Genomic DNA, 57,671 nt, shown 5'->3' with positions numbered 1-57,671 from the left:
CGAGGGCTGGCTCACCGAATCCTCGCCGCCGCTGCTGTTCGACTGCCGGGCGCGACTCAACGACACCGGCGCCGGGCGTGCCGCTTGGCGCGAAGCCCGCCTGCCCGGTGCTGATCATCTCGATCTCGATCGTGATCTATCGGCGCCGATGCGCGAGGACGGCGTCGGTGGACGCCATCCGCTGCCGAGCGCCGAGCGCTTCGCCGAGACGCTCCGAACCCATGCGGTCGAGCCGGACCGAAGGGTCGTCGTCTACGACGACACCGGCGGCCAGATCGCTGCCGCCCGGGCATGGTGGATGCTGCGCTGGGCCGGGCATCGCAACGTTCATCTGCTCGATGGCGGTTGGCAGGCGTGGTGCGAGGCGGGCCTGCCCGTCGACCATGGCGAGCCCGATGCCACGGTGGTGGCCAGCGATTGGCAGCCGACCTTCGATGACTCGATGATCGCCAGCGCCGACGAGGTCGCCAGCGGCCAGGCGGTGCTGCTGGACGCCCGGGCGCCCGAGCGCTTTCGCGGCGAGGTCGAACCGCTCGACCCGATCGCCGGGCACATTCCCCGCGCCCGAAGCCTGCCGAGCAGCGCGACGCTCGGCTCGACCGGGCGCTGGAGAGACGCCGCTGCGCTGCGCGCGCTGCTGCCCGAAGGCGAAGATGTGATCGGCTACTGCGGCTCGGGGGTGAGCGCCTGCCAGCTGATCCTTGCCCACGCGATCGCCGGGTTGCCTTTGCCCCGGCTCTATCCAGGCTCGTGGAGCGAATGGAGCCGCACCCCGGGGCGCCCGGTGGCGACCGGGGACTGAGCGGCTCAGGGCCGCGTGCCAGACTGCTGCGAGACGAGGCTCTCGAACACCCGGGCGATAGCTTCGGCACCCGGATCGACATGGCCCCGCTGGGCCGCTTCGGGTACCTGGGCGGCGCGCCCCGCCCGCGCCTGCATCGAGGCGGTGGCGTCGGCGCCATGCCTGGCGGCCTGCGCTGCGGCATCCAGACCGCCGCCTTCGTTCAGTGCGTGCAGCGCCGGGATCAGCGCGTCGAGTAGGGTCCGGTCGTTAGGTGCGGCACCGCCGTGCCACCGCATCCGCTCGACGCCGGTCTCCAGCGCTTCAAGCCAGTCGCCCCCCGCGGCCAGGCGTGCTGCACCGGCGGTGAGCAGAATCGACAGCAGCACGCCGCTCGACCCTCCCATCCTCGCCTCCAGCAGCGCCGCGACCGCACGCCATAGCGCTGCGTCTTCGCCACTCGGCAGGGTTCCTGCGTCGAGTGCCTGGAGCAGCGCCGTCGCGCCGGCGGCGAAGGTACTTCCAGCATCGCCGTCGCCGCTGTGCGCATCCAGCCGGTCGAGTTCGTCGCGCGACTCGATGAGGCGCTCGGCCACCGCGCGGATCAGCGCCTCCCGCCCGGCGTTGCGCCGGCCGAGGGGTTGCCGGTCGGGGGTGCTTCTGGCAGCGGTTCTGGTCTGCGCGGCATGCGGGGTGATCACGCCGGGCCAGGCCGGCACCCTGACCGGGGCTTCGAGCGCCTCGATCAGCGCGGGAGTGCTGTCCAGCAGCGTCAGCGAGAAGCCATGCATGTCTAGTGCGCTCATCAAGGGGGCTGCGCCGACCAAGCGGGCGATGCGCGCCAGGCCGAGCTGATCCAGCACCTCGCTGGTCAGCAGCGCGCGCTCTTGAGGGGAACAGCCGCCGAGGTCGTTGAGCAGTACGATCCAGCGCTGCTGTCCGCCGTTCACGGCGAGTGCGTCGAGCACCAGCGCTACGGCCTGCGCCGCGGAGGTTGGCGCGACGCTGCGCGCCCCTGCTTCGTTATGGATACCGAGCCCGAGCGCCGGTTCGCTTTCACGCACTGGCCTTCCTGGCAGTCGGGCCGCGCTGAGGGCCAGTCCGATCGTACGCATTCGCGCGGCCGCTTCGCGGGCGGCCCGGGCGACTTCAGCGAGGCTTTCGCCGCGCTCGGCATGAAAGCCCGCGATCTTGTGCACCAGCACCGTACCTGCGATGCCGCGCGGTTGAGCCGCCCCGGGGAGGGCGACATCGTCACCGACCAATACGATCTCCACCTCGAGACCCCGTTCGCGCGCTCGTTCGGCGGCGAGGCCGAAGTTGAGCCGGTCCCCGGTATAGTTCTTCACGATCAACAGGCAGCCGGCGTCCCCGCAGATCGCGCCTATCGCCTCGTCGATAGCGCTGACGCTGGGGGAGGCGAACAGATCGCCGATGACCGCTGCGGTCAGCATACCGTGGCCGACGAATCCGGCGTGGGCGGGTTCATGGCCTGCGCCTCCTCCCGAGATCAAGGCCACTTTGCCCGACTGCGGCGACCAGTCGTCGCGCATCAGCACTCGGCCACCGCTGCCGATGTCGAGCCGCGCCAGCGGGGCGGTGGCGAGCAGCGCTTCGAGTATCTGGTCGACCAGGGTCTCGGGGCCGTTGTCGAATGAATGCATCAGAGGATCTCCATCGCGGGTGAGTCGCCGGTCCTGGCGTGAAACGCTCAAGCCTAGCGCATCGACCTGCGCTTTGGACTCGGCTCTTGGTCTCGAGAGTGGCCGTGCTACACTATTTCGCGGCGTCGCTCGGCGCCGGTATCTGGCTGCGTCCGCCATGGGAGCTCTCCCTTCGTCGCGCCAGTATTGCCTCTCTGGGTCGTTTGATAATTGTTAGCATTTAGATTATCTTGCGCCCGTTACGTCGAACGTACATTACAGAGATTGACCATGAATGAAACGGTACCGGTAGAGCACTCGATGTCGATCGTCTCGCTGATCATGCAGGCCAGCGGGGTGGTGCAAGTGGTGATGGCGATCCTGATCCTGTTCTCGATCGTCTCCTGGGTGCTGATCTTCCGTCGCGGCGCTGCCATTCGTCGCGCCCATCGCGAGTTCGAGTCGTTCGAAACGCGCTTCTGGTCCGGGGTCGATCTCAACGAGCTCTACCGTGAAGTGCCGGAGCAGCCCGAGGGTGCAGCGCATCTGTTCCGCGCAGGGTTTCGTGAGTTCAACCGGCTGCTGCCGAAGTCCCGTGACGATGCATCTGTGCTCGCCGGGGTAGAGCGCTCGATGCGCGTGGCGCTCTCGCGTGAAGAGGCGCGTCTCGGGCAGCACCTGCCGATTCTCGCGTCGATCTCCTCGTCCAGCCCGTACATCGGCCTGTTCGGCACCGTCTGGGGGATCATGGGGTCGTTCCAATCGCTTTCCTACGCCCAGCAGGCGACTCTCGCGACCGTCGCTCCCTGGATCGCCGAGGCGCTGGTAGCGACCGCGATGGGGCTGTTCGCGGCGATTCCCGCGGTTATCGCATACAACCGCTTCACCTCGACTTCCGAGCGTCTGCTCGGCCGCTACGAGGATTTCGCCGAGGAGTTCTATTCGATCCTCTATCGCAATCTGCACAGCGGTCGAGTGCGCAAAGAAGCCGCCTGAGGAGTAGCCGCCATGCATGGACCCTTCAGCCGGCGCGGCAAGCGCAAGCTTTCCAGCGAGATCAACGTCGTTCCATTCATCGACGTCATGCTGGTGCTGCTGGTGATCTTCATGATCACCGCGCCAATGATGAACCAGGGTGTCGAAGTCGAGCTGCCGCAGGCCAGCGCCGAGCCGATCGATAGCGATACCCCGCCGCTGATCGTCTCGGTCGACAGCAACGGCGAGTACTACATGAGCCGCGACGGCGACAACACGCCGGTATCTCTGGAAAGCCTCGGTGCCCAGGTGCAGAGCGTGCTCGCCGAACAGCCTCAGACACCCGTGATGGTGCGTGGTGATCGCAACGTCTCCTATGGCCAGGTCATCACCCTGATGGCGACCCTCCAGAGCGCCGGAGTTCCCAACGTGGGATTGGTCTCCGAGCCAGGCTCCGGCAACTAAAGGCACCGAGAATGTCCCGTTACCAGCAACCAGCCTTGAGCGGTGGCCTCTTCTTCGGCCAGTTCGACGACGCAGAGCGCGCTCAGCCGCGCTTGTTGCTCGCTCCTCTTGGCGCGGAAGTTCCTTCCGGCATGGTGATCGATACTCGGCTGCCGGATGCGGGGATACTGGTGAGCGGCATCAGTCCGGCGGTCGATCGCAGCGAGGAAATTCCGCTCGAACGGGTGCCTGGGGCGAGCGATGGTGATATCGCAGCGCATCGCGGCGGTGCCAATGGCTGGGGTGCGCCCGCGATCGCCGGAGCGCTGCTGGTGCATGCAAGCGTCGTCGCACTGATGCTCTGGCAGGGCGCGACGGAGAACCAGATCGTCGTCGAGCCGCCGAGCGGTGGCGTGATCCACGCGACGATGGTGGAGGATCCCGCTATTGCCGAGGCCCAGGCGCAAGCAGAGGCCCAGGCCCTGGCGGAAGCCCAGGCCCAGGCGGAAGCCCAAGCCCAGGCGGAGGCCCAAGCCCAGGCGGAGGCCCAAGCCCAGGCGGAGGCCCAAGCCCAGGCGGAGGCCCAAGCCCAGGCGGAGGCTCAAGCCCAGGCGGAGGCCCAAGCCCAGGCTGAAGCGCAGGCGAGAGCCCAAGCGCAGGAACAGGCTCGCCAGCAAGCGCAGGCCAGGGCACAGGAGCAGGCGCGTGCGGCTGAGGCGCAGCGGCAGGCGCAGCAGGCCGAAGCCGCGGCTCGTGCCGAAGCTGAAGCCGCGGCTCGGGCGCAAGCCGAGGCCGCAGCGAGGGCCCAAGCCGAGGCTACCGCCCGCGCCGAGGCGAACCGCGCCGCTGCGGCGCAGGGCAACACGCCAGAGCGACTGGCGTCGCCGCCGGCTGCGACCAATCGGGTCGAACCCAACTATCCGCGGCTCGCGCTTTCGCGTGGATTGCAAGGGCGCGTGGTGGTGCGCTTCACCATTCGCCAGGATGGCAGCGTCGATCCCGGCTCGATCAGCGTGGTGAGTTCGAGCAGTTCGCTGTTCGAGCAGGCAGCGCTGGAGGCGATCGCCAAGTGGCGTTTCCAGCCGCGGCAGCGTCCCGGCATCGTCGAGCAGCCCATCGAGTTCCGACTGCAAGGGCGTTGAGCCGCGAGCCGGAGCACGCGCGTTCGCTTGGCATCTTCGACTACCCCGGCCCATGGCCGGGGTAGTCGTTCATGGTCGGGTGGCGGGGGTGTGGGCGAGGGTGTGGTCGGGGGCCTCGCGGACGAAGCCTCGGCTCGCGATCAGCAGCCGCTGGGTATAGTCGCTTTCGGCACGGCCCTGGCGTAGCGCCTGGACGTCGAGTTTTTCCACCTCCCGGCCGTCCCGCATCACACTGAGCCGCTCGCAGAGGTGGGCGACCACGGCGAGATCGTGACTGACCATCAGGTAAGTGAGGCCGTGCTCCGTACGCAGGCGTTCCAGCAGGTTGAGCACTTCGGCCTGCACCGAGGCGTCCAGCGCAGAGGTGGGCTCGTCGAGCAGTAATATGCTGGGTTCCAGGATCAGCGCTCGGGCGATCGCCACGCGCTGGCGCTGGCCGCCGGAGAGCTGATGGGGATAGCGATACCGGAATGCGTCACTCAGCCCGACGTCTGCGAGTACGCGGGCGATGCGTTGGTCCTGGTCTCCGACACGGTGGATCTGAAGCGGCTCGGAGAGCAGTCGATCGACGGTATGGTGAGGATGCAGCGACGCGTAGGGATCCTGGAAGACCATCTGCAGCCGCCGGCGCTGGGCACGCGCTCGGCGTGGCGAGAGGCGTTCGCCCTGGATCTCGATGTGGCCGGAGGCGATCGGCGCGAGGCCGACGATGGCGCGCAAGAGCGTCGACTTGCCCGAGCCCGATTCTCCCACCAGCCCGTAGGCGCTGCCTGCTTCTACCTCCAATGAGACCTCTTCGATCGCGGTGAAGTCGCCGTAGCGAACGCTGAGCCGGTCGATGGCGATCATCTTGCTCATTGCAGCCACTCCGCGCGTCGCTCCAGGGTCGGCAGCGGATGTCGTGGCCGGTCCAGCTGTGGCACGCAGTCGAGCAGGCCGAGGGTATAGGGGTGGCGCGCCTTATCCAGCCTGGCCGAGTCGAGGGTCTCCACCACCTGGCCTGCGTACATCACCAGCACCCGGTCGCAAAAGGAGGCGACCAGGCGCAGGTCGTGGGAAATCAGCACCAGTCCCATGCCGCGCTGGGTGACCAGGTCATCGATCACCCTGAGTACCTCGAGCTGCACGGTAACATCGAGCGCGGAAGTGGGTTCGTCCGCGATCAGCAGTTCCGGCTGGTTGACCAGCATCATCGCGATCATCGCCCGCTGGCCCATGCCGCCGGAGACCTCATGGGGATAGAGATCGAAGACTCGTTGGGGGTCGCGAATGCTCACCGCCTCGAGCATCCCGAGCGCTCTGCGCTTGGCCTCGGCGCGGGAGATCCTGCGCTGGGCGTGCAGCGCCTCGACGATCTGCTGGCCGATCCGCGCGACCGGGTTGAGCGAATACTTGGGGTCCTGCATCACCATCGCCATGCGCGCACCGCGCAATTTTCGCCGATCCGATGCCGCCGCCTGGAGCAAGTCGATGCCGTCGAAGCGCAGCCTCTTCGCCTCGATTCTCGCCTGGGGCGGCGTCAGTCCCATGATCGCCCGGCCGGTCTGGGATTTACCCGAGCCCGATTCGCCGACGATGCCCAGACGCTCGCGGCCTAGAGTGAAGGAGACGTCGCGCACGGCGGTGATCAGCCCGCGGCGGCTGGGATAGCGAACCGACAGGTTTTGCACCTCGAGCAGCGGTGTCATTCGCGCTCTCCTCTGGGATCGAGCGCGTCGCGCAGGCCGTCGCCGAGCAGGTTGAAGCCGAGGCTCACGATCAGGATCGCGACGCCCGGGGCCGCGGCCACCCACCATTGATCGAGGATGAAGCGGCGCCCGGAGGCGATCATCGCGCCCCACTCGGCCATCGGCGGCTGCGCGCCGAGGCCGAGGAAACCGAGCCCCGCGGCGGTGAGGATGATGCCCGCCATGTCGAGGGTCACCCTCACGATCAGCGAGGCAAGGCACAGCGGCATTACGTGGCGCAGCACGATGCGCAGCGGCGAGGCGCCCATCAGCCGGACCGCGGCGACGTAGTCGCAGTCGCGCACGCTCAGCGTCTCGGCGCGGGCGATACGCGCATAGGGTGGCCAGGAGGTGATCGCGATGGCGATCACCGCGTTCTGGATGCCAGGGCCCAGCGCGGCGACGAAGGCCAGCGCGAGGATCAGTTTGGGAAAGGCGAGGAAGATGTCGGTGATCCGCATCAGCACCGCGTCCACCCAGCCGCCCGCGTAGCCCGCGACGGTACCGACCAGCAGGCCGACCGGGGCGGCGAGGATCATCACCAGCGATACCACCATCAGCGTCGGGCGTGCGCCATGAATCAGCCGTGAGAGGATGTCCCTGCCTTGGTCGTCGGTACCCAGCCAGTGCGCGGTACTCGGCGGCAGCAGCCGCTGGCCGAGGCCACCGGTAGTGGGCGAGTAGGGTGCGATCAGATCGGCCAATAGGGCGATCGCGATCAAGGCGAGAATGATCGAAAGCCCCACCAGTGCCAGGCGGTTGGAGGAAAAACTCGACCACAGCTCTTTATAGCGGCGCAGTCTGGCCTGGCCCCTCGAGCGAGGCACTTGGGCGGTTGAATTCGCCAAGGCGGGCGTCGCGTGTTCGTTCATCGGCGTCGAGTCCTTGGGTCCAGGGTGCGGTAGAGCAGGTCGGAGAGCAGGTTGAGGCCGATGAAGATCGCGCCGATCACTACCGTTCCGCCGAGCACCGCGTTCATGTCGGCGTTCGCCAATGCGTTGGTGATGTAGAGTCCGAGTCCCGGCCAGGAGAATACCGTCTCGGTGAGCACCGAACCCTCCAGCAGGCCGGCATAGGAGAGCGCGATCACCGTGACCAGCGGCACGGCGGCGTTGCGCAGCGCATGGCGCCAGATGATCGTTCGCTCCGGGAGGCCCTTGGCGCGGGCGGCGACGATGTACTCCTGGGACAGCTCGTGAAGCATGAAGCTGCGCGTCATCCGGCTGATGTAGGCGAGCGAGAAGTAGCCGAGCAGCGCCGACGGCAGCGCCAGGTGCGAGACGATGTTGGCGAAGGCGCTCCAATCGCCGCGCAGCAGCGCATCGAGCGAGTAGATCCCGGTCAAGGGTGTGAAGGTGTACTCGAACACCACATCGATCCTGCCCGGCCCCGACACCCAGCCGAGCTTGGCATAGAACAGCAGCAGCGCGAGCAGGCCGAGCCAGAAGATCGGGATCGAGTAGCCGAGCAGGCCGACGACGCGCACCAGCTGGTCGATCAGGCCGCCTCTGCGTACCGCCGCCATTACCCCCAGTGGTACGCCGAACAGCACGCCGATCAGCGTGCCGTAGGTGGCGAGCTCGAGCGTCGCCGGGAACACGCGGAAGATATCGTCGAGCACCGGCCGGCTGGTCAGCACCGACTGGCCCAACTCGCCCTGCGCCACCCGGGCGACGTAGATGCCGAACTGCTCGATCAGCGGGCGGTCGAGGCCCATTTCGATCCGGGTCCGCTCGACCACCTGGGCCGAGGCACGATCGCCGACTACCGCCAGCACCGGATCGACCGGGATCACCCGGCCGATGAAGAAAGTCATCGCCAGCAGCCCGAGCAGGGTGGTGGCGAGCATCACGACGAAGCGCACCAGTGCGAAGAGCCGCCCGCGGGCGCGTCGCGGTCGGCTCAGCGCTGGCTGGAGCACTGCGTTCGGCCCAGCCATGGACTACTCCTTGCTGACGTTGTAGACGTAGTTGGTGTCGAACGATGGCCCAAGGCGATAGCCTTGCACTCCATCGGCGACTGCGGCGACCTCGGTCTGCTGGAACAGGATTACGTAGGGACTCTGCTCGCGAACCTTGCGCTGGAGGTCGTCATAGAGCGCGACGCGCGCAGCGGTATCGGACTCCAGCACCGCGGCGCGGGACTCCTCGGTCAGCTCGGGGATGTCCCAGGCGTTGCGCCAGGCCAGGGTGGAGACCCCTGAGTCATCGGCGTTGTCCGGGTTGCTGGCGAAGGTGTCGGCATTGGTGTTCGGATCCCAGTAGTCGACTCCCCATTGGCCGATGTACATGTCGTGGCTGCGCGCACGGTACTTGGTCAGCGTCTGCGCGCCGTCGCCGGGGATGATCTCGAGTCGCACGCCCGCTTCGGCCATGGTCTGCTGCACCGACTCGGCGATACCGGTGACCGGCTGGGTGTTGCGTACATCCATGGTGATCGAGAAGCCGTCGCCGAGGCCGGCTTCGGCGAGCAGCGACTTGGCTTTGTCGACGTCGAGATGGTAAGGCGACTCGTCGCTCGCGCCGAGCATGCCCTTGGGCAGGAAGTTCTGGTGGATCTCGCCGATGCCTTTGATCAGTGACGCCTGGATGCCGTCGTAGTCGACCAGGTACTTGAACGCCTCGCGAACCTGGGGCTTGGCTAACTCCGGGTTCTTCTGGTTGAGGCTGAAGTAGTAGATGGTGCCCTTGGGAGCGCTGATCACTCGCACGGTATCGAGGTTGGCGATCTGGTCGAGGTCGTTGGGCTGCAGGTTGCGGGCGACGTCGATGTCGCCGGACTGCAGCATCAGCCGCTGCGTCGCGCTCTCTCGTACGTTGCGATAGATCACCCGGGTGAGCTTGGCCTGTTCGCCGTGATAGCGCTCGTTGCGTTCGAGCACCAGGATCTCGTTGGGCCGCCAGTCACGGATGGTCATCGGACCGGAGCCGGCATAGTGGGTGCGCAGCCAGCCGTTGCCGAAGTCGCCGTCACGCGCTTCGGCCTCGACCAGCTGGCGGTCGACCACTGCGGCGACGTTGGCGGTCAGGCAGTTGAGCACGAAGCTCGGCGCATAGGCTTGGTCGGTCTCGAACACGAAGGTGCGCGCATCGGTGGCGCGCGCGCGCGATTCCACGTTCTCCGGGGTCAGGCCGAACTGGGTGAGGATGAAGGCTGGGCTCTTGTCGAGCTTCACCGCGCGCTGGATCGACCAGGCGACGTCGTCGGCGGTGATCGGGTTGCCCGAGGCGAAGGTCATGCCCTCGCGCAGGGTGAAGGTGAAGGTGCGGCCATCTGCGGAGACTTCCCACTCCTCGGCGAGGTCGTTGACCAGCTGCGAGGGATCGTCGATATCGAGGCGCACCAGCCGGTCGTAGCTGTTGCCGAGCATTTCGGCGGCGCTGATTTCGAAAGCCTCCGCCGGGTCCAGCCCGATGATGTCGTCGATCGCCCAGGCCTGGACCAGCGTATCGGGCGGTGTCGCGGCCAGGGCGCGCCCGGCGAAGGGCACGCTGAGCGTAGCGGCGATGACGAGGCAGGCTTGGAGCCGGCGCAGTTGTCCCCAGTCGATGGTCATTACGATGATCCTTGTGATTGTGTCGTGGTTGTAGAATCACTCGTCGTCACGATTGTCGCCAACGTCTTTCAGTCGCAGTGCCCCTGCCAGCATTCATCGAGCACGCGCAGCCAGTTGCCGCGGCAGATCGCCTCGAGCATGGCGGCGTCGTAGCCGGCGTTGGCGAGCGTATCGACCAGGTTGGGCAGTCCAGCGGCATCCTTGATCCCGGCGGGAATGGGGGCGCCATCGAAGTCCGAGCCCAATGCCACGCAGTCGATTCCGACCCGCTCGATCAGGTAGTCGAGATGGCGGCGCAGTACCTCCAGCGGAGTGTCCGGATTGGCCCGGGCATCGGCGCGCAGCATGGTGGTGGCATAGTTGAGCCCGACCAGCCCCCGGCGCTCGCGGATCGCGTCGAGCTGGCGGTCGGTCAGGTTGCGCGCCACCGGGACCAGGGCGTGGGGATTGGAATGGCTGGCGACCAGCGGTGCCTGGCTGAGCTCGGCGACGTCCCAGAAGCCGCGCTCGGTGATGTGGGCCAGGTCGATCATCACGCCGAGCCGGTCGCACTCGCGCACCAGCCGACGGCCGGCGTCGGTGAGCCCGGGGCCGGTATCCGGGCTCATCGGGAAGGCGAACGGCACGCCATGGCCGAAGGCGTTGTTGCGGCTCCATACCGGCCCCAGCGAGCGCAGCCCGGCGGCGTGAAACAGCTCCAACGCCTCGAGCCCTTCATCCAGCGGTTCGCAACCCTCCATGTGCAGTACGGCGGCGAAGACGCCGGCCTCGATCGACGACTCTACCTGGTCGACGCTGGTGCACAGTCGCCAGCCGCCCGCACGTTCTATGCGCTTGGCGATCGCGACGAAAGCGGTCGCCACGTCGAGCGCGCGGTGACGCTCCACCGCAGCGGCGAGGGGGCTTGCGTAGTGGCCATTGGCGTCGGGCCGGGAAGGGGCGAGGTCATGACGGTCGGAAGGAACGTAGATCGCGCAAAGGCCACCGACCAGCCCACCGCGCCGCGCGCGGGGCAGGTCGAGCTGGCCTTGGGGAGTTCCATCGATGAAGGCGGCGACCGGGTCGTCACCCTGATGGGCTAGCTGCCACAATCTGAGCAAGACATCGTTGTGGCCATCGAAGACTGGCTGCATCCCACTCTCATCCGCTGTTTATGTCGTTATCGTCACGGCGCCCGGTCGATACCGGCGATGAATCGACTATGAACCCAAGCGGGCCGATGGTGCAACCAGGGCGGCGGGGGCTGGCGAGCCGGTATGGGGATTCGGGTGGGGGCTGGGGAGCGGGGGGAAAGGAGCTCCGGCAGAGGACGATCCTTGCGGGCATCGTCCTCTGCCGGGGTCAACGGCGCAGTTCGGTCCAGACCGGTGCGTGGTCGGAGGGTCTTTCCATGCCGCGCAGAGGGTAGTCGATGCCGACGTCGACGACGTGGGGCGCGAGCGTCGCCGAGAGCATGATCAAGTCGATGCGCAGCCCCCGCTTGGGCTCGCGTTCGAAGCCCTTGGAGCGATAGTCGAACCAGCTGAAGCGGTCGTCGGACCGAGGGTGCAGGCAGCGATAGCTGTCAACGAGGCCCCACTGATGGAGCTTCGACAGCCAGCCCCGCTCCTCTGGCTGGAAGCTGGTCTTGCCCTCGCGCAGCCAGCGCTTGCGGGCGTCTTCGCCGATACCGATGTCCTGATCCTCGGGCGAGATGTTGAAATCCCCCATCACCGCGATGGCGTCGCCGGGCTGGTGACGGCGTTCCAGCGTTTCGCTGAGCTGAGCGTAGAACTGGCGCTTGTACGGATACTTGGTGGGGTGGGCGATGTTCTCCCCCTGGGGGAAGTAGCCGTTGTAGACGGTGAGTTCGCCGAATTCGCTTTCAAGACGCACCGCGATCATCCGCCGCTGGGCGTCCTCGGTGTCGCCGTCGAGGCCATAGCGAACCTCGAGCGGTGCCTGGCGGGTCAGCATCGCCACGCCATAGTGGCCCTTCTGGCCGTGGTAGTGGACGTGGTAGCCCAGCGCACGCACGGATTCGAGCGGGAACTCGTCGTCGTGAACCTTGGTTTCCTGCAGCCCGATCACGTCCGGGGCATGCTTCTCGACCAGTGCGGCGAGCTGATGAGGGCGGGCACGCAGACCGTTGATGTTGAACGATACGAGCTTCATTCAGCGACCGTCCCCCTCGTCGCTGGGTGGCGCACCGTGAACGTCGAGCGTCGGTGCGTCCTTTTGGCGCTCGAGCTTGCGTGCCGCCTGGAGCTTGCGCTGGTCGCGCTTCTTCTGCAGGTAGCGACGCGAGGACACGACCTGGTCGGGGTTCTCGTGACGCCACTTCTTGTAGTCCTTGCGGCGTCCGGTGCGGATCGTTACGCGATCGGCGATCGAACGGGTCTTTTTCCTGCGGGTCATCCAAGCTCTCTCGCTGGCCGGTGGTCGACAGACGCCCTTGGCGTCGACTGCTGTGCGTTGGTCGATGGGATTCTACCAATTCAGCGCATGCGCTGTCGCATTGGTCGACATCGTGCGCTCAGGGTGGGCTCTGGTACACTGAGCGCCCTGCGTGTGAGCGACACGCATCCCGTTGCCCGCTGTGCCGCGGGAGTTCGCGTCTCCACTTCCCGACCGAGGAGGTGGACCGCCCTTTGTCAATCAACCGATCGAGATGCCATGAGCGAGTCGGAAAAGACCTCACCGCCGACCCAGAGCGAAAATCACAAGCCCAAGCGCCGCCGTCGCAAGCCCCGCCAGAACGCAGCGGGAGAAGCCCGTCGCCAGCAGCGCGAGCGGGCACCGCGAGCTGCCGATGCGCAGGCTAGCGAGACGCCGGCCACGCAGGCCGCGCCGCCGACACCGTCAGCGAGCGCAGCTCCCGCTGTGCTTGCCTCGGTCCCGCCGCGGGCCGGGCAATGGCGATTCCAGGATTTCGATCTGCCCACCCCGCTGATGCGGGCGATCAACGATCTAAGCTTCCAGTACTGCACCCCGATCCAGGGGGAAGCGCTCAAGCACACGCTGCTCGGTGGCGACGTGGTCGGCAAGGCGCAGACCGGTACCGGCAAGACCGCGGCGTTTCTGATCTCGATCTTCACCTATTTCCTCGAAGAAGAGCGCCCGGACGGTCAGAAGCCCGGCGCGCCGCGCGCGCTGATCGTCGCCCCGACCCGGGAGCTGGCGCTGCAGATCGAGAAGGATGCTCGCCAGCTCGCCCGCTACACCGACCTTGAAGTGGTCAGTGCGGTCGGCGGCATGGAGTACCAGAAGCAGCAGCAGCAGTTGAAGAAGACCCTCGACGTGCTGATCGCCACCCCCGGACGGCTGCTCGACTTCCACCAGAAGCGCGACGTCGATCTTTCCCAGGTCGAGGTGCTGGTGCTCGATGAGGCCGACCGGATGCTGTCGATGGGCTTCATTCCCGACGTCAAGCGGATCATCCGCTCGACGCCGAAGAAGGAGGAGCGCCAGACCTTCCTGTTCTCGGCGACCTTCACCCAGGACATCCTCAACCTGGCCAGCCAATGGACCTTCGATGCCGCCTACGTCGAGATAGCGGCCGAGAGCCAGACCGCGACCAACGTCGAGCAGCGGGTCTACATGGTCAGCGACCGCGACAAGGTGAGGCTCCTGACCAACTTGCTCAAGCAGGACGAGCTCGACCGGGTGATGGTGTTCGCCAACCAGAAGTACGTCGTCCGTGAGCTCGACGAGACGCTGCGCAAGGCCGGCATCAACGTGGCCATGCTCTCGGGCGACGTGCCGCAGAAGCAGCGCATTCGCACCCTCGAGGAGTTCCGCGAGGGCAAGGTGGCGGTGCTGGTGGCGACCGATGTCGCCGGACGCGGCATCCACATCTCCGATGTCTCCCATGTGATCAACTACACCTTGCCCGAGGATCCCGAGGACTACGTCCATCGCATCGGCCGCACCGGGCGTGCCGGCGCGAAGGGCACTTCGATCAGCTTCGTCGGCGAGGAGGATGCCTTCGCGCTGCCGGAGATCGAGTCGTTCATCAAGGACAAACTGCCTTGCGAGCATCCGCCCGAGGGGCTGCTCTGAGCATGCAGGCCGTGTGCCATTCGGTAACCGACCGTGCCGTGCCCGGCTGCGTGGCGAGTGCCTGAATCGATGCTCGAACCGGCGCTCAAGCAAGAGATCCAGGAGGCCTATCGGCGGGTGCTCGAGGCGCTTGCGCTCAAGCCCCGCTACGGTCAGAAGCTGATGATCGCCGAGATCGCGCGCACGCTAGGCGGGATCGAGCGCGACGAGCAGGGAGGCCGGGTCGGCAACCAGCACATCTGCGTGCTCGAGGCCGGCACTGGTACCGGCAAGACGCTGGCCTACCTGCTCGCCGCGCTGCCGATCGCCAAGGCGCGCGGCAAGCGGCTGGTGATCTCCACCGCCACCGTCGCGCTGCAGGAGCAGGTGCTTCACCAGGACCTGCCCGCGCTCAAGGCGCACAGCGGGATTGCATTCGATTTCGCCCTGGCCAAGGGGCGCGGGCGCTACCTGTGTCTCAGCCGGCTCGAGCAAGTGCTCGACGGCGCCGAGGCCAACCCCACGCTTTCGCTGTTCGAGCGCCAGCTGGCCAGCGGTGACGAGCGCCTCGTTGAGCTGGCCACCGAGCTGGCCGGTGCTTATGCCAACGGCCGCTGGGAGGGTGACCGCGACAGCTGGCCGGAGGCGATCGAGGATCGCTATTGGCGCCAGCTGACCATCGATCACCGCCAGTGCACCAATCGTCGCTGTGGCCACTTCGCCGCCTGCGCTTTCTTCCGCGCTCGCAAGCGCGTCGAGGAAGCCGATGTGATCGTCTCCAACCATGACCTGGTGCTCGCCGATCTCGCCCTCGGTGGCGGTATGGTGCTGCCGGCGCCGAAGGAGTGCTTCTACGTCTTCGACGAGGCGCACCACCTGCCGGACAAAGCACTCGATCACTTCCACCAGCGCTTGCCGCTGCATGCGGCAGGGCGCTGGCTGAATCTGCTGAAGAAATCGCTGACCGACCTGACCACCGCGCTTGCGGTGCAGCCGGTGATCAAACGCCTGCTCGCCACGCTGCCCGAGGCGCTGAACGCGATCGAGCCCCGTCTCGACGAGGCGATGCGATTGGGGCGTAGTCTCGAGGCGGCGTTGCCTGCGCAGGAAGTGCACGACGGCGTTCGGCGTCAGCACCGTTTCGAGATGGGCCGGGTGCCGGATGCGCTGCGCGAACTGGCGGGTGCCTTGGTGCTGCCGTTCGCCTCGCTGGCACGGGCGCTGGAGGGAATTCTCGATATCCTGCGCGAGAGCCTCGACCCGGACAAATCGACCGGGCTCGCTCGCGAGCAGGCGGAACAGTGGCTGCCGCTGATTGCGCTTTTGCACGGGCGTGCGCTCGAGGCGCATGCGCTGTGGCAAGCGTTCGCGGTGACCGACGTCGAACCCGACCAGCCGCCGCAGGCCCGCTGGCTTCAGTTCGAAGTGCCGCGCGAAGGTGCGGGAGAAGAGCTGGTCTATGCCGCCTCGCCGGTCAGTGCCGCCCAGACCCTCGCCCAGCATCTATGGGGGCGCTGCTTCGGTGCGGTGCTGACTTCGGCGACCCTGACCGCACTGGGCGGTTTCGAACGTACCCAGGAGCGCGCGGGGCTTGCCAACCGCTATCGCTACCAGCGCCTGCCGAGCCCGTTCGACTATTCCCGCGCGGTGCTTTCGGTGCCGCGCGAGGCGGTCGACCCCGCCAGTCGCGAGCGGCACGAGCGCTCGATCATCGACTTCGTCGCCGGGCTGGAGGAGCGGGGCGCGGTGCTGGTGCTGTTCTCTTCGCGTCGCCAGCTGCGCGCGGTGGAGCAGGCGCTGTTCGACGCCGAGGAGAGTCGCGAGCGTGCCAGGTCGATCCTGGTCCAGGACCAGATCCCGCGGCGCGAGCTGCTCGAACGCCACCGCAGGCGGATCGATGAAGGCAAGGGCAGCATCATCTTCGGGCTTGCCAGCTTCGCCGAAGGCATCGACCTGCCGGGTGACTATCTCACCCACGTGGTGATCACCCGGTTGCCGTTCGCGGTACCCGACGATCCGGTAGGCGCGACGCTCGCCGAGTGGATCGAAAGCCGGGGTGGCAATGCCTTCATGCGGATCACCGTACCGGATGCCTCGGTGAAGCTGGTGCAGGCTTGCGGTCGGCTGATTCGCAAGGAAGTCGACAGTGGGAGGATCACGCTGCTCGACCGCCGGGTGCTGACCAAGCGCTATGGCAAGTCGTTGCTCGACTCGCTGCCGCCGTTCAGGCGCGAAATAGATGGTATCGAGCAGGGCTGAGCCCCCGGCAGGCATGGGGCCGGGGGCCAGCGCTTTCGCTCAGCCTGCGATGCGGCGCTTGAGCGGCTCGCGCAGTCGGTCGGCGAGCTCGGTGAGACGCTCCTCGGTGGTCGCCCAATCGATGCAGGCGTCGGTGACCGATACGCCGTAGGCGAGCTGGCTGCGGTCGGCCGGAATCTTCTGCGCCCCCCAGTGGAGGTTCGATTCGATCATCAGGCCGATGATCGAGCGGTTGCCCTCGAGGATCTGCTGGGCGACGTTCTCGATCACCAGCGGCTGCAGTTCCGGATCCTTGTTCGAATTGGCGTGCGAGCAGTCGATCATCAGGTTGGGCTTGAGGCCCGCGCTTTCCAGTTCACGCTCGGCCAGCGAGACGCTGACGCTATCGTAGTTGGGCTTGCCGTTGCCGCCGCGCAGCACGGCATGGCCATAGGCGTTGCCGCGGGTGGTGATCACCGCGACCTGGCCGCGCTGATCGATGCCGAGGAAGCTGTGCGAGTGGGCCACCGACTTGAGCGCATTGACCGCGACGTCGAGGCTGCCATCGGTACCGTTCTTGAACCCGACCGGTCCGGAGAGCCCGGAGGCCATCTCGCGATGGGTCTGCGATTCGGTGGTGCGCGCGCCGATCGCCGACCAGCTGATGCAGTCCTGCAGGTACTGCGGCGAGATTGGGTCGAGCGCCTCGGTGGCCAGCGGTACGCCGAGCTCGGAGAGCTCCACCAGCAGGCGGCGGGCGATGGTGAGGCCGTCCTGGATGGCGAAGCTGTCGTCCATGTAGGGATCGTTGATCAGGCCTTTCCAGCCCACGGTGGTGCGCGGTTTCTCGAAATAGGCGCGCATCACCAGAAAGAGCTCGTCACCGACGCGGGAGGAGAGCTCGCGCAGGCGCATGGCATACTCGCGCGCCGCCTCTACGTCATGGATCGAGCATGGACCGACCACGACCAAAAGGCGTGGGTCCTCGCGATCGAGGATCCGCTGGATGGTACGACGGCTCTCTATCACCGTGCGCTCGGCGCGCTCTCCAAGAGGCAGCGACTGCTTGAGCGCTTCGGGAGTGATCAACACGTCCTGAGCGAGGACGTTGAGGTTGTTGACTTGCTGTTCTGACATGTTCGACCTGTCGACGGGATGAGGCGTCGGTCATGGATTGGCTCGACGCTCGAAGCTTAAGGTAGCGACGAAAAACAGCGGCAGAAGGAGCGGCTGGGGCGAATTCATCGGAGCGATATCTTAGCATGGAACTCAACGATCACTCCGGGGTCCAACGGTCGGGCTGAGTTGGGTCCATTGGTATAAGCTAGGAACAAGGGTAGCGTTTCGTCATTTTCATCTTTTTTTCGACCCGGAGCCGGGTCGTGCCGTGAACTTCAAAGGGCCTGTCATTCGAGCCTGCACGGCACCAGCGCGATGATCGCGCAGGCCTCATGGGTATGGCTCCGGCGGTAGCATTCAAGGGGATACGTCGATGACGACCAAGGTGACCGACCAGCAGCTGGTCGAGCGGGCCCAGGCGGGAGACAGCCGGGCGTTCGACCTGCTGGTCAAGAAGTACCAGCACAAGATCATCGGGCTGATCGGGCGCTACGTGCACGATCAGGCCGAGGTGTACGACGTCGCGCAGGAAGCCTTCATCAAGGCTTACCGGGCGTTGGACAAGTTCCGCAACGAAAGCGCCTTCTATACCTGGATGTACCGGATCGCGATCAATACGGCGAAGAACCATCTGGTGGCCCGGGGCAGGCGCCCGCCGGGCAGCGACCTGGACATCAGCGACGCCGAGGTGCTCGACGTGAGCGGCCGGCTCGCCGACATCGAGACCCCGGAGGCTGCGATCGCCCGCGACCAGCTCGAGGCGGCGGTGTTCGAGGCGATCGAGAACCTGCCGGAGGACCTGCGCACCGCCATTACCCTGCGCGAGCTCGATGGGCTCGCCTACGAGGATATCGCCAACGTGATGCAGTGCCCGGTAGGTACCGTGCGTTCGCGGATATTCCGCGCTCGCGAGGCGATCGACCATCGGATCCGGGACATGCTCGAGCCGGATTTCAGCCGTGGGAACCAGACCGCCGCGCGTGAATTCGACTGATGATCAATGCATGTAACTAAACTTTTCTCCGTCTTCGATGTCTAGTTGTGCAGACCGTGGACCCGTGAAAGCATCGAGTATGAGGATGTGGCAATGAATCAAAAGGTCAGAGAGTCTCTCTCCGCCGTGATGGACGGCGAAGGCGACGAACTCGAACTCAGACGCGTTCTCCGGGCACTCGCCAAGACTCCCGAAGAGGGTGACGCATGGCGGCGCTACCACGTTGCGCGCAGCGTGATGCGGCGCGAACGCGATATCGACGTCACCGTCGATCTCTCCGCCGCCATTCGCGCACGGATCGACGCCCAGCAGCCCCCCGCCGGACGCGAGGAAGGCGTGCGACGCCACGGCTCCGGGCCGTTCTCCTTCATGGGCGGCGCTGCGGTGGCCGCTGCGGTGAGCCTGATGGTGATCACCGGGGTGCAGGTCTACCGGGGTGTCGGCCAGGCTCCTGCCGATACTCCGAGCTTCGCCTCCAATGAGGAAAATGCGCAGAACGCCTCTGGGTTCGGCGGTTTTCCGGGCGCGGGCCAGCTCCAGGGTGGCGCCACGCCGGTCGGCTTCGCCGGCTTCCAGCCGCGTGACGGGGTAGTGCCGGTTGGCGCGCGCAGTGGTGGACTGTTCCCTGTCTTCGACGGAGAAGAACAGGGCATCGATACCCAGCAGCAGGCTCGCCTGCTCCAAGGCTTCTTCGATCAGCACGCCCAGCAGGCTGATTTCCAGCCGCAGGGCCAATGGTCTCCCTCCGCCCGGTTCCTCGGGCCCGTCGAGGGTATGTCGAGCGCTCCCTGATGATGGCGGGTCGTATATCGGGCGCCCGTTGCGGCGCCCTGGTTGCCGGCACTTTCTTTTTCCTCCTGTTCTCCTTTCCCTTCCAGGCGCGCGGCGACGTGCAAGTTCGCTCGCCGTCCGGCCAAGTCTTCCTCGACTGCTCGAGCCTGAAGGATGCCTATCTGGATCGGCGCTCTGGACAGGAGTCGTTCGCCCGTACCCTGCTCGCAGTTCGCTGCTTCAATTACCGCATGCTGGTAGTGCGCGCGAGCGCGGCCGGGATGAAGGCCTTCGAGCTCGAGCATGGGGTGGACGAGGAGGGCGAGCGTGCGGCGGTCAAGGCGCTCGATGGCGAGATGCGGCCTGGTCTGCGCCGGTTGGAAGGCGGGCTTCCTAGTATCCTTCAATTGTCGGCTCCGGACGTATCGGCGGCGGCGCTCGCCGAACACTACCGCTTCGAGTTCATCGGACGCGCTAGAATCGCTGATCGTCCGGTCGTCGTGATCGATGCGGTGCCGATGGATGAGCTCAGATACGCGCAACGCTTCTGGCTCGACTCGCACAGCGGCCTACCGCTCAAGCGATTGACCATTGATCTCGCCGGGCGAGTGGTGGAGACCCTTCAGGTGGTGCGCCTCGAGCAGCTCGAGGGATTCGATGGCCGGCTGGCGGTGAACTCGGCGATGCCTATCGACGGTGATGCGGGCGTGTCCTGGCTGCCCGCGGGGTTCATCGCCCGCGGTCAAGCCGCGGTGGAACTCGCTGGGGAACGAATGGAGTCGAGGCTTTATGGTGATGGGCTTTCGAGTCTCAGCGTCTTCGTCGGCCCCTGGCTCGAGTCGGCGGCGCTGCCGGCGGGCCTGCACGCGCTTGGCGCTTCCAAGGCGATGGTGCGCCATTTGGGGGTGAAAGGCAGTGGCTATCAGGTGGTGGTGGTGGGCGAGGTGCCCGATCCGGTGCTGGCGCAGGTCGCCGAAGGGGTGGTGCCTGCGCAGGCGGATGATGGGCGTCCAGTGCAGGGAGGGCGATCGAATTTTCCACCGTGAATGAACCTCGCCCATCGTTGGCAGTCAATGTGGTCAGATAACCTTAAAAATATTTTAAGGTTGTTGGGGCCGGTATCGGTCAACAAGTCGAAAAACAGCAGGAGTAACCAAGATGCAGGTCGTGAAGCGACGGATGTCCCTGTCCCTGATGATGGTGGCGCTTGCCTCCGTAGCCGCCATGCAGCAACCAGCGTTCGCCCAGGATGCCGGGACCTCTTCCCCGCCCGCGGCGGCGACTCAGCAGCTGCCCAACTTCACCGCTCTGGTCCAACGGGCCGCGCCCGCGGTGGTCAACATCTCGACCACCCGGGAGGCTTCTTCACCCCGGGGCGGCATGAATGATCAGCAGATTCCCGAGATATTCCGGCGCTTCTTCGGTGACCAGCTGCCACCGGGGTTCGGTGCGCCCGGCGGCGGCGCGACTCCGCGCAGCGAACTGCGTTCGCTGGGTTCGGGCTTCATCATCAGCGATGATGGGTACATCCTCACCAATGCGCACGTCGTCGCGGATGCCGACACCATCAGGGTCAGGCTCAACGATCGTCGCGAGCTGGACGCAAAGCTGATCGGTACCGATCCCAAGACGGATGTCGCGTTGATCAAGGTCGATGCCAGCAATCTGCCGGTGCTGTCGATCGGCAACTCCGACGAACTCCAGACCGGTGAGTGGGTGGCGGCGATCGGATCGCCCTTCGGCTTCGATCACTCGGTCACCGCCGGTATCGTCAGCGCGATCAACCGCACCCTGCCCTCCGATGCCTATGTCCCCTTCATCCAGACCGATGTCGCGATCAACCCGGGCAACTCCGGCGGTCCGCTGTTCAACCTGCAGGGCCAGGTGGTCGGGATCAACTCCCAGATATTCACCCGCAGTGGCGGATTCATGGGGCTATCGTTCGCGATCCCGATCAACGTAGCGATGGATATCGCCGACCAGCTCAGGCAGGACGGTCGTGTCCACCGTGGATGGCTGGGAGTGGTGATCCAGCCAGTGTCGCGTGATCTCGCCGATTCCTTCGGGCTCGGTGAGCCACGCGGAGCGCTGATCTCCCAGCTCGCCAGCGGCGGCCCCGCAGCCAAGGGCGGGCTGCGTCCCGGAGACATCGTACTGAGCGTCAATGGCCGCGAGGTGGAGAGCTCCGAGGCACTGCCGCGCGAGATCGGTCGCGCCTCGCCCGGCAGCGAAGTGACGCTCGGCATTCTCCGCGACGGCTCTGAGCGGAGCTTGAAGGTGACGGTAGGGGACTGGCCGGATAGCGAGCAGACCGCGCAGAGCGATTCAGGCAGCGCTCAGCAGAGCGGCATCGGCATCGCGGTATCGCCACTGAGCCCTGAGCAGCTTGAAGAAGCTGGAGTGGAGCACGGCGTACTGGTCCAGCAGGTCTTACCCGACGGCGCTGCCGGCCAGGCGGGTATTCAACCTGGCGACGTGATCATCGACATCGATCGCCAAGCGATCGACTCGGTCGACAAGCTGCGCGAGGTCATCGCCGATCTGCCACGTGACCGCGCCGTAGCGGTGCGCATCGCCCGTGGTGATGCCCAGCTGTTTACTGCGTTGCGGCTCGACAGCAAAGAATAGCAGCGGTACTCGAAGTAGTACGATGTGGAAGGCGGGCTCTCAATGAGGCCCGCCTTATTTTTTTGCGTTTGGTGCATGTATCCATTAGGTTTTAGTAGGTGTCGCCGAGGTTACTTCTTTACGCTAGCATATGAGTGTGGAGGTGGAGATTGCATGCCACCTGTATCGGTAGCGTACTAAAGGTAACGTTAAGGAGGGGGTATGCTCAAGATCACCAATCCAAAAAGCGAATACGTGCTTGGTACCACTCATCCGACGCTGGTCGATGCAGGCCAACATTTGAATACGGAAGTCTCCGAGCAGCATATAGGCAAGTTCGCCTACTTACTTGCCGACCGCAGTTTTTCCCGCCATCCATTCGTCATTTCAACTTACCCTAGGGAATGGATGGAAATTTACACCTACGGTCGTTACCATCTCAACGATCCGGTGATTCGTCATGCAATGACACGCGTCACTCCCTTTGTCTGGCACGTCGATGATCCCGAGAGTCTCGGAGAAAGAGATAATGAGGTCTTTCATCAGGCAAGGAACTTCAATGTCTCGTCAGGCTACACTTTTGTCGTCCATGGAACGCTCGGTGAAATGGGTGTGTTGAGCGTCTGTGGCGTCGATAAGCATCGACGCGAAGAGTTCGATTATTACATCCGCCACCAAGCGGGTGAGCTTCAGATGCTGTTGATGGAAGTGCATCAGGCTGCCAGCAGTGTCTTTTGTTCGGATGATGCTCGAGTGAATGCGGTCAAGCAGCTCAACCTTAGCGAGCGTGAACGCAGCGTCATCTATTGGGCATCGCAAGGTAAAACCTATCATGAGATCGGCATTATCCTGGGTTTCAAGGAACGGACCATCAAGAAATACATGGCGTCGGTAGTTTCCAAGTTGGAAGTTACCAACGCCAAGCACGCCATTAGCAAGAGTATCGAGTTGCAGCTAGTTCGGCCTGTTCCTTGACGGCTACGCCGGCCTGCTTGATCGAGGCCGGGTGGCTGATGCTGAGTGGCCATTTTTCCAGCAAACCCCGGTAGCTAGTATACTTGGGTTCCATGGTGATTTTTTGAGATATCGCTTGGCGTGATAAGGTATTTACGCGCAGGAAAATGAGGTAGACGACTTCCCCTTTTTCCGACGAGCCGGCTTCCAGCACGTCAAAATGCCATCCGCTGTTCTTGAATATTCTGTACATTCCGCGACTGACCACGGCGCTGAAACCATGGAGTCGCTGATCTAGACCAAAATTGGTCATGCTGAGAAAAAGTAGCTGCGAGATAGAAGGAAAATTTTTAGATAGCGCTTGGACGCGCGTTTTGTCGATGAAAAGACGACTTGCTTCGAGAATATTATCACCGATTATCAAAGGATGGGAAAAGAATGCTCGGAACGGTCCTGCTAGCATCTGATTCTCATCGGCTGGGGTAAAACGCACGCCACATATTAATTTTCCGTCTTGTTGTCCTATCAAGTAAGTGGTGTTTTGATTGTCCCAATCATCAAATTCGAATTCTCCACTGATAGAGACGCTCCAGCCCAAACGATCATTGAAAGTACTTTTGCGCAATTTGTAAAGATCATTGCGCTGAGGCGTTGATAGCTCACAATACCTTAAATTGATGAACTCTAAGGTGGTCACGCGTGCTGCTCCTGTGTTGTTCTGCCTTATATCAATGATGAACACGAATGGGCAGGGAGGTGGAAGGCCTACGAGCCCCTCGTGCACCTAGGTGCACGAGGGAGGCCTGCCGTGGGCTCTGATTTGGTTGGCTGTCGGAGAGCTCGCTCTCGATCGAGGGTGAAAAGATGATCGACCGCATCGAAGGCAGCCTTGGTGCAGGAGCTTCAGGGAAAAGTGACGATGACGCCTCTATGTCCTACATCGTCATCGGAGCTGAGCGTCCGGAGCTGCTCGCCATGAGGTTGTCTTCTGGTCCGTCCGAAGAGCATGAAGTCGGGGAAAAGGCCCGCTGTCTGTTACTGCCGTCCGTGCATCGGTACAATGCCCCATCCCCGCGCGCCATCAAGCACATAGCACCCGGTCAAGGGCTCTATCGGCGCGCACCTAGCTACCCCGGAAGCACTTCATGGCAAACGACCCAACCCGTCCGACATTGAGCCATATTCGGAACTTTTCGATCATCGCCCACATCGACCACGGCAAGTCCACCCTGGCGGACCGGATCATTCAGCTCTGCGGGGGGCTGAGCGACCGCGAGCTCAAGGAGCAGGTGCTCGACTCGATGGACATCGAGCGTGAGCGCGGGATCACCATCAAGGCGCAGTCGGTGACCCTCGACTACAAGGCCGAGGATGGTCGGGTCTATCAGCTCAATTTCATCGACACCCCGGGGCACGTTGACTTCTCCTACGAAGTGTCGCGCTCGCTCTATGCCTGCGAGGGCGCGCTGCTGGTGGTCGACGCCGCGCAAGGGGTCGAGGCGCAGTCCGTCGCCAATTGCTATACCGCGATCGAGCAGGGGCTCGAGGTGCTGCCGGTGCTGAACAAGATGGATCTGCCGCAGGCGGACCCAGACGCCGTCTCGCACCAGATCGAGGAGATCATCGGGCTGGATGCCACCGACGCCTGCCGCGTCTCGGCCAAGAGCGGGCTGGGCATGGAGGGGCTGCTCGAGCGTCTGGTGCGTGACATCCCGCCGCCGAAGGGCGATGTGGATGCGCCGCTGCAGGCGCTGATCATCGACTCCTGGTTCGATAACTATCTCGGCGTGGTCTCGCTGATCCGGCTGTTCGACGGCACGCTGGAAAAAGGCGACAAGGTGCTGATGAAGTCCACCGGACGCAACTGGGAGGCGTCCGCGGTGGGGATCTTCACGCCCAAGCGCACCGAGACCGGCGTGCTGCGCGCCGGTGAGGTGGGATTTCTGGTCGCAGGGATCAAGGACATCCACGGCGCGCCGGTGGGCGACACCATCACCCACGCCAAGACGCCTCAGGTGCCTCGCCTGCCAGGCTTCCAGAAGGTCAAGCCGCAGGTCTACGCCGGGATGTTCCCGATCAGCGCCGACGACTACGAGGACTTCCGCGACGCGCTCGAGAAGCTGGCGCTCAACGATGCCTCGCTCGACTATGTGCCGGAGAACTCGGACGCGCTCGGTTTCGGTTTTCGTGTCGGCTTCCTCGGCACCCTGCACATGGAGATCGTCCAGGAGCGGCTCGAGCGCGAGTACAACCTCGACCTGCTGACCACTGCGCCGACGGTGGTCTATGAACTGGCGATGGACTCCGGCGAGACCCTCTACATCTCCAACCCATCGAAGCTTCCGGACATGGCGAGCGTCAGCGAGATGCGCGAGCCGATCGCGAGGGCGAGCATCCTGGTGCCGCAGGAGTACGTCGGCAACGTGATCACCGAGTGCGTCAATCGCCGCGGTGTGCAGCTCGACCTGCAGGTGCTCGGCAACCAGATGCAGCTCACCTACGAACTGCCGATGAGCGAAGTGGTGATGGACTTCTTCGATCGCCTGAAGTCGATCTCCAAGGGCTATGCCTCGCTCGACTACAGCTTCGAGCGCTTCGAGGCGGCCAAGCTGGTGCGCCTCGACGTCCTGATCAATGGTGACCGGGTCGACGCCCTGGCGGTGATCATCCACCGCGACCACGCCCAGACCCGCGGTCGGGTGCTGGTCGAAAAGATGAAGGAGCTGATCCCGCGGCAGATGTTCGACGTCGCGATCCAGGCGGCGATCGGTGGGCACGTGATCGCGCGCTCCACGGTCAAGGCGCTGCGCAAGAACGTCACCGCAAAATGCTACGGTGGCGACGTATCGCGTAAGAAGAAGCTGCTCGAGAAGCAGAAAGAGGGCAAGAAGCGCATGAAACAGGTGGGGCGTGTGGAAATCCCCCAGGATGCCTTCCTGGCCGTTCTCAAGACCAGTGACTGAGCCTCTCGGGGCCGCTCACGCTGACGGGAAACGTTGTCGAGATGGATTTTTCGTTGCTTTTGGTGATCGCCGTGCTGGTGACCGGCGCGGTCTGGCTTTGCGATGTGCTCTGGCTGCGCCGCCGCCGCCGCGCGAGCGGCGTGGTCGACGATGCCTCGCATCAGCCCTGGTACGTCGAGTATTCGCGCTCGTTCTTTCCTGTGCTGCTGGTGGTGTTGGTGGTGCGCTCGTTCGTGATCGAGCCGTTCCAGATTCCCTCCGGCTCGATGGAGCCGACCCTGGACATCGGTGACTTCATCGTGGTGAGCAAGTTCAGCTATGGGATGCGCTTGCCGGTGGTCAACACCAAGATAGTTCCCACCGGCGAGCCGCAGCGCGGCGATGTGATGGTGTTCCGCTATCCGCCCGATCCCAGCGTCAACTTCATCAAGCGTGTCGTTGGACTTCCGGGCGACCATATCCGCTATGTCGACAAGCGCCTCTACATCAATGGCGAGCTGGTCGAGAAGGACTTCGTCTCCAATCAGGTTCCCGCCAATCCTGGCGAAGAGCTGTGGTCGGAGACCCTGGGCGACGTCACCCACAGCATCTATAACAGTCCGCGCGACCCCGGTCGTGGCTTCGAGGGTCGGGTGCCCGAAGGCGAGTACTTCGTGATGGGTGACAATCGCGACCATTCGAGCGACAGCCGCTACTGGGGCTTCGTGCCCGAGCGCAACGTCGTCGGCCGGGCCTTCGCGGTGTGGATGCACTGGGACAGTGGACTGCCCAGCTTCTCGGCAGCGAGAATGATCCATTGAGCGCATCGATCGTGCGTCCCAACTATCATCAAGAGATTCGAATCGACCCGTGAGTAGCTCCCTGCAGGCGTTCGCCAAGCGCATCGGCCACCATTTCGACGACATCGGTCATCTGGAACTGGCACTGACCCATCGCAGCTTCGGCGGCCGCAACAATGAACGGATCGAGTTCCTTGGTGACTCGATCGTCAACTTCATCATCGGCGAGGCGCTCTATCAGCGCTTCCCCCTGGCCCGCGAAGGGCAGCTTTCACGGCTGCGCGCTCGCCTGGTCAAGGGCCAGACGCTCGCCGAACTGGCGCGGGAAGTATCGCTCGGCGAGCACTTGCGCCTCGGTTCGGGAGAGATGAAAAGCGGTGGACATCGCCGCGAATCGATCCTCGCCGACGCGATGGAGGCGGTGATCGGTGCGATCTACATCGACGCCGGCATGGACGCGGTCAAGCGCTGCGTGCTGGCCTGGTACGCCGAGCGTCTCGAGGCCACCAGCCTCGACGATACGCTCAAGGATCCGAAGACCCGGCTGCAGGAGTTCCTCCAGTCGCGTCAGATCCCGCTGCCGCGCTACGAAGTGATGGCGATCGAGGGCGAGGCGCACGAGCAGACCTTCACGGTGAACTGCCACGTCGCAAGCCTGGATGCACCCACCCGCGGGATCGGCCCGAGCCGGCGTCATGCCGAGCAAGAGGCCGCCGAGCGCGCGATCGCGCTGCTCGAGCCGCAGAAACGGAGGTCGTGATGGACGACACCACCAGCCAGACCGACGCAGCCGGCGAGCAGCGCTGCGGCTTCGTCGCCATCGTCGGCCGGCCCAACGTCGGCAAGTCGACGCTGATGAACCGCATCCTCGGCCAGAAGATCTCGATCACCTCGCGCCGTCCCCAGACCACCCGTCACCAAGTGATGGGGGTCAAGACCGAGGGGGATACCCAGACGGTGTTCGTCGACACGCCCGGCATGCACATCATGGGCAAGGATCGCAACCGTGCGATCAACCAGTTCATGAACCAGACCGCGACCCAGGCGCTGCGCGGGGTCGACTGCGTGGTGTTCATCATCGACAGGACCCGCTGGACCGAGGAGGACCAGATCGTCCTCGACCGACTCGCCCATCTCGAGGTTCCAGTGATCCTCGCGGTGAACAAGGTCGACTGGCTCAAGGACAAGTCGACGCTGCTGCCCTGGCTCGAGCAGGTGGCCGGCAAGCGCGCGTTCACCGCGATCCTGCCGATCTCGGCCAAGAACGGCACCGGCGTCGACGCGCTGGAAGCAGAAGTCGGCCGTCATCTGTCGGTCGGCCCGCACTATTTTCCGAGTGACCAGGTCACCGACAAGAGCGAACGCTTCATCGCCGCAGAGCTGGTCCGCGAGAAGGTGATGCGCCAGCTTGGCGATGAGCTGCCCTACCAGATGACCGTCGAGATCGAGGAGTTTCGCGATGAAGGCCGGGTGGTGCACATCAGCGCACTGATGCTGGTCGAGCGCGAGGGCCAGAAGAAGATCCTGATCGGCGAGGGCGGCGAGCGGATCAAGCAGATCGGCAGCGAGGCGCGCATCGATATGGAGCGCACCTTTGGCGCCAAGGTGATGCTCAAGCTGTGGGTCAAGGTGAAACGTGGCTGGTCCGACGACGCTCGCGCGTTGAAGAGCCTGGGCTACGATTTCGAAGAGTGATTCGAAGGCGTCGTGGAGAGCCGAGACGATGGCGCTGCAGCCTGCCTTCCTTTTGCACCGTCGCCCCTACCGGGAGACCAGCGCGCTGGTCGACCTGCTGACCTTCGAGCACGGGCTGGTACGCGGCGTCGCTCGCGGCGTGGCGCGCCCCGGGAGCCGCTCGCGCGGCGCGCTGCAGCCGTTCACTCCGCTGCACGTGGCGTGGCGCGGCGAACGGGAGCTCAAGACGCTGACCCTGATCGAGTCCACCCGCGCGGGGGTGATGCTCGCGGGGGAGGGGCTGCTCTGTGCGCTTTACGCCAATGAACTGCTCTATCGCTGCCTGCCGCGTGAGTTCGCGGTCGAGGCGCTGTTCGCCCACTACGGTGCGCTGCTCGAGGTCCTGCCGACCCCCGGGCTGCGCGCGCCCGGGCTGCGCCGGCTGGAGATCACACTGCTCGAAGCCCTCGACGCCGAGCCGCTCTTTTTGAGCATCGATGGCGATCGTCCGCTCGAGCCACAGCTGCGCTATGGGTATGATGCGTCCGCCCGCCGTTTCCGCCCGATTGCCGATGGACATCAGGGCGTTGACGGCCGCACGCTGCGGCTGCTCGCCCACGGAGACTGGGAGGCGCCGGGTCTCGCCGGTGCGGCCAAGTGGCTGCTTCGTGAGGCGCTGGCCCCGCTGCTCGGCGCACGACCGCTGCGCTCGCGCGCACTGCTCCAGTCACTGGTGGAGCGGCGTCGGGCGATGCCGGCGGATTGATCGAGGCAGCTTGTTCGACCAATAGCGTCGGCGTTGCGCCGACCCTCACCATTATCCAGGTACCTGCCATGCATCCTTTGCGGATCCAGCTCGGTTTCGACCTCGACCCCCTGATTCACCTGGGGCGGGGCGATGAGCCCGAACACCACGCCGGCTGCCTGCACAGCGCGCTGAACGCGCTCGACGGCGGTGCCGACTTCGTCTGTGCGAGCCTGGATTCGGACCCCGCCACCCGCACCGCGCTCGCGACGCTTGCGCCGCTGGTGCGTTCGAGGCTGTTGCTCGCTACCGCGACCGACAAGGCGGCTTTGGCTTTCGCCGCCAAGCTGCGTCCCGCCCAGCTCTGCCTGCGTGAGGCACCCGACCCGGCGGTGCTGGCCGAGCTGGCCAGCTGGGTAGAGGCGGAGTCCTGCGAGCTGCTCGCTTGGCTGCCGGCGGATACCGACCCCGTCCGGCTCGAGAGCATCGCCCGGGCGGGTATCAAGGGGGTGCGCATCGACGCGCTGCCCTGGTCGAGCGCCCGCAACGTGGCGCGCGAGCGAGCTCGAGGCCGGCTCGAGGCGCTGGTCGAGGCCGCCTGCGAGGCGGAGCTGTTCGTGCACCTGTGCAAGGTCACCACCCCGCGCTGCGCTGAGGAGGCCGCCACCATCGGCGGTGTCTCGGCGGTCGAGATCGGCGCGGGGCTGCTCCCGCGCGCGCTCGATCGCGGCCTGCGTCCCGCCCTCGAAGGGCTGGCCCAGACCCTGGTCGCGGCCCAGGAGGCTGGACTCGCACTGGCGCTGGACGAACACGAACATCATCACGATCACGATCACGATCACGGGCCTGGCTGCGGCTGCGGTCACTGACGGCCGCTGCCGTGGCCCGGTTGAGAAGGACACCACCATGCACTTTCCTGCACTCGAAGAAGTGATCGGCAATACGCCGCTGGTACGCCTTAAGCGGATCGGCGCGGGGCGCGACAATCTGCTCCTCGCCAAGCTCGAAGGCCACAATCCGGCCGGTTCGGTGAAAGACCGTGCGGCGCTTTCGCTGATCGAAGGCGCCGAGGCGCGTGGCGAGATCGCTCCGGGCGACACCTTGATCGAGGCGACCTCCGGCAATACCGGCATCGCGCTGGCGATGGCGGCGACGATCAAGGGCTATCGCATGGTGCTGATCATGCCGGCCAACGCCAGCGAGGAGCGCAAGCAAGCGATGGCCGCCTATGGCGCTGAGCTGATCGAGGTGGATCGCGAGGCGGGCATGGAAGGCGCGCGCGATCTCGCCGCGCGCATGGTCGCCGAAGGGCAGGGCAAGTCGCTCGACCAGTTCGGCAACCCGGACAACCCGCTGGCCCACTATCGCGGCACCGGCCCCGAGATCTGGCGCCAGACCGAGGGGCGGATCACCCACTTCGTCAGCTCGATGGGCACCACCGGGACGATCATGGGGGTTTCGCGCTATCTGAAGGAGCAGCGCGAGGAGATCCAGGTGGTCGGCCTGCAGCCGAGCGATGGCGCCAGTATTCCTGGTATCCGTCGCTGGCCGGAGGCTTATCGCCCATCGATCTTCGATCCGGCACGGGTCGATCGGATACTCGACATAAGCCAGCAGGAGGCCGAGGAGCAGATGCGCCGGCTCGCCCGCGAGGAGGGCATCTTCGCCGGCGTTTCTTCCGGTGGGGCGCTGGCGGGTGCGCTCCGGGTCGCCGAAGAGACCGAGGGCGCGGTGATCGTATTCGTGGTCTGCGATCGCGGTGATCGCTATCTCTCCACCGGGCTGTTCGCCCGCGATGGCAAGGGGCGCTGAGCGTGGCGCTCGGCAAGCGCAGGCCGGCGCGCAGCCCCGGAGAGGGTCGCCGTGGTGCCAAGCATCAAGTCGCCGAGGTCGCGGGGCGGGAGGCCAGCGAGACTCTGGATGCGCTCGAGGTCCTGCGGCTATCCCACGATGGGCGTGGGGTAGCCCGCGACGCCGAGGGCAAGACGGTATTCATCGACCGCGCCCTGCCGGGGGAGCGGGTCGAAGTGCGGCGGCATCGCCAGCGGCGGCGCTTCGACGAGGCCCACCCGGTGCAGGTGTCGCGGCCCAGCCCTGTCAGGGTAGTCCCTGAGTGCGTCCATTTCGACGTCTGTGGTGGCTGTTCACTGCAGCATCTGGACATCGGCGCACAGCGCGAGCACAAGGCCGGGGTGCTGGTCGAGCACCTCCACCGGGTACGCTTGGACGTGCCCGCGGTCGAGCTGCTCGCCGGTGAGGCCTACGGCTACCGGCGCCGGGCCCGGCTCGGGGTCAAGCTCGACGGCGAGGGTCGGCTGCGCTTCGGATTCAGGCGGCGCCAGAGCGAGCGCTTGTTCGATATCGAGCAGTGCCCGGTACTGCTGCCCGGGCTCGAGGTTCTGCTCGCACCGCTGCGTGAATGCCTCGAACGGCTCGAGGCGCCGCGCCAGCTCGGCCATATCGAACTGATCGCCGGCGACGACGCCGTCGCGCTCAAGCTGCGCCAGCTCAAGCCGGTCGCAGCGGATGAAAGCCGCTGGCGTACCTTCGCCGAGGCGCACGATCTGGCGCTGGTCTTCGATCGCGGCGAGCCCTCGGCGCTGCCTACGCTGCACTATCGGCTCGACGTTGGGGGGCGTAGCCTTGCGCTGGGTTTCCAGCCGGGTGACTTCCTCCAGGTCAATGGCGCGGTCAACCAGCAACTGGTGGGTGCTGCGCTCGACTGGCTGGGATTGCCTGTTGGTGCACGGCTGCTCGATCTGTTCGCCGGGGTTGGCAACTTCGGCCTGCCGTTCGCCGCGACCGGTGTGCGGGTCGCCGCTATCGAAGGCAGTGCGGCGATGGCCGAGCGGGTCAGCGCCAATGCTCGGACGCTCGAGCTCGAGATCACCGCGCGGGCGATGGACTTGAGCCAGGCTCCTGGCGTAGAAGATATCGACGCGGTGCTGCTCGATCCGCCTCGCGATGGCGCGCAGAATGTTTGCAAGGCGCTCGCGAGCGCCGGGCCTGAGCGAGTACTCTATGTATCCTGTGACCCGGCGACGTTGGCGCGCGATGCAGCGCTTTTGGTCGCGGGCGGTTACCGGCTCGTGCGCATCGCCCTGGTCGATATGTTTCCCCAGACGCCGCATCTCGAGTCGCTTTCGCTTTTCGAGCGTCGGTGACCCGCTGCGGCTGCGGCCATCCAGACAATAATCGAAGCTCATCAGGAGGCTGGAGGTACCGGTCATGGTCAAGGTACGTGAGGATCAGCCGCTGCTGGCGGACGGGCGAGTCGACATTCCGGCGTGGGTCGAGCATCTCAACCAGGAAGTCCGGCTGAGCGATCCTTCTGAGCTGCGCCGCGCGTGCGAATTCGCCGAGCGGATCACTATCGATGCCGCCAAACGCTACCCTGCCTGGCGCGAGGTGGGCTCCAACTTCCGCGCTGGGCTCGAGATCGCCGACATTCTCTCCGAGCTGCATCTCGACCAGCCGACGCTGGTCGCGGCGGTGCTCTATCGCTGCGTGCGCAAGGAGCTGACCAGCCTCGAGGAGGTCGAGCGGCTGTTCGGCACCGAGGTCGCGGGGTTGATCGACGGAGTGCTCAAGATGGCCGCGATCAGCCAGCTCCAGGCGCCGCAGAGCGGACTCTCGCAGCACAACCAGCAAGAGAACCTGCGCAAGATGCTGGTGACCATGATCGACGACGTGCGCGTCGCCCTGATCAAGATCGCCGAGCGCACCACCATGCTGCGCCAGGTGCGTAACGACTCGCGCGAGAAGTGCCAGCGGGTCGCGCGCGAAGTGTTCGATATCTACGCACCGCTCGCCCATCGACTCGGCATCGGCCAGATCAAGTGGGAGCTCGAAGACCTGTCGTTTCGCTACCTGCACGAAGCCGAGTACAAGGCGATCGCCAAGCAGCTGGCCGAGAAGCGGCTCGACCGGGACCACTACATCGGCGAGGTCAAGTCGACCATCACCGGCCTGCTCGAGGCCCAGGGCATCGCGCGCTACCAGGTCGACGGCCGGGCGAAGCACATCTATTCGATCTGGCGGAAGATGAAACGCAAGCGGATCGACTTCTCCCAGGTCTACGACGTCCGCGCGGTACGTGTGCTGGTGCCCGAGGTGGCCGACTGCTACACCGTGCTGGGGCTGATCCATTCGCGTTGGCACCACGTCCCCAACGAGTTCGACGACTACATCGCCAATCCCAAGCGCAACGGCTACCAGTCGCTGCATACCGCGGTGCTCGGTCCCGATCACAAGGTGCTCGAGATCCAGATCCGGACCTTCGCCATGCACGAGGATGCGGAACTCGGCGTTTGCGCCCACTGGCGCTACAAGGGTACCGACGTCGATTCGCGCAGCTCCGGCTACGAGCAGAAGATCGCCTGGCTGCGCCAGGTGCTCGAATGGCAGGAGGAGGTCGGTGAGATCAATGACCTGAGCGAGGGTCTCCAGGTCGACATCGCCCCCGACAGGATCTACGTCTTCACCCCCGATGGCCACGTCATCGACATGCCGAAGGTGTCGACGCCGATCGACTTCGCCTACCGGGTGCATACCGAGATCGGCCATCGCTGCCGCGGCGCCAAGGTCGACGGACGGATCGTGCCGCTCACCTATCGGCTCAAGACCGGCCAGCAGGTCGAGATCCTCACCGCCACCCAGGGTGGGCCGAGCCGGGACTGGCTCAATCCTGGCCTGGGTTACGCCAAGACCTCGCGCGCTCGGGCCAAGATCCAGGCCTGGTTCAAGCAGCAGGCGCGCGGCCAGAACCTCGAGGAGGGCAAGGCGCTGCTCGAGCGCGAGTTCCGCCGCCTCGACCTCGACGGCCTGGATCGCGAACGCCTCGCCCAGGCGGTCAACTACCCGACCCCCGACGACATGTACGCGGCGATCGGTGCCGGCGACCTGCGCGTCGGCCAGGTGCTCTCGCAGGCCCAGCAGCTGTTCGGCGATACCGACGACCAGGAGCAGCTCGACCGCCTGCTGACCCGCTCCCGGCGCGGCGCCAAGGAGCCGCAGGACGCGATCACCGTGCTCGGGGTCGGCAACCTCAAGACCCAGATGGCCAACTGCTGCCATCCGGTGCCCGGTGACCAGATCGTCGGCTTCATCACCCACGGCCGCGGCGTCACCGTGCACCGCGAGGACTGCCCCAACATCCTGCAGCTGCGTCTCGACGAGCCGAGCCGGATCGTCCATGTCGAGTGGGGCTCGAGCCAGGCGAGCGTCTATGCGGTCGATATCGAAGTGCTGGCCTGGGATCGCACCGGGCTGCTGCGCGACGTGATCGGCGTACTCTCGACCGAGAAGGCCAACGTGCTGGCGGTGAACACCCAGACCGATCGGGAGGATAATCTCGCGCGGCTCAAGATCACCCTCGAGGTCTCCGGGCTCGAGCTGCTCGGGCGGATATTCAATCGTATCCAGCAGCTCGCCAACGTGATGGACGTGCGTCGGCTGCGCCAGGGAGGAAAGCAGGAAAATGTCGCGGGTTGAGGGCGGGGGGAGCGACCGCCATGGGCTCGACGATCTGCTCGAGCTGATGGCGGTGCTGCGCGACGAGCGGGAAGGCTGTCCCTGGGACGTCGAACAGCGCTGGGAAACCATCGCGCCGCACACCCTCGAGGAGGCCTACGAGGTGGTCGACGCGATCGAGCGCGGCGCCTTCGGCGAGCTGAAGCTCGAGCTCGGCGACCTGCTGTTCCAGGTGGTCTACTATGCCCAGTTCGCCCGCGAGGAGGGGCGTTTCGATTTTCTCGATGTGGTCGACGGCCTGGTGCGCAAGATGATCGCCCGTCATCCCCACGTCTTTCCCGAGGGGCGACTGGACTCTCGTCGCGACAATCTTCCCGCCCGCTCGCTGAGCCAGGCCCAGATAGGAGAGCTGTGGGAGCGGCGCAAGGCCTCGGAGCGCGATGCCCGTGCCGAGCGCTCCAGCGCTTCCGTGCTCGACGACATCCCGCTGGCGCTGCCTGCGCTGAGTCGGGCGGCCAAGCTCTCGCGCCGCGCCTCCAGGCTGGGGTTCGACTGGCCGGACCATACCGGGGCGCTCGGCAAAGTCGACGAGGAGCTTGCGGAGGTGCGCGAGGCGATCGCCGCCTCGAACCACGATGCGATAGAAGACGAGCTCGGCGATCTGCTCTTCGCCACCGCCACGCTCGCAGGCAAGCTCGGCGTCGATCCCGAGCGCGCGCTGAGGCGAGCCGGGGCCAAGTTCGAACGGCGTTTTCGCGGCGTCGAGGCGCGCTGTGAGCCGGGTGACGATCTCGATACGCTGGAGCGCCATTGGCGGGCGGTGAAGAGCGAGGAGTGAACGGCGGGCAGTGGATCTGCCAGCAGACACACAGTTTTAGTGGTTATATTACTAAAGTATTATCCTTTTAGCCCCGAAATCTGGGCATGTAATCCCCCTTTTTGTCTTTGTTTACGTAATCATGCGCTGTCGATGTTTGCCGTTCCGGTATCGCCCGGGTAGCTTACGTCGATGGAGCGCAACTGGCGGGCGGTCGTCTCGCCCCCCAACGCTCCTCTGGAATCTTAAGGATACCCATGGAGACCGTCGATGCGTCACACCCTGCCCGTCGCCACAGAAGGTAATGACCTTAACGAATCGTTGCGAGAGAACGTACGCATTCTTGGCGATATCCTGGGGCGGACCATCACCTCGGATCTCGGCGAGCCGTTCCTCGAGCGCATCGAACGCATCCGCGCGCTGGCCAAGCAGGGCCGCAGCGACAGCGGCGACAGCGGCGAGAGTTCCAAGGCGCTGATCGACTATTTGGGCTCGCTGCCCGACGAGGACCTGCTGCCGGTCACCCGCGCCTTCAATCAGTTCCTCAACTTCGCCAACATCGCCGAACAGCACCACCGTGCCAGCGTGCGGCGGGTCGAGGACTATCGGCCCAACCTGCAGCCAGAGGACCTGGGACGGCTGTTCGAACGGGTCATCGACGATGGGGTCGATGCTGGCACTCTGCGCGAGACGCTCACCGACATGCGCGTCGAGCTGGTGCTCACCGCCCATCCGACCGAAGTGGTGCGGCGCACCCTGATCCAGAAGTACGACATGATCGACGGCTGCCTCGCTGAGCTCGAAGCTACCCGCGGCTACCCGGAGCGGCGCGAGCGGCTGCTCGAGCGCTTGGCCGAACTGATCAGCCAGGCCTGGCACACCGACGAGATTCGCCGGGTGCGCCCGACGCCCGTCGATGAGGCGCGCTGGGGGTTCGCGGTGATCGAGAACTCGCTATGGCAGGCGCTGCCCGAGTTCTATCGCGATCTCGACCAGCGCTTGCTGGCGATCGGCGAGCAGCGTCTGCCGCTGGACGCATCGCCCCTGCGCTTCGCCTCTTGGATGGGGGGAGATCGTGACGGCAACCCCAACGTCACTGCGAAAGTCACCGAGGAGGTGCTGCTGCTCGCCCGCTGGATGGCGGCGGATCTCTACCTGCGCGATCTCGAGGCGCTGCGGGTGGAGCTCTCGATGTGGCAGGCCAGCGACGAACTCAAGGCCGAGGTCGGCGACGTCGACGAACCCTATCGCGCGCTGATCAAGCAGCTGATCAAGCGGTTGCAGGCTACCCGCGAGGCGCTGCGGTCACGGCTCGACGGCGAGCGCTCGAATACCGAGGAGGTGGCGCTGATCGATACCCGGGATCAGCTGCTCGCTCCGCTCGAGCTCTGCTATCGCTCGCTGCTCGAGTGCGGCATGCAAAGCATCGCCAACGGTGCGCTGCTCGATACCCTGCGCCGGATCGCCTGTTTCGGCGTGACCCTGACCAAGCTCGATATCCGCCAGGAGTCCGCACGCCACACCCAGGTGATGGTGGAGCTGGTCGAGGAGCTGTTCGGCGAAGATTACTCGACCTGGGACGAAGCGCGTCGGCAGCAGTTCCTGGTCCGCGAGCTGGAATCCAAACGTCCGCTGCTGCCGCGCGACTGGCATGGTTCGGACCAGGTTCGCGAGGTGCTCGACACCTTCCGGGTGATCGCCGCCTCGCGTGCCGAAGCCTTGGGCAGCTACGTGATCTCGATGGCCGGGCAGGCCTCGGACGTACTCACCGTGGCCCTGCTGATGAAGGAGGCCGGTGGTCCCCGGCTTCCGATCTCGCCGCTGTTCGAGACCCTGGACGATCTCGACCGCTCGGGCCCGGTGATCGAGCGGCTGCTCGATATCCCGGTCTACCGCCGGCTGATCGACGATCGCCAGGAAGTGATGATCGGCTATTCCGATTCGGCCAAGGACGCGGGGCAGCTCGCCGCCGCCTGGGCGCAGTATCGCGCCCAGGAGGCGCTGGTGCGTATCTGCCAGCGCCAAGGGGTGGCGCTGACGTTGTTCCACGGTCGTGGCGGTACCGTTGGCCGCGGCGGCGGGCCGGTGCACGCGGCGATCCTCTCCCAGCCACCTGGCTCGGTGAGCGGCAGTCTCAGGGTCACCGAGCAGGGCGAGATGATCCGCTTCAAGTTCGGCCAGCCCGATATCGCCTCTCGCAACATGGAGATCTACGTCGGTGCGGTACTCGAGGCCACGCTCTCACCGCCGCCGGCGCCGCGACCGGAGTGGCGCGATGAGATGGACCAGCTGGCCGAGATCGCCCACCGGGTCTACGTCGGCGTGGTACGTGAGAACGCCGATTTCGTTCCCTACTTCCGCGCGCTGACGCCCGAGGGTGCCTTGGGGCGGCTACCGCTCGGCTCGCGCCCGGCCAAGCGGCGCCAGGAAGGTGGCGTCGAGACCCTGCGGGCGATTCCATGGATCTTCGCCTGGACCCAGACCCGGCTGATGCTGCCGGCCTGGCTCGGCAGCGACGAAGCCTTCGCTACGCGGCTCGCCGATCCCGAGGGGCGCCGCCGGATCGAGGAGATGCGCCGCGACTGGCCGTTCTTCGGCACCTATCTAGACCTGCTCGAGATGCTGCTGGCCAAGTCCGACGCCTCGATCACCACCTACTACGAGCAGCGGCTGGTCGATGCCCCCGAGCTGCGTGCGCTCGGCACGACGCTGCGCGAGCGGCTCGCCCGGCTGATCGGCCAACTGCTCGAGATCAGCGGCCAGCGCGTGCTGCTCGAGCATTCACCGCTGATCCGCCAGGCCATCGCGGTGCGCAACCCCTACATCGATCCGCTCCATGGCCTCCAGGCCGAGCTGCTCAGGCGCTCGCGCGATGCCGAGCAGAGCATCTCCCCGGTACTCGAGCGCGCGCTGATGGTCACCATGGCCGGGATCGCCGCGGGGCTTCGTAACACTGGCTGAGGCGAGGGCGTCTCTTGGTCGAAACGAACGCCGGTCATGCACCGGCGTTTCAGTTTAATGACAAACCCCTTTTGACCCAGCGACGCTCTCGATCCTGGCGAGTCGAGAACCGTTTGGGTCCTAACGCGCCTCTTGCTCGCTTAGATGCGAGGGGCGGACCCCTCGCGCTCCCCCTTCAGGGGGACGCGCCGCCACAAGATCGCGAAACCCTGGCCGACCAATCGCTTGCCCTCGGGTCGGCGCGCATGGACATCCCTGTCCGGGCGCGCCTTTTGCGACATCCATGTCGCAAACCCCGGTGCAATCGATTGCCGGCCAGCGCGCTCTCGGAGGCGGCTGGAATCCATCGTGGCATCTTCAAATACTTTGTCAGCAGTCTGGAACGCCGGTCATGCACCGGCGTTTTCGGTTTTCTCCCAGGGGGCTAAAGGGGCATCAGGCGCTCGCGGGAAGCATGAGTCGACTACGCTGAAAGATGGATCGTTCAGTCGACAAGGAGAGTCCGATGCGCCGAATCATGCTGTTGCTGGTCCTACCGCTCGCTGCCTGCGGCGATACCGCGCGGCATACGGTCGAGGAGGGAAGCGGTGCCAACCCGGTATTGCCCGAAGAGCGCCGCGAATGGTTCCCGACCCTCAACGTCGCCGAGGCGATCGGTTGGCCCGACGGCGCGCTGCCCGTGGCGGCCGAGGGACTCGCCGTGAATGCCTACGCACAAGGGCTCGATCATCCCCGTTGGCTCTATCTGCTGCCCAACGGCGATGTGCTGGTGGCCGAGAGCAACGCCCCCGCCGACAGCGGCGTCTCGAGTCTCAAGAACTGGGTCGCTGGGCTTTTCAAGTCGAAGGCCGGCGCCGGTGCCGAGAGCGCTGATCGGATCACGCTGCTGCGTGATGGAGATGGCGACGGCGTCGCCGAGCAGCGCCACGTGCTGCTCGATGAGCTTCACTCGCCTTTCGGTATGGCGCTGGTCGGGGAGTGGCTCTACGTCGCCAACGCGGATGCACTGGTGAGGGTGCCGTACCGAGCGGGTGACACGCGGATCGATTCGACGCCCGAAGTGGTGACCGAGCTGCCCAGCGAGATCAATCACCACTGGACCAAGAACGTGATCGCAAGCCCGGATGGCGGGCAGCTCTATGTCACCGTCGGCTCGAACAGCAACGTTGGCGAGAACGGACTGGACAAGGAGGAAGGTCGCGCAGCGATCTGGGAAGTCGACGTCGCAAGCGGCGACAAGCGGCTCTTCGCCACCGGCCTGCGCAACCCCAATGGCATGGATTGGGAGCCCGAGAGCGGCGCCCTGTGGACGGTGGTCAACGAGCGCGATGAGCTGGGCAGCGACCTGGTGCCGGACTACGCCACCGAAGTGGTCGACGGTGCCTTCTATGGCTGGCCGTACAGCTATTATGGCCAGCACGTCGACGAGCGGGTCTCGCCCCAAAATCCTGAACTGGTCGCCACGGCCCGGGTGCCGGACTATGCCCTCGGCCCGCACACTGCCTCGCTCGGGCTGGCCTTCGCCCGCAGTCCCGCGCTGCCGGAGCGCTTCCAGCAAGGCATGTTCATCGGCCAGCACGGCTCCTGGAACCGCAAGCCGCACAGCGGCTATCGGGTGGTGTTCGTACCCTTCGCCGAAGGGCGGCCCGCTGGTGATCCGGTCGAGGTGCTGGGCGGCTTTCTCGATGACCAGGATCGAGCCCAGGGGCGCCCGGTCGGGGTGATCCAGGGGGCGGATCGTTCGTTGCTGGTCGCCGATGACGTTGGCAATACCATCTGGCGGGTCAGTCAGGCGCAGTAGCGGCGCCTGCCCGGCCGGGCACCAGGCGTTCAGCCGGGCTTGGCGGCGCTCGCGCGCCGTCGGCGAGGTGCGGCGCGCTTGCTCTTGCCGGTGCTCTTGGCACTGCCTTTGCCGCCACGCCGCTGCTTGGCCTCGGGGAGCGCGAGGGTGGCGCTCTGCGCCAGCGCGGCGCGCATGCGGGCTACGTCGGCCTCGCCGAGCAGCTCGCGCAGCTCGGTGATCAGCATCTCCATGAACGGCGCCGAACGGCGCCGGCCCTCGCAGATCAGGCTCAGCTCTTGCTCCCATAGCGCGGTACGCTCCGGGCGCGTCGCGCTCTCCGGCAGGGCATCGACCAGCGCCCGTCCCGCCCGGGTGGCGCGCAGCGCGCCCTGGGCGCGTACCACCAGGGCACGCTTGATTAGCGTCTCGATGATTCCCGCGCGGGTCGCTTCGGTGCCGAGCCCATCGGTCTCGCGCAGCGTGCGGCGCACCTCGGGATCCTCCACGTAGCGGGCAACGTGGGTCATCGCGTTGAGCAGGCTGGCGTCGTTGAACGGAGGCGGCGGCTGGGTCATCCGGTCGTCGATGCCGTGGTCGGTGACCTGGGCGGCCTCGCCTTGACGCAGGGGGGGCAGCGGCGGGCTCTCCGCCTGAACAGTGAACAGCGGTTTCCAGCCTTCGACCTTGATCTCGCGGCCCTGGGCGAGAAACGGCTCCGCGGGCCGTGCATGATCGAGCGGCGCCTCGAACAGTGCCTTGACCTCGAGATACTCATGGTCGGGATAGAACTGAGCCAGGACGTTGCGCACCACCAGCCGATAGACCGAGGTCTCCGCAGCCGACAGCCGGCTCCATTGCGGCGCGCGTCCGGTGGGTGCCAGGGCATGGTGGGCGGTGATCTTGCCATCGTCGAACGCCTTGCCGCGCAGGCGCATGTCGGCGCCGCCGAGCCACTGGGCGAGGGTGGCGTCGCCACGGCAGGCGGCATCGAGCGTGGCGGCGGCGCCGTCGAGGAAGTTGACCGGCAGGTGGCGACAGTCGGAGCGTGGATAGGTGATCAGCTGGTGACGTTCGTAGAGCGCTTGGGCTGCATCGAGCACCTGCTGTGCCGAGAGCTTGTGGCGTCGTGCGGCGTCGACCTGCAGCGTGGACAGCGAGTAGGGCATGGGCGCGCGCTGGCGCTTGGGCTTGCGTTCCAACCGGGCCAAGCGCGCCGCCGCCCCTGGCAGGGTCGCGGCGAAGCCCTCGGCGATCTCGCGGGCGAGCAGCCGGCCCTCTTCGTCGATGCGCGTCTCGGCCTGCAGGCGTTCGCGCTCGAGCGGCTGCCACCAGGCCCGGGTGACGCCTCCCTGGGTGCGGAAATCGGCCCACAGCACATGAAACGGCACCGGCACGAACGCCTCGATCGCCGCATCGCGCCTGGCGATCAGGCCGAGGACCGGTGTCTGCACCCGGCCGACCGAGAGCACGCCGTCATGGCCGGCGCGCTTGCCGATCAGCGTCCAGGCGCGCGACAGGTTGATGCCATAGAGCCAGTCGGCGCGAGAGCGGCTCTGGGCCGCTTCGAACAGTGCGTCGAACTCGGCGTTGTCGCGCATCGTGTCGAGCGCCTTGCGCACCGCGGACTCGTTCATGTCGTTGATCAGCAGCCGCTTCACCGGACCGCGCCAGCCAAGGTAGTCGAGGGTCTCCTGCACCAGCAGCTGGCCCTCGCGGTCTGGGTCGCCGGCGTGGACGACCTCGCTGGCACTCTTGATCAAGCGCTTGAGCACCGCGAGCTGGGCCCGGCTCTTGGGGCGGGGCATCAGTTGCCAGCTAGCCGGAATGATCGGCAAGTGGTCGAGCGCCCAACGCTTGTAGCGCGGGTCATAGGCATCGGGAGGCGCTTGCTCGAGCAGATGGCCGAAGCACCAGCTGATGACCAGGCCCTGGCCCGCCAGATGGCCTTCACGGCTGTCGAAGCGATGCTGTGGGCAGGCGGCGGCGATGGCGCGGGCGAGACTCGGTTTCTCAGCGATGATCAGGCGCATGAAGGGCGGGATCCAATGGTATGGGCGTATGTACAGTATACGGCCGGCGGCGCCGCCCGTCTCGCCGGCATTTCAGCGCTCGAGCGCCTGGCGCGCCACGACCAGCGCACGGTACCAGTGACGCGGCGTGCGGCCGATCGGTGGCATCCGGTGGCTGAGGAAGCTGACCGGACTGCGGCTCGACTGCTCGTACTTCGAGAGCATCTCCAGGGTGCCCTTGCGGGCGCCGTACTGGCGATGGAGGAACTCGATCGCTGCCGGCTCGAGTTCGACCTGGTAGTGGCGCACCAGCGCGAGCGCGAGCGATTCGGCGCTGCGCGACAGGTCGTCGTCGACCTCCTTGACCATCGCGGCACCCAGCGCGGCCTTGGTGGCGGCCGAGTAGCCGGGCTCGAGGCTGGTGAAATCGGCGGCATTGGTCGAGTTGATCGCACGCTGCACCTCGGGGCGAGAGAGGTGGATATGGGGCTCCAGCGCCAGCGCGATCTCGATCGCCAAGCGCTTGGCACTGTCGGTATCGACGCTCAATGCCGCCTGTGGGGTCTCGTGGGGCAGCCGTGCACGCAGGCTGGGGCGCGCGTGCAATTGCCTGATCAGGTGCGCGAGCTGGGCGCAGATCTGGGTCTTGGCATGATCGTCGAGGACGATCACGCTTTCGCGGATTCGCAGTCCGCGTCGGCCTGGGCCCAGGCGCAGGCGGGTTTCCTGGTCGGAGCTGTGCGAGGAGATCCGCTCCCAGCGCTGGCTGGCGCGCAGCAGCGCGGCATGGTGGCGGCCGACCTCGTCGTAGCCGTCGCGCATATGACGAAAGAGGCGCATGGCATTGGCGAGCACGTCGGCCTGCTCGCGCAGCGCGGAGCGGTCGGCCTGGGGATCCGCGGCGAGTCGCGCGATACGCGCCGCGAGATCTTCGATCGCCTCGCGGCAACGTTCGAGCAGCACCTCGGCACGAAGCCCCGAGGCGGCATCCTCGACCAGGGTGTCGGATGCCTCGGCGAGATAGACCGTCAGCGCCTTGAGCCGCGAGAGGCCGAGCGCCTGGCCGATCCGGTAGCGGGCCCTGGCCTGCTCCAGGGCATCCAGCGACTGGGCCAGCCGCCAGCGCCCGCGGTATTCGAATACCAGCATGGGAATCTCGCGGCCATTGATCAGCTCGAAGGCGAGGGTCAGCATCTCCTCGACGTCGGCGAGCGTCATCAGCAGCTCGTCGTCCTGCTCGATCGCCGCCAGCACCCTCTCGATGAAGTTCTCGCCCCTGGGCACCCCGTTGTCCAGGTCCGGCGTGCGCCCGTAGAAACGCTCGCGCAGCAGTGCCGCGGCCTCGGGAGCCAGCTCGCCGAGTTCGCTGAGCTGCGGTTCGATGTGGCCGGCGTGGGCGGCGATCAGGTCGTTGATCCGCGACTTGAGCCCGATGCGTCTGTAGGTGTCGATGTCGGCCAGCGTCCGGGCGCTCTCGGTGTCCCCGATCAGCTCGCGCACGGCGAGCTCGATGCCGTCGGCGGAGAGATCCTGCTTGCGCAGCAGCATCATTGCCGCCTCGCGCCGGCGGGCATCCCCTTCCAGCCGCTCGACCTCGAGATCGCGGGTCATCATGATCAGCTCGGGCAGCGCATCGATGACCCGGGTGATCTGGCGTTCGACCTTGCGGTAGCGTCCGGCGTGGCGGTAGTTGTTGACGATGGTGGTGAGGATCCCGGCGACGCTCGTGACCACGGCGAAGAAGATGAAGAACAGCAGGTTGCCTACGGTCGGCAGATGACCATAGCCGATGTAGTAGCCGCCGATCGCACCGATGAAGGTCACCGGACCGCCGATCCACAGCAGGTTGAGCAGGCTCGAGCTCCAGGGCACCTTCTCCACCGCCTGACTGATCCGGCGAATGCGGTCGCGCCCTTCGCGCTCCAGGCGTACCCGTGGCGTATCCTCGGCCATGCGCGCGCGCGGCGTGCGTTTGAACGGCAGTGACATCGCGAGAGTCCAACGGCAGGGCCGAATCGGTAAAGGCTCGGCATGAACAGACGCGCACGTTACCATTGCGGCCAATGGGCCCGCTACCGCCGTGGTTTGACTCCTCTGGATGCGAGGCGGAAGGTGGGCTTTCAGCGATCCGACAGCCGATGGGAGGGTGCCATGCTTGCCGCTTGGGTGGATCACCTGCTCGGCTACGCCTCCGGCGCGCTGAGTGCGATACGCCGCGACGAGCGCTATCCGAGCCTGATGCGCTGGGCCCGGCGCGAGGGGGCCGAGCTGCTCGGTGGCGATCTTGCGCTGGCCCAGGCGCTGGCGCCGCCGCTTTGGAACCAGACGCCGCTGCTGCGTCTCGACTTCGCCTGCGAGTCGCTGGCGCTTCCGGCACCGGACGAGCCCTGTTGGTGCGACAGCGGCCGCCCTTATCGCCGCTGCTGTGCGATGGTGGCGTTTCCGGGAGGCGTTCCCGCCCATCTGATGTGGATGCTGTCGCTGTGCCAGTGGCGCGGTTCGCGCCTACGCGCTGCGCTCGAGTGCGAGCTGGCCCCGGACCAGGCACTGCTCGAGGCGGGGGTGATCGCTGCCGAGAGCGGCCAGCTCGGACGCGCCCAGCTGCTGCTCGAATCGCTCTTCGCCCGGGTCGACAACATCCCGGCTCCGGTGCAGTCCGAGTACGCCTTCGAGCGTCTCGCCGAGCTCTATCAAGAGCGTGGCTTTCACCGCAAGCAGGCTGCGCTGATCGACTCGGCCCTCGGCCACGGCCCGGCCTTCCTGCGCGGCGCGGCGCTCGAGCGTCTGGTGCTTGCCCATCTCGAGAGCGATGACCTGGAAAGTGCGCGCGATGCCTTCATGCGCGCGCTGCGCACGATTCCCGATGCGCCGGTGCTGGCCTATCTCGAAACCATGCTGCTGCTGCAGGAAGGCCAGCAGGAGAAGGCACGCCAGCGCGCCGATTTCTGGTATCGGCGGCTGCTGCGCAGCAGCGATGTGGACCCCGCGGAGCTGGGCTTCGTTCATGAGCTCGCGGTCGATCCGGCCGGCACGCTCGCCGAGGAGCTGATCAGCTCGGACGAGGAGCTCGCGCTGCCATTGGCGCGGCTGAGGAGCACGCTGGCGCGGCTGCCCTCGGCACTGCCGCCGACCCTGGTGGTCAACCAGGCCGAGCGGCTCGAGTATCTGCCCAGCAAGCTCGACGCCGCCTACTACACGGCCTGGTCAGTGCAGCTGGGCCCCGCCGACGAGGAGCGGGAGGGAGTGAGCGATCTGTGGTCCAGCGCCCCGGACTGGCTGCTGGCGCTCAGCGAACATCCTGAATGGCTGGGTTCACCGCTGGTGCTGCAGGAGCTGGCGATGGAGCTCTCCAGCCGCTTCGGCAGCCTGCCCTGGATGGTCGAGCCGTTCTTCGCCCCGCTGGCCAAGCGACTCGAAAGCTGGCTCGGAGTGATCGAACGGCAGGGCCGGCAGTTCCTTTGGGAGGAGGGCGACAACCAGGCGATCTATCTGTTCGGGCTGTCGCTGGTGGTCGGCATGGAGCGCGGTGACCGGCAGCGCTCGCGGCGGATCGCCGAGCGGCTGCTCAAGCTCGACGGCGAGGACAACCTGGGGCTGCGTGAACTGGTGCTCGAGCAGCTGCTGCGCGAAGGGCGCGATCTCGATGCGCTGGCGCTGACCGAGACCAGCGACGCTGAAAGCGCCGATTGGCTCGGCCTCTATCTGGGGCGCGCGCTGGCGCTCTACCGGCTGGGCCGGCAGGACGAAGCGGCGGAGCTGATCCGGCGGGTGCAGCGGGCCAACCGCCACATGCTCAACCTGATGCTCCAGGCGCGTCCCCGGCCGGAGAGCTTCGACCAGGCGCTGGCGCGCCCGGGATCGCGCGCTCAGGCCTGGCAGTACCGGGTGCTGCTGCGTGAGCGCTGGATGGAGACGCCGGGCGCGATCGGCTGGCTCGGGCAGTTCGTCCAGCCGCGCGGCTGACCCGATCGAAATAGCCTCTAGGAAGTCAAGGTGGGCTCGCTGAATCTGCGATCCCGCGCGATCCAGGCCGCGAGCGCCACCGCCGGGAGCCCGAGCAGCGAGACGTAGACGAAGAAGCTCGGATAGCCGATCGCCTCGACCAGCGTCCCGGAGAAGCCGCCGATGAACTTGCCCGGCAGGGTCATGATCGAGGAGAACAGCGCGTACTGGGTGGCGGTGTAGGCGCGTGAGGTGAGCCCGGAGAGGAAGGCGATGAAAATCGCGCTGGCCATGCCGTTGGTCAGGTTGTCGCCGGTGATGGTCACCACCAGCATCCATAGATTGGCGCCTGAGAGCGCCAGCTGGGCGAACAGTAGATTGGTCGCGGCGACCAAGGCCGCGGCGATCCACAGCAGCGGGCGCACCCCGTAGCGGGCGGCGAGCAGGCCACCGAGGAGGCCGCCGAGCAAAGTCATGGCGAGACCGAATAGCCCGGTCACCTCGCCGATCCGCTGGGCCGAGAAGCCAAGATCGACGTAGAGCGGATTGGCCATCGCGGCCATCGACAGGTCGCTGATCCGGAACAGGCCGATGAACACCAGCAGCGCCAGGGCGTACCAACCGAAGCGGGTGAAGAAGTCGGTGAACGGGCAGATGATCGCGCCGACGCACCAAGCGCCGGCTCGCTTCAGCACGCGCGGCCAGCCACGGGTGCGACGCAGGAAGGTGCGCACCTTGGGTTCGCGGGCAAGCTGCGAGGCCAGCGGCGGGCGGGGTGGTTCCGGGCGCAGCAGGACGGTGAGCATGCCGATCACGGCGAGCCCCGCCATGCCCAGGTAGGCGATCGACCAGGAGTAGTTGCCGGCCAGCGCTAGCGCGCCGGCTCCCGCGGCGAGCAGCCCGCCGCGATAGCCGATGATGTAGACCGAGGACATCGCCGCCTGCAGGCTCTCCTCGGCCGATTCGATCCGGAAGGCATCGACCACGATGTCCTGGGTCGCCGCGCCGAAGGCGACGATCAGCGCCAGCCAGGCGATCAGCAGCAGATGGCGGCTGGGCTCGACCAGCGCCATGCCGACCAGACCGAGCAGGATCAGCGTCTGGGCGGCGAGCATCCAGCCCCGTCGGTGGCCGAGCAGGCGGCACAGCAGCGGCAGCGGCAGCCGGTCGACCACCGGCGCCCAGAAGAACTTGATCGAGTAGAGGATGCCGATCCAGGAGAAATAGCCGATCGTCGCCACGTCGACTCCCGACATGCGCAGCCTCGCGCCGAGCGTCGAGAACACCAGCAGGAAAGGAAGGCCGGCCGAAAAGCCGAGGAACAGCATGGTCAGCACTTCGGGGCGGCGATAGACCGCAAGCGTTTGGCGCCAGGATCTGCGCGACATGGGCGTGACGGGCATCGATCGTACTCGGCGGGCCGCAGGGCGCGACGCGCAGCGGCGAAACGGAAGCGAGCCGCCCTCGTGGGCGGCTCGCGAAGGGCTCAGCGATTCAGGCGTTCGCGCAGGAAGTCGATGATTCCCGCTTGCGCCACCATGGTGGCGTCGGTATCGCGACGGCCCTTGTATTCGAGCTCGCCATTGTCGAGGCCGCGATCGCCGATCACCACCCGGTGGGGAATGCCGATCAGCTCGAGGTCGGCGAACTTGTTGCCCGGGCGCAGGTCGCGGTCATCGAGCAGCACGTCGAAGCCGGCGGCGACGAGCTCGGTATAGAGCGCCTCGCTGGCCTGGCGTACGCGTTCGGACTTGTGCGCGTTCATCGGCACCAGCACCACCTCGAACGGTGCCAGCGCATCGGTCCAGATGATCCCCGCGTCGTCATGGTTCTGCTCGATCGCCGCGGCCACCACCCGGGTGACACCGATGCCGTAGCAGCCCATCGTCAGCGTCCTCGCCTTGCCCTGCTCGTCGAGCACCGTGGCGTTCATCGCCTTGGAGTACTTGTCGCCGAGCTGGAACACGTGGCCGACCTCGATGCCGCGTACGATCTTGAGCGTGCCCTTGCCGTCGGGGGCACGATCGCCCTCGACGACGTTGCGCAGGTCGGCGACCCGCGGCAGCGGCAGGTCGCGCTCCCAGTTGATCCCGAAGTAGTGCTTGCCATCGCGGTTGGCGCCGGCACCGAAGTCGGTCATCGAGGCGACCTCGCGGTCGACCACGATCGGTAGTTCGAGCCCCACCGGCCCGAGGGAGCCGAAGCCGGCGCCGACCGCGGCGCGTACTTCGTCGTCGCTGGCCATGGTCAAGGGCGCGGCGACCTCGGGCTGGTGCTCGGCCTTGACCTCGTTGAGCTCATGGTCGCCACGGACCAGCAGTGCCACCAGGCCGCCTTCGCTGCCCTTGACGATCAGTGTCTTGACCGTCTTCTCGATCGCAAGGCCATGCTTCTCGACCAGTGCCGCGATGGTCTTGGCATCCGGCGTGTCGACCAGGCGCAGCTCCTCGCTCGGCGCTGGGCGCTCGCGCTGCTCGAAGTAGGCTTCAGCCTTCTCCATGTTGGCGGCGTAGCTGGAGCCGGTCGAGAACACCACGGCATCCTCTCCGGACTGGGCGAGGACGTGGAACTCGTGGGAGCCTTCGCCACCGATCGAGCCGTTGTCGGCGATCACCGCGCGAAAATCGAGGCCGAGACGGGTGAAAATCCGAGTATAGGCGTCGTACATCGCCTGATAGGTGACTTCCAGCGACGCTTGGTCGCTATGGAACGAGTAGGCGTCCTTCATGATGAACTCGCGCGAGCGCATCACCCCGAAGCGCGGGCGTATCTCGTCACGGAACTTGGTCTGGATCTGGTAGAAGTTGACCGGCAGCTGCTTGTAGGAGTTGATCTCGCGACGTACCAGGTCGGTGATCACCTCTTCATGGGTCGGGCCGACGCAGAAATCGCGCTGATGGCGGTCCTTGAGCCTGAGCAGCTCCGGGCCGTACTGGGTCCAGCGGCCCGACTCCTGCCATAGCTCGCCCGGCTGTACCGCCGGCATCAATAGCTCCTGGGCGCCGGCGCGGTCCATCTCCTCGCGCACGATGCGCTCGACCTTGCGCAGCGTGCGCAAGCCGATCGGAAGCCAGGTATAGAGGCCGGAGGCGAGGCGGCGGATCATCCCTGCGCGCAGCATCAGCTGGTGGCTGACCACCTCGGCGTCGGCGGGTGTTTCCTTCAGAGTCGAGATCAAGAGTTGGCTGGCACGCATCTACCCGGTATTCCCTCGGCGTGAGCCCCGGCGCATTCGGCGGCGGGGCTGTGATTTGGCGTATTGGCCGGCCATTGTACGGCCAAGCCGCGCACGGCAGCAAAGCCACCGGCAAGTCGCCTGCGCCTGACCTTGGCACCCGGCTTGCCCGGGATGTTCGTTTAAATCCTACTTAAGCTCGTGGTGCACGGTCCTCGCTGGAAGCGAGACGGGCCGGTGGATGGACACGGCTTTACGGTGTGATGGCTGAAAACGGTTGCTTAGCTGAGCTTGTGCCTGCGCCGAAAGTGGTAGGTGGATCGCTGGTAGCGTCTCGTTCGCCTCGGGTATAAACCGCCCTTTTCGTCCGAGCGTCGGGCCTGGACATCGAGAAGCGGAGCCATCATTGAGATGAATACCTCGACGACCCGTTGCGCGGAGCACGCCAGTGGGGAATCGGCGACGCCGCCTGGCGCCTATACCCGCACCCGCTTGTTCGGCCTCTTGGGAGGACCGCTGCTCGCACTGCTGGTCTATTGGCTACTGCCCGAGGAGCAGCTCGGTCACGCCGGCCGCGGGGTGCTCGCCTGCACCGCGCTGATCGCGGTCTATTGGGTCACCGAGGCGCTGCCGATGGCCGCCACCGCGCTGATCCCGCTGTTTCTGATGCCGCTGCTGCAGGCCGCGCCGATCGACGTGGTCGCGCCCGCCTATGGCAATCCGGTGGTGTTCATGTACATGGGCGGCTTCGTGCTGGCGCTGGCGATCCAGAAATGGAACCTGCATCGGCGCATAGCGCTGTCGATCATCGATGCCATCGGCACCGCCAGCCACCGTATCGTGTTCGGGGTGATGCTCTCGACCGCGCTTTTGACCATGTTCATCTCCAATGCGGCGACCGCGCTGATGATGCTGCCGGTGGCGATAGCGTTGATTCGGGAGATGCGTGACAAGGAGATCCTGGTCGGGCGCGACCTGGGCTGTTTCGCCAAGAGCTTGCTGCTCGCCGTGGCCTACACGGCGACGATCGGAGGCCTCGCTACGCTGGTCGCCGCGGTGCCCAACGCAGTGCTCTCCGCGCTCGCCCGCGACCAGCTCGGGCGCGAGGTGACCTTCGCCCAGTGGCTCGCGTTCGCCGGGCCGGTCGCATTGATCATGCTGGTGTTCCTCTACTTCTATCTCACTCGGCTCAAGTTCCGGGTCGCTCACCAGGCCGCCGGCAGCGTCGAGTTCATCAAGCGGGAGCGCCTTGGCCTCGGGCCGATGGGCCGGGAGGAGAAGATCGTCGCCGTGGTGTTCGTCGCCACTGCCTTCCTCTGGGTGTTCAAATCATTCATCGGACTGGGTTTTCTCCATGACGCGGCGGTATCGATGGCCGCGACGGTAGCGCTTTTCGCGCTGCCGAGCCGCAGGCGGGGCGAGCGTATCCTCGAATGGGAAGACATGCGTGGGCTGCCGTGGGGCGTGCTGATCCTGTTCGGCGGAGGCCTGGCGCTGGCGGCCAGCTTCGGCCAGGCGGGGGTCAACGACTGGATCGGCGAGTCGCTGGCGATGCTCGAGAACTACACCGCCTTCATCGTGATCGCGCTTTTGACCGTGATCGTGCTGGCGATGACCGAGATTCTCTCCAACACCGCGGTAGCCAACCTGGTGCTGCCCCTCTGCGTTGGGCTGGGCGCGGCGATCGGCATGGATCCCTTGCCGCTGATGGCCGCGGTGGCGCTGGCCGCGGGGTCCTGCTACATGCTGCCGGTGGCGACCCCGCCGAACACCGCGGTGTTCAGTTCGGGGGAGCTCGAAATCAAGGATATGGCGAGCGCCGGGGTATGGCTCAACCTGCTGTCGGTGATCGTGATCACGCTGGCGGTCTACTATTGGCTGCCGATGACGCTCGGTAGCTGATCGCGGATCCCGGTACTTGAGTCGGTGAAACGAGGCAAAAGCCTCGGTTCATGACCCTTGGTCGGGTCATCGACGATTCGACAATCCCAATGACATTCACCGGTCATTGGGAGCCTCCATGTCCAGCGTCTCGTCTTCATCCGCCATATCCGCATCCCCTCATGGACGTATCGCACACCATCAGCGACTGCTGCAGATGGTGCGCTGCGCTGCGCGTAGATTGCAGGTCCAGGCGCGCCTGCCGCTCAGTGTCGAGCTGGACGATCTCATCCAGGCCGGGATGCTCGGTCTGCTCGAGGCCGAGCGGCGCTACGACGACAGCCTAGGCGCCTGCTTCGAGACCTATGCCAGTCGCCGCATCCAGGGCGCGATGCTCGATGAGCTGCGCTCCCGGGACTGGCTGCCGCGCAGCGTGCGGCGCCAGGCACGGGAGGCGGAGCGGGTCAGCCTGAGCCTGGAGCAACGCTACGGAGGCGCTGTGCGCGAGCGCGAAATCGCTGAGGTGATGGAGATTCCGCTGGCCGCCTACCAGCGCCACTTGAACGATGCCCAGTGCGGTCAATTGCTGGCTTACCAGGAGGAGGGCGGCGGCGAGATCGAGCCGCCGGTAGGGGCGACGGCTGGACCGGACGAGCGGCTACTGGACGAGGAGCGCAAACGGCTGCTGCGCGAAGCGCTGGTCGCGCTCGAGGACCCCCGCGAGCGCGAGGCGCTGTCGCTCCATCATCTGCAGGGAATGAGCCTGCGCCAGATAGGCGAGCGCCTGGGCGTCACCGAATCGAGGGTGTGCCAGCTCCACCGGCGCGCGATGGTCAAGCTGCGCAACTGGATCGCCGTTCACCATCCCGGCTGAGCGGGAGAGAAGTCAGGCCGTGAGGCGGGAGAACAATAGATCGATGACGCGGGCTCCCTCGTCGCTGAGCGAATAGCTGTCGGGCGCTCGCAGCCAGTCGTAGACCGCACCCATGATCGCCAGATGCACCAAGCGTGCCGCCGTGTCCGGCGGCACGCCCTCGGCCAGCAGTCCTTCCTGGTCGGCGCGCTCGAACTGGCGCTGGATCAGCATCAGAGCGTCGCGGGCGCTATCCTTTTCGCGGCAGGTGGACGATAGTTCGTCGAAGAATTCGCAGCGATAGACGATGATGGTATATACGCGTCGATAGCGGGGCTCTTCGCAGCGGCTCATCACCAGCTTGAGCAGCGCTTTCAAGCCCTCGATCGGATGGTCGCGAAGGCCTTCGTCGGTGAGGTCGTCGAGCATCTGCTGCAGTGGGAGCTTGGCTTGGTCGATCAGCGCTTCCAGCAGTGATACCTTGTTCTCGAAATGCCAGTACACCGCACCGCGAGTCATTCCCGCACGGCGAGCGATCTGTTCGAGCGACGTTGTCGAGACCCCTTTCTCGAAGAATATCTCCTCGGCTGCGTCGAGCAGTATCGATCGAGTGGCTTCGGCCTCTGCCTTGGTGCGTCTTGCCATCGTCCTTCCATCGTCTGGGCATGTACTGCGTTCATGATAGCGCACTTGGTTTACATACATACATGATTGCATCTAAAATCTCGTGCACAAGTTCTCACCACTGTAGACGTCCACTAGTGCTACCTTGGTCTGGCATCGCCGCTTCCGTGATGCTGCGAACTCTTCCGTTGGGCACACTCCATAAAGAAGCGAAGGGATCATGCTCCAGATAATCAAAGCCAAGCGCACGGCGTGGGGATTGGCCGGGTTCATCGCGCTCGCCACCGCAGGCTGCGGTAACGACGGCAATCAGCAACAGCAGCAGGGTCAGCAGGAGGCTCCCGCCCATCCGGCGCAGGTCTACCAGATCTCCTCGCGAAACATCGAGCTCGACAAGTCCTATCCGGCGATGATCCGCAGCGACACCGCGGCGAGCGTGCTGGCGCGGGTCGAGGGCGTGCTCGAGGAGCAGCACTTCCAGGCGGGCCAGCTGGTGGAGAAAGGGGACCTGCTGTTCACCATCGAACGTGCCACCTACGCCGCCGCGGTGGCCCAGCAGCGTGCCAACCTTGCCAGTGCTCAGGCCGACTTGAACAATGCCCAGCGCGACAACCAGCGCTATCAGCAGTTGTTCCAGCGCGGTGCGATCAGTGCTCAGCAGCGTGACACCGCATCCAACACGTACGAGACCTCGCGCGCTGCGGTCGAGCAGGCTCGCGCCGCGCTCGAAAGCGCCCAGATCGATCTCGACTACACCACCGTCCGCGCGCCGGTCAGCGGGTTGGTCAGCCTCAACGAAGTCAACGTCGGCAACCTGGTCAGTCCTGGCACCGAACTCGCCACGGTGACCCCGCTCGATCCTCTCGAGGTTCGCTTCCAGATGCCCCAGTCGGATGCGATGCAGCTGCGCCAGCAGCAGAGCCGCAGCGGTACGCCGCCGGTCCGGGCGAGCCTCGAGGTGCCCAGCGCCGACCGTCAGTCCGCTCAGCTCGAGGGAACCCTCGACTTCCTCGGTGCGCGGGTCGACGAGGGCACCAGCAGCGTCCAGGCGCGCGCGCGCTTCGCGAATCCCGACGGCATCTTCCTGCCCGGGCAGTTCGTTCGCGTCCGGCTCCACGACCTGATGCGCTTCGACGTCTTCGCGGTCCCCGAGATCGCGGTGACCCAGGGCCTGATGGGACCCCAGCTGTTCGTTCTCGACGACAACAACTCGATCACCTCGCGTACCGTGGTGCCGGGCGAGATTGCCGGTCATTGGCAGATCATCAGCGAAGGCCTGCAGCGCGGTGACCGCGTCGTCGTCAGTGATCCCGGCGGCCTCAGCGTCGGTGATCGCATCGATCCGCAGCCATTCGATGGCAACCCTGACCAGCGCTCCGCCCAGCAGGGCGCGGACGAGTCCTCCGACGACGCAGACAGCGAGTAACGGGACCGCGGATGAATATTTCCAACTTCTTCATCAATAGGCCGGTCTTCGCCTCCGTCATTTCGATCATCATTACGCTGGTCGGGTTGATGGCGATGCGGGTCCTGCCGATCGCCCAGTACCCGGAGGTGGTGCCGCCCGAGGTTTCGGTGCAGGCCACGTTCCCGGGGGCGAACGCCGAGACCGTCGCCGAGACGGTGGCCGCGCCGATCGCCCAGGAGATCAACGGCGTCGAGAACGTGCTCTACATGACCTCGACCAGCTCCGACAACGGCGTGATGCAAATGCGGATCAGCTTCGCCATCGGTTCGGATGGCGACGTCAACACGATCAACGTCAACAACCGCGTACAACGCGCGCTCTCCCAGCTGCCCGAGTCGGTGCAGTCCCAGGGGGTAGATGTCGAACTGCGTTCGAGCGATATCCTGATGCTGGTATCGCTGACCTCGGATCAGTACTCCAACATCTACATGCAGAACTACGCCACGCTGAACATCATCGACGAACTGCGCCAGATCGAAGGTGTCGGTGAGGCCGAGGTGCTCGGCGGTGGCGAGTTCGCCATGCGGATCTGGATGGACCCGGACAAGCTTGCCCAGTACGACCTGACCCCAAGCGAGGTGTCGGCGGCCATCCAGGCGCAGAACACCGAGATCCCGGCGGGCAGCCTCGCCGCCGCGCCGCAGTCGAACCCGCGTGCCTACACCTACACCATCTCGGCGGGCGGTCGACTCAACTCGGCGGAAGAGTTCCGCAACATCCTGCTGCGCACCAACGCCGACGGTTCGTCTCTGCGTCTGCGTGACGTCGCTCGGATCGAGCTGGGTGCATCGTTCTACGGCATCGACGCGCGGCTCAACGGCGCCGCCATGGCGCCGATCATCATCAACCAGCAGCCCGGTGCCAACGCGGTGCAGACCGCCGAGCGGGTCAAGGCACTGATGGCCGATCTGTCCCAGCGATTCCCGCCGGGACTGCATTACGAGGTGCCCTACGACACCACGCTGTTCATCAATGCCTCGATCGAGTCGGTGACCCATACCTTCATCGAAGCGCTGGTGCTGGTCGCGGTGATCGTGTTCGTGTTCCTGCAGAACTGGCGCACCACGGTGATCGCGATGTCGGTGGTGCCGGTATCGGTGGTCGGCACCTTCGCGGGGATGTACCTGCTCGGCTTCTCGATCAACCTGCTCTCGCTGTTCGGGATGATCCTTGCGATCGGTATCGTCGTCGACGACGCGATCCTGGTGGTCGAGAACATCGAGAGGATCATCGAGGAAGACGATGAGATCTCGATCCACGACGCGACCATCGAAGCGATGCGCGAGGTGGGTGGGCCGATCATCGCGACCTCGTTCATCATGGCCTCGGTGTTCGTGCCGGTTGGGTTCCTGGGCGGCTTGACTGGCCAGATCTACCAGCAGTTCGCGATCACCATCGCGATATCGGTGGCGATCTCCGCGCTGGTCGCGCTGACCTTCACCCCGTCGATGTCCTCGATCCTGCTGCAGCGCAAGAGCGAGCAGCGCGACAACGTGGTGACCCGGGTGCTCAAGGCGCCGTTCAAGATATTCGACCGGGTGTTCGAGAAGATCACCCAGGTCTATCTATGGATGGTTCGCCTGTTCGTGCGCTTCTGGATCGCCACCATCGCGATCATGGTTGCGCTCACCGCCTTCTCGTTCTGGCTCTACGAGCAGTCTCCGACCACGCTGATTCCGGAGACCGACCAAGGGGTGTTCATCACCGCGATCAACCTGCCCAACGGCTCCTCGGTGGACCGCACCAACGAGTACATGTCCGCGCTGAGCGACAAGGTCGAACAGCTGCCGGGCGTCAGCTCGGTGTCGGCGATCGCGGGCTACGACATGCTCTCCCAGGCGGTCAATACCGCGCGTGGCGTGATGTTCATCAGCCTGAATCCCTGGGAGGAGCGCGACGTCACGGTCGAGCAGCTGCTCGGACAGGTGATGCAGGCGGGAGCGAGCACGCCAGGCGGTACCGCGATGGCGTTCAACATGCCGCCGATCCTGGGGCTCTCGACCACCGGTGGCTTCGAGGGTTTCCTGACCTCGCTGCAGGGCGCGTCCAGCGAAGAGCTCAGCCAGGCGTCGCTGAAGGTGATGCAGGCGGCCAACCAGCGTCCTGAGCTGGCCCAGGTGTTCACCACCTTTGATGTCAGCGTACCGTCGTATCGAGCGAGCATCGACCAGGAGAAGGCGACCGGCTACGGTGTTTCTCTCACCGATCTGAACGATACCCTGTCGAGCACGCTGGGTAACGCGTTCGTCAACTACTTCACCTATCAGGGACGCAACTTCCAGGTCTACCTGCAGAACGAGGATGACTTCCGCAGCACGCCCGAGGACCTCAACCGGATCTACGTGCGCAGCAGCACCACCGGTGACCGGATCCCGATCTCGGAGTTCGTCACCCTCGAGCGGCAGAACGCGCCCTCGGTAGTGACCCGCTTCAACGTCTATTCGGCGGCCAAGTTCCAGGGTAGTCCGGCTCCCGGCTACAGCTCGGGCCAGGCGGTCGAGGCGATGGAGCAGGTGGTGCAGGAGACCCTCGGCACCGGCTGGACGATGGAATGGACCGGCACCACCTACCAGGAGGTCAACACCGGGGACGCTGCGGTTCTGGCGGTGATCTTCGGCCTGCTGATGGTGTTTTTGATCCTCGCCGCCCAGTACGAGAGCTGGACCACGCCGCTGGCGGTCATCACCGCGGTGCCGTTCGCCTTCTTCGGCGCGGTAGTGGCGGTCTACCTGCGAGGGCTCGATGTCAGCGTCTACGTCGAGGTCGGGTTGCTGGTGGTCGTGGGGCTGGCGGCGAAGAACGCGATCCTGATCGTCGAGTTCGCCGAGCTGCAGCGCAAGGACCGGGGCTTGAGCATTTCCCAGGCCGCGATCGAATCCGCCCACCTGCGTTTCCGTCCCATCGTGATGACCTCGCTCGCGTTCATCTTCGGCGTACTGCCCCTGGCGCTGGCCAGTGGCGCGAGCGACACCAGCAGCCATCACATCGGTACCACGGTGGTGGGTGGGATGCTGTCGGTCGCCATCCTGGCGAGCATCTTCGTTCCATCCTGCTATGCGATGATCGCGCACGCTCAGGTTTGGGTGGCGAAGAAGCGTGGCAAGGATACCGACCACCAGGTGAAAAGCGACGGGAACGGCGGGACGCCAGCTGGAGGGCAGACGCCCAGCCACTGAAGTCATATCGTTTTTCGCTTCACCCTTTACGGGCCACGGCTATGCCGTGGCCTCAGACTGCTGACAAAGCCCTGGCCTCACCGCCAGGGCTTTGTTTTGATGAAGGCATACCCTTTGCGAGTATGCCGCCGTGCTGCGAGAGCCCTCTCCTCATCAACATCAGCTCGAAATGGTCACGCTTGAAGAGCTGGTGCCGTCTGATCACCTGCTACGTCACATCGACGCCACCCTCGATTTCTCCTTCATCCGCGACAAGGTCCGCCATCTCTACTGCGCCGATAATGGCCGCCCCGCGCTCGATCCCGTCATGCTGTTCAAGGCCTTGTTCATCGGCTACTTGTTCGGGGTGCGCAGCGAACGCCAATTGATGCGTGAGAT

At 65.6% G+C, this 57,671-nt stretch carries 45 protein-coding genes (1 of these 45 running past the window's edge); 29 read left to right on the top strand and 16 right to left on the bottom strand.

Translation table 11 applies throughout. From position 1 onward, the window contains the following. Positions 1–802, top strand: partial view of a sulfurtransferase gene (locus tag Q376_RS0106580; RefSeq protein WP_027349652.1) — the 3' portion only. 32 nt of this gene lie to the left of the window's left edge; 802 of the gene's 834 nt are visible here — the last part of the coding sequence; its start codon lies off the left edge, out of view; its stop codon occupies positions 800–802. Positions 803–807: 5 nt separating this feature from the next. Here the strand turns inward: Q376_RS0106580 and Q376_RS0106575 are convergent, their stop codons facing one another. After that, a complete protein-coding gene (locus tag Q376_RS0106575; RefSeq protein ID WP_043446531.1) occupies positions 808–2,445 on the bottom strand; it encodes a dihydroxyacetone kinase subunit DhaK in 1,638 nt (545 codons plus the stop codon). A gap of 270 nt (positions 2,446–2,715) precedes the next feature. Here Q376_RS0106575 and tolQ point away from each other — a divergent pair, with 270 nt between their 5' ends. From tolQ to Q376_RS23975, 3 genes are read left to right on the top strand one after another with little or no spacing between them, the layout of a single operon-like run. After that, positions 2,716–3,420, top strand: a complete 705-nt coding sequence (gene tolQ, locus Q376_RS0106570; RefSeq protein WP_027349650.1) for a protein TolQ — start codon at positions 2,716–2,718, stop codon at positions 3,418–3,420. Between the two features lie 12 nt (positions 3,421–3,432). Continuing rightward, the gene (gene tolR / locus Q376_RS0106565; RefSeq protein ID WP_027349649.1) at positions 3,433–3,864 is read left to right on the top strand and encodes a protein TolR; all 432 of its coding nucleotides are present in this window, start codon (positions 3,433–3,435) and stop codon (positions 3,862–3,864) included. Positions 3,865–3,875: 11 nt separating this feature from the next. Beyond that, a complete protein-coding gene (locus Q376_RS23975) occupies positions 3,876–4,985 on the top strand; it encodes an energy transducer TonB (protein ID WP_155834180.1) in 1,110 nt (369 codons plus the stop codon). A gap of 69 nt (positions 4,986–5,054) precedes the next feature. On the opposite strand, the gene Q376_RS21625 is transcribed toward Q376_RS23975, so the two are convergent. From Q376_RS21625 to Q376_RS0106520, 8 genes are all read right to left on the bottom strand, one after another. After that, the gene (locus Q376_RS21625; RefSeq protein ID WP_052365011.1) at positions 5,055–5,843 is read right to left on the bottom strand and encodes an ABC transporter ATP-binding protein; all 789 of its coding nucleotides are present in this window, start codon (positions 5,841–5,843) and stop codon (positions 5,055–5,057) included. Beyond that, the gene (locus Q376_RS0106550; RefSeq protein WP_027349648.1) at positions 5,840–6,673 is read right to left on the bottom strand and encodes an ABC transporter ATP-binding protein; all 834 of its coding nucleotides are present in this window, start codon (positions 6,671–6,673) and stop codon (positions 5,840–5,842) included. The genes Q376_RS21625 and Q376_RS0106550 overlap by 4 nt, the downstream gene beginning before the upstream one ends. Beyond that, complete coding sequence (gene nikC, locus Q376_RS0106545) at positions 6,670–7,584, bottom strand: nickel transporter permease (protein WP_052365010.1); 915 nt, start codon at positions 7,582–7,584, stop codon at positions 6,670–6,672. The genes Q376_RS0106550 and nikC overlap by 4 nt, the downstream gene beginning before the upstream one ends. Further along, positions 7,581–8,651 (bottom strand): ABC transporter permease, encoded by a 1,071-nt coding sequence (locus tag Q376_RS0106540; RefSeq protein ID WP_043446527.1) that lies wholly within the window; start codon positions 8,649–8,651, stop codon positions 7,581–7,583. The genes nikC and Q376_RS0106540 overlap by 4 nt, the downstream gene beginning before the upstream one ends. A gap of 3 nt (positions 8,652–8,654) precedes the next feature. Then, positions 8,655–10,268 carry an ABC transporter substrate-binding protein gene (locus Q376_RS0106535; RefSeq protein WP_043446524.1) on the bottom strand — a complete coding sequence of 538 codons (1,614 nt, stop codon included), beginning with the start codon at positions 10,266–10,268 and terminating at the stop codon, positions 8,655–8,657. Positions 10,269–10,336: 68 nt separating this feature from the next. After that, on the bottom strand, positions 10,337–11,401 hold the full coding sequence (locus Q376_RS0106530) for a dipeptidase (RefSeq protein ID WP_027349644.1): 1,065 nt from the start codon (positions 11,399–11,401) through the stop codon (positions 10,337–10,339). A 208-nt stretch (positions 11,402–11,609) separates the two neighbouring features. Beyond that, the gene (gene xthA, locus Q376_RS0106525; protein WP_027349643.1) at positions 11,610–12,422 is read right to left on the bottom strand and encodes an exodeoxyribonuclease III; all 813 of its coding nucleotides are present in this window, start codon (positions 12,420–12,422) and stop codon (positions 11,610–11,612) included. Then, the gene (locus Q376_RS0106520) at positions 12,423–12,665 is read right to left on the bottom strand and encodes a hypothetical protein (RefSeq protein ID WP_027349642.1); all 243 of its coding nucleotides are present in this window, start codon (positions 12,663–12,665) and stop codon (positions 12,423–12,425) included. 258 nt (positions 12,666–12,923) lie between these two features. On the opposite strand from Q376_RS0106520, the gene rhlB reads away from it, so the two are divergent. Both rhlB and dinG read left to right on the top strand, forming a co-directional pair. Next, positions 12,924–14,309, top strand: a complete 1,386-nt coding sequence (gene rhlB, locus Q376_RS0106515) for an ATP-dependent RNA helicase RhlB (RefSeq protein WP_027349641.1) — start codon at positions 12,924–12,926, stop codon at positions 14,307–14,309. Between the two features lie 69 nt (positions 14,310–14,378). Next, on the top strand, positions 14,379–16,547 hold the full coding sequence (dinG, locus tag Q376_RS0106510) for an ATP-dependent DNA helicase DinG (RefSeq protein ID WP_027349640.1): 2,169 nt from the start codon (positions 14,379–14,381) through the stop codon (positions 16,545–16,547). A gap of 39 nt (positions 16,548–16,586) precedes the next feature. Here the strand turns inward: dinG and Q376_RS0106505 are convergent, their stop codons facing one another. Beyond that, positions 16,587–17,663: a 3-deoxy-7-phosphoheptulonate synthase gene (locus Q376_RS0106505; protein WP_027349639.1), complete on the bottom strand. Its 1,077-nt coding sequence runs from the start codon at positions 17,661–17,663 to the stop codon at positions 16,587–16,589. A gap of 355 nt (positions 17,664–18,018) precedes the next feature. Here Q376_RS0106505 and rpoE point away from each other — a divergent pair, with 355 nt between their 5' ends. From rpoE to Q376_RS0106480, 5 genes are all read left to right on the top strand, one after another. After that, positions 18,019–18,639 carry an RNA polymerase sigma factor RpoE gene (gene rpoE / locus Q376_RS0106500; protein WP_027349638.1) on the top strand — a complete coding sequence of 207 codons (621 nt, stop codon included), beginning with the start codon at positions 18,019–18,021 and terminating at the stop codon, positions 18,637–18,639. A 93-nt stretch (positions 18,640–18,732) separates the two neighbouring features. Continuing rightward, positions 18,733–19,431: a sigma-E factor negative regulatory protein gene (locus Q376_RS23970; RefSeq protein ID WP_052365009.1), complete on the top strand. Its 699-nt coding sequence runs from the start codon at positions 18,733–18,735 to the stop codon at positions 19,429–19,431. Beyond that, complete coding sequence (locus tag Q376_RS23965; protein ID WP_052365008.1) at positions 19,431–20,456, top strand: MucB/RseB C-terminal domain-containing protein; 1,026 nt, start codon at positions 19,431–19,433, stop codon at positions 20,454–20,456. The genes Q376_RS23970 and Q376_RS23965 overlap by 1 nt, the downstream gene beginning before the upstream one ends. A gap of 112 nt (positions 20,457–20,568) precedes the next feature. Next, positions 20,569–22,038, top strand: coding sequence for a DegQ family serine endoprotease (locus Q376_RS21610; RefSeq protein ID WP_043446521.1), 1,470 nt, complete (start codon positions 20,569–20,571; stop codon positions 22,036–22,038). A 201-nt stretch (positions 22,039–22,239) separates the two neighbouring features. Then, complete coding sequence (locus Q376_RS0106480; protein WP_052365007.1) at positions 22,240–22,992, top strand: helix-turn-helix transcriptional regulator; 753 nt, start codon at positions 22,240–22,242, stop codon at positions 22,990–22,992. Here Q376_RS0106480 and Q376_RS24240 read toward each other — a convergent pair. Next, the gene (locus Q376_RS24240) at positions 22,949–23,668 is read right to left on the bottom strand and encodes an acyl-homoserine-lactone synthase (RefSeq protein ID WP_162177888.1); all 720 of its coding nucleotides are present in this window, start codon (positions 23,666–23,668) and stop codon (positions 22,949–22,951) included. The genes Q376_RS0106480 and Q376_RS24240 overlap by 44 nt on opposite strands. Before the next feature lie 448 nt (positions 23,669–24,116). Here Q376_RS24240 and lepA point away from each other — a divergent pair, with 448 nt between their 5' ends. From lepA to Q376_RS0106415, 12 genes are all read left to right on the top strand, one after another. Further along, the gene (lepA, locus tag Q376_RS0106475) at positions 24,117–25,934 is read left to right on the top strand and encodes a translation elongation factor 4 (RefSeq protein WP_027349636.1); all 1,818 of its coding nucleotides are present in this window, start codon (positions 24,117–24,119) and stop codon (positions 25,932–25,934) included. A gap of 41 nt (positions 25,935–25,975) precedes the next feature. Further along, on the top strand, positions 25,976–26,734 hold the full coding sequence (gene lepB / locus Q376_RS0106470; RefSeq protein WP_027349635.1) for a signal peptidase I: 759 nt from the start codon (positions 25,976–25,978) through the stop codon (positions 26,732–26,734). 49 nt (positions 26,735–26,783) lie between these two features. After that, positions 26,784–27,473 (top strand): ribonuclease III, encoded by a 690-nt coding sequence (rnc, locus tag Q376_RS0106465; RefSeq protein ID WP_027349634.1) that lies wholly within the window; start codon positions 26,784–26,786, stop codon positions 27,471–27,473. Next, a complete protein-coding gene (gene era / locus Q376_RS0106460) occupies positions 27,473–28,408 on the top strand; it encodes a GTPase Era (protein WP_052365006.1) in 936 nt (311 codons plus the stop codon). Before rnc ends, era begins: the two co-directional genes overlap by 1 nt. A 28-nt stretch (positions 28,409–28,436) precedes the next feature. Then, on the top strand, positions 28,437–29,153 hold the full coding sequence (recO, locus tag Q376_RS0106455; protein WP_027349632.1) for a DNA repair protein RecO: 717 nt from the start codon (positions 28,437–28,439) through the stop codon (positions 29,151–29,153). Positions 29,154–29,221: 68 nt separating this feature from the next. Further along, positions 29,222–30,001 (top strand): pyridoxine 5'-phosphate synthase, encoded by a 780-nt coding sequence (locus Q376_RS24710; protein WP_155834177.1) that lies wholly within the window; start codon positions 29,222–29,224, stop codon positions 29,999–30,001. A gap of 37 nt (positions 30,002–30,038) precedes the next feature. Then, a complete protein-coding gene (gene cysM / locus Q376_RS0106445) occupies positions 30,039–30,944 on the top strand; it encodes a cysteine synthase CysM (protein WP_027349630.1) in 906 nt (301 codons plus the stop codon). A gap of 2 nt (positions 30,945–30,946) precedes the next feature. After that, the gene (locus Q376_RS0106440) at positions 30,947–32,296 is read left to right on the top strand and encodes a 23S rRNA (uracil(1939)-C(5))-methyltransferase (protein WP_027349629.1); all 1,350 of its coding nucleotides are present in this window, start codon (positions 30,947–30,949) and stop codon (positions 32,294–32,296) included. A 64-nt stretch (positions 32,297–32,360) separates the two neighbouring features. Then, a complete protein-coding gene (gene relA, locus Q376_RS0106435) occupies positions 32,361–34,625 on the top strand; it encodes a GTP diphosphokinase (RefSeq protein WP_027349628.1) in 2,265 nt (754 codons plus the stop codon). Continuing rightward, positions 34,612–35,442, top strand: a complete 831-nt coding sequence (gene mazG, locus Q376_RS0106430) for a nucleoside triphosphate pyrophosphohydrolase (protein ID WP_027349627.1) — start codon at positions 34,612–34,614, stop codon at positions 35,440–35,442. Before relA ends, mazG begins: the two co-directional genes overlap by 14 nt. Before the next feature lie 249 nt (positions 35,443–35,691). Then, positions 35,692–38,382, top strand: a complete 2,691-nt coding sequence (gene ppc, locus Q376_RS0106425) for a phosphoenolpyruvate carboxylase (protein WP_043446516.1) — start codon at positions 35,692–35,694, stop codon at positions 38,380–38,382. Between the two features lie 505 nt (positions 38,383–38,887). Continuing rightward, the gene (locus tag Q376_RS0106415; RefSeq protein WP_027349625.1) at positions 38,888–40,183 is read left to right on the top strand and encodes a PQQ-dependent sugar dehydrogenase; all 1,296 of its coding nucleotides are present in this window, start codon (positions 38,888–38,890) and stop codon (positions 40,181–40,183) included. A gap of 29 nt (positions 40,184–40,212) precedes the next feature. Here Q376_RS0106415 and Q376_RS0106410 read toward each other — a convergent pair whose 3' ends face one another. Both Q376_RS0106410 and Q376_RS0106405 read right to left on the bottom strand, forming a co-directional pair. Beyond that, a complete protein-coding gene (locus tag Q376_RS0106410; protein ID WP_027349624.1) occupies positions 40,213–42,195 on the bottom strand; it encodes a DNA topoisomerase III in 1,983 nt (660 codons plus the stop codon). A gap of 72 nt (positions 42,196–42,267) precedes the next feature. Then, positions 42,268–44,163 (bottom strand): hypothetical protein, encoded by a 1,896-nt coding sequence (locus Q376_RS0106405; RefSeq protein ID WP_027349623.1) that lies wholly within the window; start codon positions 44,161–44,163, stop codon positions 42,268–42,270. A 162-nt stretch (positions 44,164–44,325) separates the two neighbouring features. Between Q376_RS0106405 and Q376_RS0106400 the strand changes: the two genes are divergently transcribed. After that, positions 44,326–46,137: an SEC-C domain-containing protein gene (locus tag Q376_RS0106400; protein ID WP_027349622.1), complete on the top strand. Its 1,812-nt coding sequence runs from the start codon at positions 44,326–44,328 to the stop codon at positions 46,135–46,137. A 17-nt stretch (positions 46,138–46,154) separates the two neighbouring features. On the opposite strand, the gene Q376_RS0106395 is transcribed toward Q376_RS0106400, so the two are convergent. Continuing rightward, positions 46,155–47,519, bottom strand: a complete 1,365-nt coding sequence (locus Q376_RS0106395) for an AmpG family muropeptide MFS transporter (protein WP_027349621.1) — start codon at positions 47,517–47,519, stop codon at positions 46,155–46,157. A gap of 83 nt (positions 47,520–47,602) precedes the next feature. Further along, positions 47,603–49,312, bottom strand: coding sequence for a proline--tRNA ligase (locus Q376_RS0106390; RefSeq protein ID WP_027349620.1), 1,710 nt, complete (start codon positions 49,310–49,312; stop codon positions 47,603–47,605). A 390-nt stretch (positions 49,313–49,702) separates the two neighbouring features. Here Q376_RS0106390 and Q376_RS0106385 point away from each other — a divergent pair, with 390 nt between their 5' ends. Further along, positions 49,703–51,193, top strand: a complete 1,491-nt coding sequence (locus Q376_RS0106385) for an SLC13 family permease (protein WP_081803426.1) — start codon at positions 49,703–49,705, stop codon at positions 51,191–51,193. Between the two features lie 118 nt (positions 51,194–51,311). Beyond that, the gene (fliA, locus tag Q376_RS0106380) at positions 51,312–52,046 is read left to right on the top strand and encodes an RNA polymerase sigma factor FliA (RefSeq protein WP_081803425.1); all 735 of its coding nucleotides are present in this window, start codon (positions 51,312–51,314) and stop codon (positions 52,044–52,046) included. A gap of 12 nt (positions 52,047–52,058) precedes the next feature. Here the strand turns inward: fliA and Q376_RS0106375 are convergent, their stop codons facing one another. Next, positions 52,059–52,670, bottom strand: a complete 612-nt coding sequence (locus Q376_RS0106375; protein WP_027349617.1) for a TetR family transcriptional regulator — start codon at positions 52,668–52,670, stop codon at positions 52,059–52,061. A gap of 199 nt (positions 52,671–52,869) precedes the next feature. On the opposite strand from Q376_RS0106375, the gene Q376_RS21605 reads away from it, so the two are divergent. The 3 genes from Q376_RS21605 to Q376_RS21595 all read left to right on the top strand — a co-directional run. After that, positions 52,870–54,075 carry an efflux RND transporter periplasmic adaptor subunit gene (locus Q376_RS21605; RefSeq protein ID WP_052365004.1) on the top strand — a complete coding sequence of 402 codons (1,206 nt, stop codon included), beginning with the start codon at positions 52,870–52,872 and terminating at the stop codon, positions 54,073–54,075. Positions 54,076–54,086: 11 nt separating this feature from the next. Beyond that, positions 54,087–57,293 (top strand): efflux RND transporter permease subunit, encoded by a 3,207-nt coding sequence (locus Q376_RS21600; protein WP_052365003.1) that lies wholly within the window; start codon positions 54,087–54,089, stop codon positions 57,291–57,293. Positions 57,294–57,423: 130 nt separating this feature from the next. Further along, positions 57,424–57,671: transposase (locus tag Q376_RS21595; protein ID WP_162177887.1), on the top strand; the 248-nt coding region annotated here is incomplete at its 3' end.

The organism is Halotalea alkalilenta DSM 17697 (genome assembly GCF_000621205.1).
GTDB lineage: Bacteria > Pseudomonadota > Gammaproteobacteria > Pseudomonadales > Halomonadaceae > Halotalea > Halotalea alkalilenta.
The sequence above is the reverse complement of the archived record's forward strand: the minus strand, read 5'-3'. Positions and strand labels throughout refer to the sequence as shown.

Bases quoted from the DNA above. Each gene is read 5' to 3' on its own strand.
- Q376_RS0106415 (WP_027349625.1), top strand. From the start codon at position 38,888: ATGCGCCGAATCATGCTGTTGCTGGTCCTACCGCTCGCTGCCTGCGGC.
- Q376_RS21605 (WP_052365004.1), top strand. From the start codon at position 52,870: ATGCTCCAGATAATCAAAGCCAAGCGCACGGCGTGGGGATTGGCCGGG.
- Q376_RS0106395 (WP_027349621.1), bottom strand. From the start codon at position 47,519: ATGCCCGTCACGCCCATGTCGCGCAGATCCTGGCGCCAAACGCTTGCG.
- Q376_RS0106480 (WP_052365007.1), top strand. From the start codon at position 22,240: ATGCTCAAGATCACCAATCCAAAAAGCGAATACGTGCTTGGTACCACT.
- tolQ (WP_027349650.1), top strand. From the start codon at position 2,716: ATGAATGAAACGGTACCGGTAGAGCACTCGATGTCGATCGTCTCGCTG.
- nikC (WP_052365010.1), bottom strand. From the start codon at position 7,584: ATGAACGAACACGCGACGCCCGCCTTGGCGAATTCAACCGCCCAAGTG.
- fliA (WP_081803425.1), top strand. From the start codon at position 51,312: ATGTCCAGCGTCTCGTCTTCATCCGCCATATCCGCATCCCCTCATGGA.
- xthA (WP_027349643.1), bottom strand. From the start codon at position 12,422: ATGAAGCTCGTATCGTTCAACATCAACGGTCTGCGTGCCCGCCCTCAT.
- Q376_RS21610 (WP_043446521.1), top strand. From the start codon at position 20,569: ATGCAGGTCGTGAAGCGACGGATGTCCCTGTCCCTGATGATGGTGGCG.
- lepA (WP_027349636.1), top strand. From the start codon at position 24,117: ATGGCAAACGACCCAACCCGTCCGACATTGAGCCATATTCGGAACTTT.
- Q376_RS21600 (WP_052365003.1), top strand. From the start codon at position 54,087: ATGAATATTTCCAACTTCTTCATCAATAGGCCGGTCTTCGCCTCCGTC.
- Q376_RS0106540 (WP_043446527.1), bottom strand. From the start codon at position 8,651: ATGGCTGGGCCGAACGCAGTGCTCCAGCCAGCGCTGAGCCGACCGCGA.
- Q376_RS0106385 (WP_081803426.1), top strand. From the start codon at position 49,703: ATGAATACCTCGACGACCCGTTGCGCGGAGCACGCCAGTGGGGAATCG.
- era (WP_052365006.1), top strand. From the start codon at position 27,473: ATGGACGACACCACCAGCCAGACCGACGCAGCCGGCGAGCAGCGCTGC.
- Q376_RS0106520 (WP_027349642.1), bottom strand. From the start codon at position 12,665: ATGACCCGCAGGAAAAAGACCCGTTCGATCGCCGATCGCGTAACGATC.
- Q376_RS24710 (WP_155834177.1), top strand. From the start codon at position 29,222: ATGCATCCTTTGCGGATCCAGCTCGGTTTCGACCTCGACCCCCTGATT.
- Q376_RS0106390 (WP_027349620.1), bottom strand. From the start codon at position 49,312: ATGCGTGCCAGCCAACTCTTGATCTCGACTCTGAAGGAAACACCCGCC.
- Q376_RS0106550 (WP_027349648.1), bottom strand. From the start codon at position 6,673: ATGACACCGCTGCTCGAGGTGCAAAACCTGTCGGTTCGCTATCCCAGC.
- Q376_RS23975 (WP_155834180.1), top strand. From the start codon at position 3,876: ATGTCCCGTTACCAGCAACCAGCCTTGAGCGGTGGCCTCTTCTTCGGC.
- Q376_RS0106575 (WP_043446531.1), bottom strand. From the start codon at position 2,445: ATGCATTCATTCGACAACGGCCCCGAGACCCTGGTCGACCAGATACTC.
- Q376_RS0106375 (WP_027349617.1), bottom strand. From the start codon at position 52,670: ATGGCAAGACGCACCAAGGCAGAGGCCGAAGCCACTCGATCGATACTG.
- relA (WP_027349628.1), top strand. From the start codon at position 32,361: ATGGTCAAGGTACGTGAGGATCAGCCGCTGCTGGCGGACGGGCGAGTC.
- Q376_RS0106400 (WP_027349622.1), top strand. From the start codon at position 44,326: ATGCTTGCCGCTTGGGTGGATCACCTGCTCGGCTACGCCTCCGGCGCG.
- rhlB (WP_027349641.1), top strand. From the start codon at position 12,924: ATGAGCGAGTCGGAAAAGACCTCACCGCCGACCCAGAGCGAAAATCAC.
- Q376_RS0106505 (WP_027349639.1), bottom strand. From the start codon at position 17,663: ATGTCAGAACAGCAAGTCAACAACCTCAACGTCCTCGCTCAGGACGTG.
- lepB (WP_027349635.1), top strand. From the start codon at position 25,976: ATGGATTTTTCGTTGCTTTTGGTGATCGCCGTGCTGGTGACCGGCGCG.
- cysM (WP_027349630.1), top strand. From the start codon at position 30,039: ATGCACTTTCCTGCACTCGAAGAAGTGATCGGCAATACGCCGCTGGTA.
- Q376_RS0106410 (WP_027349624.1), bottom strand. From the start codon at position 42,195: ATGCGCCTGATCATCGCTGAGAAACCGAGTCTCGCCCGCGCCATCGCC.
- recO (WP_027349632.1), top strand. From the start codon at position 28,437: ATGGCGCTGCAGCCTGCCTTCCTTTTGCACCGTCGCCCCTACCGGGAG.
- Q376_RS23965 (WP_052365008.1), top strand. From the start codon at position 19,431: ATGATGGCGGGTCGTATATCGGGCGCCCGTTGCGGCGCCCTGGTTGCC.
- Q376_RS0106405 (WP_027349623.1), bottom strand. From the start codon at position 44,163: ATGTCACTGCCGTTCAAACGCACGCCGCGCGCGCGCATGGCCGAGGAT.
- Q376_RS0106530 (WP_027349644.1), bottom strand. From the start codon at position 11,401: ATGCAGCCAGTCTTCGATGGCCACAACGATGTCTTGCTCAGATTGTGG.
- ppc (WP_043446516.1), top strand. From the start codon at position 35,692: ATGCGTCACACCCTGCCCGTCGCCACAGAAGGTAATGACCTTAACGAA.
- Q376_RS23970 (WP_052365009.1), top strand. From the start codon at position 18,733: ATGAATCAAAAGGTCAGAGAGTCTCTCTCCGCCGTGATGGACGGCGAA.
- mazG (WP_027349627.1), top strand. From the start codon at position 34,612: ATGTCGCGGGTTGAGGGCGGGGGGAGCGACCGCCATGGGCTCGACGAT.
- tolR (WP_027349649.1), top strand. From the start codon at position 3,433: ATGCATGGACCCTTCAGCCGGCGCGGCAAGCGCAAGCTTTCCAGCGAG.
- rpoE (WP_027349638.1), top strand. From the start codon at position 18,019: ATGACGACCAAGGTGACCGACCAGCAGCTGGTCGAGCGGGCCCAGGCG.
- Q376_RS21625 (WP_052365011.1), bottom strand. From the start codon at position 5,843: ATGAGCAAGATGATCGCCATCGACCGGCTCAGCGTTCGCTACGGCGAC.
- Q376_RS0106535 (WP_043446524.1), bottom strand. From the start codon at position 10,268: ATGACCATCGACTGGGGACAACTGCGCCGGCTCCAAGCCTGCCTCGTC.
- dinG (WP_027349640.1), top strand. From the start codon at position 14,379: ATGCTCGAACCGGCGCTCAAGCAAGAGATCCAGGAGGCCTATCGGCGG.